This is a genomic window from Streptococcus sp. SGI.013 (assembly GCF_050315295.1).
Lineage (GTDB): Bacteria > Bacillota > Bacilli > Lactobacillales > Streptococcaceae > Streptococcus > Streptococcus porcorum.
This window is the reverse complement of the sequence record NZ_JBNPOS010000011.1, coordinates 1-55,805: the sequence shown is the minus strand read 5'-3', so window position 1 is coordinate 55,805 and position 55,805 is coordinate 1. Positions and strand designations below refer to the sequence as shown.

The window sequence follows — 55,805 nt, the reverse complement described above, 5'->3', positions numbered from 1 at the left end:
ACCTCCACTTGCAGTATTTGTTGCAACGGTTCTATTTAAAGATAAATTTACAGAAGAAGAACGCAATTCAGGATTAACAAATATTGTTATGGGACTATCATTCATTACAGAAGGGGCTATCCCATTTGGTGCTGCGGACCCTGCTCGCGCAATTCCTAGCTTTGTTGTCGGTTCAGCTGTGACAGGTGCTTTAGTTGGTCTTTCAGGTATCAAATTAATGGCACCACACGGAGGAATCTTCGTTATCGCTCTTACAAGTAACGCTTTACTTTACCTTCTATATGTTGCCATTGGTGCAGTCATTAGTGGTGTCTTGTATGGAGCCCTTCGTAAAGCAAAATAATTGATAAAAAACATCTCCTATAAAGTGAGATGTTTTTTTGTTATAGTTTTAAACTATACAAAGTGATAAAGGTATAGTTTAAAACTATATAACAAGATAGAAAACTACAAGAACAAAACCTATTGAAATTAAGTGTTTTATGAGTTATTATAAATTGCGTAAAGAAAAAATAATATAACTTAAAACTATATCTTTGAGTTTGTTATAGTTTTAAGATGGTGTGGAGGATTTATATGACACAAGTGACAAGTTTGGGCTACCCACGTTTAGGTGAAAATCGTGAATGGAAAAAATTGATTGAAAGCTATTGGGCTGGAAATATTACTCAAGAGGAGTTATTTGATCAAGGTAAAGCGCTTCGCATTGATTTCTTGAAGAAGCAAGAAGCAGCCGGCCTGGATTTAATACCAGTTGGAGATTTTTCTTTTTACGATCATATCTTGGATTTGTCTCTACAGTTTAATATTATTCCAGAGCGATTAGCAGATCGCTCCAATGATATTGATCTCTATTTCACTATTGCCAGAGGTGATAAAGAGAATGTAGCTTCTGCCTTGAAAAAATGGTTTAATACCAATTACCACTACATTGTACCAGAATGGGAAAATGTCACCCCACGTTTAACCAATACACGATTACTAGATCTTTATATTGAAGCTAAAGATTTAGTTGGTGACAAGGCGAAACCTGTCATCACAGGGCCGATTACTTATGTAGCTCTCTCAAATGGGGTTACTGATGTTGCAGCAGCAGTAGATAGTTTGGTCCCACTTTATGCAACGATTTTTAAACAGCTGACAGAAGCTGGGGCAACTTATATTCAAGTGGATGAGCCAATCTTTGTGACAGATGAGGGTGCAGCCTATCTTGACTTGGCAAAAACGGTCTATACGCAATTGACAACAGCAGTGCCAGAGGCAAAAATTATTTTCCAAACCTATTTTGAAGCCTTGATTGATGCGGAAAAACTGGCGGAGCTTCCAGTGGCAGCCTTTGGTTTAGATTTTGTGCATGGCTTGGAAGAAAACCTAGCTGCAGTTCAATCTGGTCTCTTTAAAGACAAGGAAGTTTTTGCTGGTGTGGTTGATGGGCGTAATGTCTGGGCAGCTGATTTTGTGGCAACAATAGATCTCTTAAAGGAAATCCAGAAGAATGTTGCCAACTTACTTGTTCAGCCATCTTGCTCACTACTCCATGTTCCTGTCACTACAAAAAATGAAACCGATCTTGATCCTGTTTTACTTAAAGGCTTATCATTTGCAGATGAAAAGTTAGCTGAAATCAAGCTCTTAGCTGAGAACTTAGATGGCATTACTAATCCTCAATTTGCAGAGCATGTTGCAGATTTTGAAGCCTTACAAGCTGCGGACTTCCGCAATGTTGACTTGGAAGACTTGGAAAATGTTTCTGTTAAACGCCAAACAGATTTTGCAGAGCGCCGCCGTATTCAACAAGAAAGACTCAAGCTTCCTGCTCTTCCAACAACGACAATCGGCTCTTTCCCCCAATCTCCAGAAGTTCGTTCAACCCGCTTAAAATGGAAACGTGGTGATATCACGGATGCAGCCTATGAAAACTTTATCAATGCTGAAATTGAGCGTTGGATTCGTATCCAAGAGGATCTTGATCTTGATGTTTTAGTTCACGGTGAGTTTGAACGTGTGGACATGGTAGAATTCTTCGGTCAAAAACTTGCAGGTTTTACAACGACCAAACTTGGTTGGGTCCAATCTTATGGGTCACGCGCTGTTAAGCCACCAATTATTTATGGGGATGTTCAGCATATTCAACCGCTTACGGTGAAAGAAACTGTTTATGCGCAAAGTTTGACAGATCGTCCTGTCAAAGGAATGCTAACTGGTCCGATTACGATTACAAACTGGTCATTTGAGCGAACAGATATTTCCTGTGCCGACTTGTTTAACCAAATTGGTCTCGCCATTAAAGATGAAATCGCACTTTTGGAAGAAGCAGGGATTGCTATTATTCAAGTCGATGAAGCAGCACTTCGTGAAGGGCTTCCTCTTCGAAAAGCTAAGCAAAAAGCTTATTTGGATGACTCTGTTCATGCTTTCCGTATCGCGACATCATCAGTAGAGGATCGCACACAGATTCATACGCATATGTGTTACTCAAACTTTGATGAAATTATTGATTCAATTCGTGAGCTAGATGCAGATGTGATTTCTATTGAGACCAGTCGTAGTCATGGGGAATTGATTGCGGCATTTGAAACGGCAGTTTATCCACTTGGCATTGGTTTGGGGGTTTATGATATCCACTCACCACGTGTGCCAAGTAAACCAGAAATTATTGAAAATATTGAGCGTCCATTACAAAATCTTGCTCTTGAGCAGTTCTGGGTAAATCCTGACTGTGGCTTGAAAACACGTCGTGAACCTGAGACAGTTGCGGCTTTGAAGGTCATGGTTGAAGCTACCAAAGACGTTCGTAAATCACTATCACTTTAAAAAGGAGACAAAGACATGGCGCGTTTATTGGAAGCATTAAAAACAACTATTTTAGTGGCTGACGGTGCCATGGGAACTCTTCTTTATGCGCATGGTTTAGAAACCTGTCATGAAGCCTATAATCTCACTCATCCTGACGAAATTGTCGCTATTCACCGAGCCTATATTGAAGCAGGTGCTGACATCATTCAGACTAATACCTATGGAGCTAAGCGTCATCGGTTAAAAGGTTATGGTTATGAGGATAAGACAAGAGAGATTAATCATCAAGCGGTCACATTAGCTAAACAAGCTGCAAAGTCTGAAACCTTTGTATTAGGTACCATAGGTGCTTCTAGAGGACAGATGCAGTGTGACTTAACCTTAGATGAGATAGTAGCAGAAACGCTTGAGCAAGCCTCATATTTGTTGGAAACAGGACAACTAGATGGCTTACTACTTGAAACCTACTATGATCTAGAAGAGTTACTAGCTGTTTTGGAAAAGCTGCGCCCGTTGACGGATCTTCCATTGATTACTAATTTGTCCTTGATTGAGGCAGGGGTTTTAGAAAATGGGAAACCTCTTGTTGAAGCTTTTAGTCAGTTGGTCATGGCAGGTGCTGATGTTGTTGGTCTTAACTGCCATCTAGGGCCTTATCATATGATTAAGTCGCTAAAGCAAGTCCCTCTTTTTGCCCAGTCTTATCTGTCGGTTTATCCAAATGCTAGTCTCCTATCTTTGGAAGGAGATGGCGATAAAAGTCACTACCACTTTAGTAAAAATGCGGATTATTTTGAGTACAGTAGTAAACTCTTTGTAGAAGAAGGCGTGCGCTTGATTGGTGGCTGTTGTGGGACGACGCCAGACCATGTCAGAGCCATCAAACGAGGCATAAAAGGTTTGAAACCGCTTGAGCGAAAAATTGTGACCCCTATGATTAGTGAGGAAGAGCTGATTAAGGTGGTGTCGCAAGGAGAGACGATTGTTGACAGGGTAAAAAAAGACATTACAGTGATTGCTGAGCTTGATCCTCCAAAAAACTTGGATATAGACAAATTTATCGACGCAGCTAAAGCACTAGATCAAAAAGACATTGCAGCCATTACCTTGGCAGATAATTCCTTAGCAAAGACACGAATTTGTAATGTGAGTTTGGCTTCTTTGTTAAAAGATGAGTTGGAAACCCCATTTTTACTACATATAGCTTGTCGTGATCATAATTTGATTGGCTTGCAATCTCGTTTGATGGGAATGGATATCCTAGGTTTTGACAATGTTTTAGCTATTACAGGAGATCCTTCGAAAATGGGAGATTTCCCAGGAGCAACCAGTGTTTATGATGTAACGAGTTTTAAACTTTTAAGTTTAATTCAACAGTTAAACCAAGGCAAAGGTTACAGTGGTGCTTCTCTAAAAAAAGCAACGCGTTTTACGGCTGCCGCTGCCTTCAACCCCAATGTTCGTAATCTTTCTCGATCAGGCAAGATGATTGAAAAGAAAATAGCAGCAGGAGCAGACTATTTCATTACGCAACCGATTTTTAATTCAGAGCTTATCGATGAGATGGCTTTGGTGACAAAAGATTATGATGCGCCATTCTTTGTGGGGATTATGCCAATTACAAGCTACAATAATGCTGTTTTTCTCCATAATGAAGTGCCAGGTATTCAATTATCCCAACAGTTTCTAGAAAAGTTAGAGCAAGTCAAGGATGATAAATCACTCTGTCAACAGGTTGCTTTAGAAGAAAGTAAACGGTTAATTGATAAAGCATTAGAGCATTATAAAGGCATTTATTTGATTACCCCTTTTATGCGTTATGATTTGACCATTGAATTGATTGATTATATCGAAGAAAAGAAGAAACTCCTTAGCATACAGATTGGAGCTTAAATAAAAGACGTCCCTAAGTAACTGATGACTTAGGGACGTCTTTTATGTAATAAATAGTAGAAACAGCAGTTGATTAGCCAAATGACTAGACCATACAGACTAGCTATCAGGCTTAAATGCGAGCTATATTCGACCAAGTCCAAAGAAAAAAGTAATACTGACAAGAGATGAGTAGGAAAAGAAGCAAAACTAAACCCCAAAATCCTTTTGGTGGTGGAAAATCTGCTCCCCACAGCAATAAAAGTAGCCAAACGCTATAAGATAAGAGAGGTTCAATGATTAGATTTTTTAATCATAGGCGCCTTTGATAACGCAACATAACAATACCATCGACGACCGTGCTTTCAACTAGCTTGAGAGGTAGTTCAGGTAAAGGTTGTGCAAATAATCGACGCCCCTCTCCTAAAATGGTTGGAATAATACCAATGATATATTCGTCAATGAGATCGTCTTTGATTAAGTTATCTGCTAGTTTAGCCCCACCATAGAGCCAGATATCACTGCCGTCTTCTTGTTTTAGTTTTTTAATAACAGATAGAATGTCCGTCGTAAACTGAAGATTTCCTTTATTTTCCTTTGGTGTTCGACTTGCTACGACAAATGTCTTTAGATTGTGATGAGGAATATCTTCAATAGGACAATCCTTCAGGGCTTCGTGACCGATAATAACGGTATCGCAAGACTTAAAAAACTGCTCATTGTCAAATTGCAGTTCCGTATTTAAGCTATTGTCGCCTTGCCCTCTAATCCAATCATACCGCCCATCTTTTCGACAAATATAGCCATCTAGACTAATCGCGATATTTAAAACTAAGCGTCGCATAAGATCTCCTTTTTCTTATTGTAGTTATCTTATTATAGCATAAAAGTTTTAATTGAAGCTGATATTTATTTTACATAATTTAAATACCGTAACATTAAATTTATTCTTGACAATTTGCTGTCATAGCGTTATAATAGTGAAAATTAAATAACCTTTAATTTAGTCCAGAGAGGCTGCAAAGGTTCCAAGTAACAAATGGGTGCATAGTACCCTGTTTTCGTGTAACCTTGCTTTAGCAAGGTTCTTTTTTTACCAAAATAGTGTAAAATATGACAACTGGAATCAGAGGCTGATCTTTTAGCATTTAGAAAGGGCAGTATGATTTTAAAAGAAAAGATGACCTTGGTTTCTCAAAGAGAGATTGCACCACAGATTTTTGAAATGGTGCTTGAGGGACAGATGGTTGATGAGATGGCGATTGGACAGTTTTTACACATTAAAGTTCCGGACTCTAGTATGTTACTCAGACGCCCTATTTCGATTTCTCAAGTTGATAAGAAATCTCAGCAGGCCACGTTGATTTATCGTGTCGAAGGTGGGGGGACAGCTATTTTTTCTCGTTTACCCATTGCTAGCCAGCTAGACTGCATGGGACCACAAGGAAATGGTTTTGAGATATCATTTTTGAAAGCTGGTGATAAGGCTTTGATTATCGGTGGTGGGATTGGTGTTCCTCCGCTTGTCGAGTTGGCAAAACGGCTGTCAAACAAAGGGGTTGAGGTGCTCTCTGTTATTGGATTTGCGACAAAGGACGCTGTGATTTTAGAAGAAGATTTAGCTAAGTACGGTCAGGTTTATGTGACAACAGACGATGGTTCTTACGGTACAAAAGGGTATGTCTCAACCATTCTTGATCAGCTTGAGCTAAGTGCAGATGCTGTTTATGCCTGTGGGGCACCAGGGATGTTACGTTATGTGGATGAGCTGTTTTCGGATCATCCACACGCCTATATCTCGATGGAATCACGCATGGCCTGTGGTATGGGGGCTTGCTATGCTTGCGTTGTTCATGTCAAAGACCAATCAGATGCAGTGAATAAACGCGTTTGTGAAGATGGTCCTGTCTTTGAAACAGGTCATATTATCTTAGATTAGGAGGGGTTATGTCAAATAGACTAGCTGTAAACTTACCAGGGTTAGACCTGAAAAATCCCATTATTCCTGCTTCGGGTTGCTTTGGCTTTGGGCAAGAGTTTGCCAAATATTACGACCTTGATCGCCTCGGATCTATCATGATTAAAGCGACCACAAAAAATCCTCGCTTTGGTAATCCGACACCTCGTGTGGCAGAAACCCCATCAGGGATGTTGAATGCGATTGGACTTCAAAACCCTGGTGTTGATGCTGTTTTAGCTGAGAAATTACCTTGGTTAGAAAAAAACTATCCTCGCTTACCGATTATTGCCAATGTTGCTGGTTTTTCTAATGAAGAGTATGCTTATGTTTCTAAAAAAATATCAACAGCTAAAAATGTTGCAGCGATTGAGTTAAATATTTCTTGTCCCAATGTGGATCACGGGAATGCAGGCTTATTGATTGGGCAAGTGCCAGAGCTGGCTTATGAGGCGGTTAAGGCAAGTGTGCAACATTCGGATGTCCCTGTTTATGTTAAGCTGACACCTAGTGTGGCAGATATCACTCAAGTTGCCAAAGCAGTTGAAGATGCGGGAGCGACTGGTTTTACTATGATTAATACTCTAGTTGGTATGCGATTTGATTTAAAAACGAGACGACCAATCATCGCTAACGGTACGGGTGGTATGAGTGGCCCAGCCGTTTTTCCTGTAGCGCTCAAGCTGATTCACCAAGTGGCACAGAGTTCTAAACTACCTATTATCGGGATGGGTGGTGTTGACTCCGCTGAAAAAGCCTTAGAGATGATGCTAGCTGGTGCCTCTGCTATCGGAGTAGGGACGGCCAACTTTGTAGATCCTTATGCTTGTCCGAGCATTATCGATGACTTGCCTGCTATTATGGATAAATACGGCATTACTAGCTTAGAAGCATTGAGAAAGGAAGTAAGAGATGAAAGAAAATAGACCTGTTATTGCCCTTGATTTTCCAACATTTGAGGATGTTAAGGAATTTTTAGCAAAATTTCCAAAAGATGAACGGTTGTATGTCAAGATTGGGATGGAGCTTTATTATGCTGTAGGACCTGAGATTGTCCGTTATGTCAAGGATTTAGGTCACAGTGTTTTTCTTGATTTGAAGCTACACGACATCCCAAATACAGTAAAATCAGCCATGCGGGTCTTATCTCAACTAGGTGTTGATATGACTAATGTCCACGCAGCTGGTGGGGTTGAGATGATGGCAGCGGCGCGTGAAGGTTTAGGCGATGGACCAGTGTTAATCGCAGTGACACAGTTGACGTCCACTTCGGAAGAACAGATGCGTGATTTTCAAAATATTCAAACTAGCTTAGAAGAATCCGTCGTTCACTATGCCAAGAAAACAGCAGAAGCAGGTTTGGATGGTGTCGTCTGTTCAGCTCATGAAGTGGCTAAGATTAAAGAGGCAACAGGAGAGGATTTTGTTTGCTTGACACCAGGAATTCGCCCATCAGGTGCTAGTACAGGAGATCAAAAACGGGTTATGACCCCAGTAGATGCTGCTCAAATTGGTTCTGATTACATCGTCGTCGGCAGACCCATCACCCAAGCACAAGATCCAGTTACCGCCTATCATAGTATCAAATCAGAGTGGGAACAAGCCTAATTATATAGTGTAAAAGAAAGGAAAAATATTATGACATTAGCAACCCAAATCGCATCAGATCTATTAGACATTAAAGCAGTTTACCTAAAACCTGAAGATCCGTTCACTTGGGCATCAGGGATTAAGTCACCTATTTATACCGATAACCGTATCACATTGTCTTACCCTGAGACACGTACCTTAATTGAAAATGGCTTTGTTGAAAAAATCAAGGAGGCTTTTCCAGAGGTCGAGGTCATTGCAGGAACGGCAACAGCAGGTATTCCTCACGGTGCTATTATTGCAGATAAGATGGACCTGCCATTTGCTTATATCCGTAGCAAACCAAAAGATCACGGAGCAGGAAATCAGATTGAAGGGCGTGTTGTCAAAGGACAGAAAATGGTCATTATTGAAGATTTGATTTCAACAGGAGGCTCAGTCCTTGATGCTGTTGCCGCAGCCAAACGTGAGGGGGCAGATGTGTTAGGAGTGGCTGCAATCTTTACGTATGAGTTGCCAAAAGCAGAGCAAAACTTCGAAGAAGCAGGTGTTGAGCTTGTGACCTTATCAAACTATACCGAGCTTATCAAAGTGGCTAAGGTCCAAGGTTATATCAATGCAGACGGCTTACAATTACTCAAAAAATTCAAAGAAAATCAAGAAACTTGGCAAGATTAATCAAATGCTTTGCATTCTTGAGTCTTGAGTGATAAAATGACAAAAAAGTAAAATGAAAGTGAGACTGAGTTCAATAGAACTTTAGTCTCTTTTTATTATAGGAGAAGGTCATGAATAATTGGGATGCGATAGAGTTTGCGCAACAGATTCGACAAAAGAAGGTGTCAACAGAGGAAGCTGTTTGTTATTGTATTGATCAAATCGAAAAGTTAAATCCAGCTATTAACGCTGTGGTATCTCGACAGTATGATGAGGCCTTGGCCTTGGCTAAAACAAAGAGTTTTACAGATAAGGTATTTGGTGGGGTGCCTATATTATTAAAGGACTTAGGCCAGCAACAAAAGGGACAACCTTCAACCAGTGGCTCACGTTTATTTGCTTCTTATAAAGCTGTTCAAACGGATAATTTTGTCAAAAAATTGGAAGATTTGGGCTTTATTGTGTTGGGACGAACCAACACCCCTGAGTTTGGTTTTAAAAATGTTAGTGATAGTAGCCTTCATGGAACAGTTAAATTGCCACTAGACTTAAATAGGCATGCAGGTGGCTCAAGCGGTGGGGCAGCGGCGGCTTTATCTAGTGGTATGGTTCCGCTTGTTGCTGCTAGTGATGGTGGTGGCTCTATTCGTATTCCAGCGAGTTTTAATGGTTTGCTGGGCTTAAAGCCGACTAGAGGACGCATACCTGTAGGTCCAACCTCTTTTAGAGGATGGCAAGGAGCATCTAGTAACTTTGCTTTGACCAAGTCTGTTAGAGATACAAAGACGCTGCTATTTTATTTGCAAACTTGTCAGATGGAAAGTCCTTTCCCACTGCCTATTTTAAAAAAAGCAGAGCTAGAAAATCAGCTCACTCAGTCATTGAAAATTGCCTATTCTTATCGCTCACCTATCGGAAATTCGATTTCAAAAGCTGCAAAGAAAGCTATGGACAAAACTTTACGATTTCTGGAAAGTCAAGGGCATGAGCTGATAGAAGTTGATCAAACAGGAGTGGATGGTATTGAGGCGATGAAGTCGTATTATATCATGAACAGCGTAGAGACAGCTGCTATGTTTGATGATGTTGAGGCAGCTATCGGAAGACAAGTTACGGTAGAAGATATGGAAGTCATGACCTGGGCCATATATCAAAGCGGTCAGAGCATCCTTGCAAAAGATTTTTCTAAAACATTGTCGCAATGGGACCAATATAGTCGAATCACGTCAGAGTTTCATCAAACATATGACCTTTATCTCACCCCAACAACCACAGATATAGCCCCGCCGTTAGATGCTTTTAATTTGTCGAGTGATCTGAAAGAAAAGTTGTTCCATCTCTCAGAATATACGATGTTGGAACAACAAGATCTTATCTGGACCATGTTTGAGAAAAGTTTAGCTTGGACGCCTTTTACGCAACAAGCTAATTTGACGGGGCAACCATCAATGAGTTTACCTGTTTATAAAACGAAAGATGGCTTACCGATAGGTGTTCAGATAACAGCTGCAAAAGGGAGAGAGGACATCTTGTTGCAGTTAGCGCAGCTTTTTGAAAATGAGCAACAATTAGAATATGGCTTTGTGCAATGACTAACAAGCAAATTCTTTGAAAGTCAAACTTTCTTATGGTAAATTTTTCTTGTAAACACTTTCAGTTTGCGAAAAAATTATGAAAAAGGAAGTTTTAATTATGAAAAAACTTTTGTCTCTAGTTGCCCTACTAGCTAGTCTAGTTCTAGTTGCTTGCTCAAATAGTACTTCGTCAAGCCAGTCAGAAGCTCAGTCAAATTGGGATAAGATTGAAAAAGCTGGCAAACTTACAGTTGCAACTTCTGGGACGCTTTATCCACAAAGTTATCATGATGACAACAATAAATTAACAGGTTATGATGTTGAAATCATGAAAGAAGTGGCTAAGCGTTTAAAGCTTGAAGTGGAATTTGTTGAGATGGGTGTTGACGGCATGCTGTCCTCTCTTAATAGTGGTCAAGTCGATGTTGCAGGTTACTCTATTGAAAAAGATAGTAAAAATGCAGAAAAATTCTTATTTACCACTTCTCACAAATATTCATTTGGATCCATGGTAGTTCGTCAATCGGATGATTCTGGAATTTCAAAACTAGAAGATCTTAAAGGCAAAAAGGCGGCAGGGGCTGCGACAACTTCTTATATGAAAGTTGCCAAAAAATTTGGTGCAGAACTTGTGATTTATGACAATGTCACTAATGATGTTTACCTTCAAGATGTTGCCAATGGTCGTACGGATGTTATTTTAAATGACTTTTACTTACAAACAATGGCCACTAAAGCCCTTCCAGAAATTCCTGTAAAAGTGTTGGAAGATGTTTACTATAATCCATCTGAATCAAATTTTGCGATTAAAAAAGGAAATACTGTTCTTCAAGAAAAAATCAATGAACAACTTGAAGCGATGCGTAAAGATGGCACATTGAAAAAGCTTTCTGAAAAATTCTTTGCAGGTCAAGATGTATCTGTTGAAAAAGATTACGACTTTGAGAAAATTGATGTTTCTGATGTTGAATAATTAGGACATTACGATGAAATTTATTGATATTGAACTGATCATCAACAGTTTTTTGGTTTGTTCTTTCCGGTATAAAATACACTTTAGGGATTACCTTATTGGGAAGCAGCTAGGGCTTTAGGACTTCCAAAAGCAACGATTATTCGTCGAATTATTTTACCTCAAGCTTTTCGCCTAGCAGTACCACCGCTTAGTAATGTCATGTTAGATATGATTAAATCTACCTCTCTAACCGCTATGATTACAGTACCTGATATTTTTCAAAATGCAAAAATTGTAGGTGGAAGAGAGTGGGATTACATGTCGATGTATGTTCTAGTCGCCTTTATTTATTGGTTTTTATGTTTTATTTTCGAGCATTTCCAAGTCTATCTAGAAAAACGTTTGGCAGTTTATCGATAAAAGGTTCGGTTTTTCCGAGCCTTTTTTTCATCAATATTTCTAATTTAACAAAATTTTAAAAAAGCTATAAAATGCGCTAATTACTGCTGTATTTCTGATATAATATTAGGAAGAAGGAGGTTGTGATGAAACATAGCGATTGGCATGATAAGATTAAAGCTAATTTAGAGGTTGGCTATTTTTCTAAGATAAACCAATTTTTAGAGGCTGTTTATACAACTGGGATTATTTATCCTCCTAGAGAGGCTGTCTTCAAAGCTTTGGAGATGACGGCTCTATCTGATGTCAAGGTTGTGATTTTAGGGCAAGATCCCTACCATAATCCAGCTCAAGCACAAGGGCTATCTTTTTCCGTTCCAGATGCCATCCCCGCTCCTCCTTCGCTTCAAAACATACTAAAAGAGCTGTCTGATGATATTGGGGTTCGTCAAAGTCATGACCTGACATCTTGGGCTAGGCAAGGTGTTTTACTGTTAAATGCCAGTCTAACCGTTCCTCAAAATCAACCGAACGCTCATGCCAATGGGATTTGGGAACCATTTACGGATGCTATTATTCGCTTAGTGAACCAAAAGGAAGATCCTGTTGTATTTATCTTGTGGGGTGGATTTGCGCGTAAAAAGAAAAAATTAATCACGAATCCTACTCATTTAATTGTTGAGAGTGCCCATCCGAGTCCCTTGTCAGCTTATCGTGGTTTTTTTGGTTCGAAACCTTTTTCTAGAAGTAATGAATTTTTAATAAAAACCAATCAACCCCCTATTAATTGGTTAGAATAAGTCTGATAAAAGTGTAGAACTATTGAAAGAGGATAAAGAATGTTATTGATAAAAAACGGTCGTATCATTGATCCCAAAAGTCAAACTGATGGCATTTATGATCTTTTGGTGAATGACGGAAAGATTATAGCTATTGGAGAAGATTTAATAGAGGATCAAGCTGAGGTCATTGATGCAAGTGGTTGTGTAGTAGCTCCTGGTTTGGTTGACATTCATGTTCATTTCAGAGAGCCAGGTCAGACGCATAAGGAAGATATCCGTACTGGAGCCTTAGCAGCGGCAGCAGGAGGCTTTACTACGGTAGTGATGATGGCTAATACCAATCCAACTATTTCTGATGTTGAAACCTTAACTGAGGTTTTGGAGAGTGCTAGTAAAGAAGCTATTCATATCAAGTCTGTTGCTACAATCACTACAGATTTTGATGGAGAAAATTTAACGGATTTTGAAGGCTTGCTAGCGGCAGGAGCTGTTGGGTTTTCGGATGATGGCATTCCACTTACTAGTAGTAAAGTGCTTAAAGAAGCCATGGATCTAGCTAAGAAAAATGGAACTTTTATCAGTTTACACGAGGAAGATCCTGAGTTAAATGGTGTTTTGGGCTTAAATGAAAATATTGCTGAGAAGCATTTTCAAGTTTGTGGAGCAACAGGTGTCGCAGAATATAGCATGATTGCTCGAGATGTGATGATTGCTTATGATCGACAAGCAAAAGTGCATATTCAACATCTATCTAAGGCAGAGAGTGTTGAAGTTGTAGCATTTGCTCAAAAATTAGGTGCTCAAGTGACAGCAGAGGTGGCACCACAACATTTTTCAAAAACAGAACAACTCTTACTTGAAAAAGGAGCTAATGCTAAGATGAATCCGCCATTGCGGTTAGAATCTGATCGGAAAGCGGTCATAGAAGGCTTGAAATCTGGTGTTATATCTGTTATTGCAACAGACCATGCCCCTCACCATCAAGATGAAAAAAATGTAGCAGATGTGACGCAAGCACCATCAGGAATGACAGGTCTTGAAACATCGCTTTCATTAGGTTTAACGCATCTAGTGAGCGAAGGTCATCTTAGTCTTTCTGAACTTTTAGAGAAGATGGCTTACAATCCAGCGCAGTTATATGGATTTAATGCTGGTTATCTTGCTGAAGGTGGTCCAGCAGACATCGTGATTTTTGATCCAGATGCCAGCCGTGTAGTCGGATCTGATTTTGCATCAAAAGCAAGTAACTCCCCATTTATTGGAGAAAGCTTGAAAGGACAGGTGAAATATACCATCTGTCAAGGAAATATTGTTTATAGAAGTTAAGGATAGAAGAGTGAAAAAGAAAAAATTATTAGTCCCAAGCTTATCAACTATCGCATTAACAGCAGCTTTGTTTTCAGTTAATGCTCAAGCAGATGAAGCGGTTGCAACAGATGTAGCCTCAACAGACGTAACTTTAGCAGTAGAGACGACTTCTTCAGAAGCTAGTCCATTGTCAGTAGATATTGTCTCAGTGTCAGAGTCAGCTTCTTCAGAAGTAAATCTAGCCTCAACAGCAACATCTGAAAGCACTGAAGTGGCAACAAGTGAGTTGAGTCAAGCGACAGCAAGTAGTCTCACAGCTGTTTCAGAAACATCTGAAACCATTGCATCTGACAGTTCATCAGATGAGATGGTTATCCTTCATACTAATGATATGCATGGACGTATTGAGGAAGCTAAAGGTGTTATTGGAGTAGCTAAAGAGGCAACCATTGTTGCAGAAGAACGCGCTAAAGATCAAACAACAATTGTTGTTGATGCTGGAGATGCTTTTCAAGGTTTGCCAATCACCAATAGTTCAAAAGGTGAAGATGTCGCTAAGATTATGAATGAAATCGGCTATGACGCCATGACATTGGGAAATCACGAGTTTGACTTTGGATTGGATCAGCTGAAAAAATTAGATGAGCTACTAACATTCCCTCTGATTAGTTCAAATGTTTATGTTAACGGTGCGCGTTTATTTGAGGCTTCAACTGTAATTGATAAAAATAAAGAGGTAGTTGGTGATGAAGTTGTCGTGATTGGTGTGACAACACCTGAGACAGCGACTAAAACACATCCCAAAAATGTTGAAGGAGTAACATTTACAGACCCTATTTCTGAAGTGGAAACTGTCATTGCTGAGATTGAAGCGCGTGCTAAAGCTACAGGTGCAAACTATAAATGTTATATCATTTTAGCGCATCTCGGTATTGATACAACAACTCCTGTTGAATGGCAAGGCAGAACATTAGCTGAAGCATTGTCTAAAAATAGTCTTTTATCGGATAAACAAGTAGTGGTCATTGATGGTCACTCCCACACCTTAGAGTCAGCAACTTATGGTAACGTCACTTATAACCAAACTGGTAGCTATCTTAACAACCTTGGTAAAATAACCCTGAACTCAGATAGAGTCCTTGCGGGTGTGATTTCTGCTTCAGAAACAGCAGATGTGACTGCTAATGAAAAGGTTGCTGCTCTAGTTGCTGATGCTAAGGCTCGCCTAGAAGCTGAGAATGCAGTAGTGATTGTTGAAAATAATTCAGTTGAATTAAATGGCGAACGTACGAATGTGCGTGTCCGTGAAACCAACCTTGGTAATGCTGTTGCTGATGCTTTATGGACTTATGGTCAAACAGGATTTGCTCATAAGACTAATCTAGCTGTTACCAATGGTGGTGGTCTGCGTGAGACGATTAAAAAAGATGCCCCTATTACAAGAGGTGATATCGTAGCGGTATTACCATTTGGTAATAGTATTTCACAAATTACAGTTACTGGACAACAAATCAAAGAGATGTTCGTGAAATCACTAGGTTCTATTTTACAGGTAAATGCTGATGGTGGATCTGTGCTTGATGAAAATGGTCGTCCCTTACTAGAAGCGAGTGGAGGCTTCCTACAAGTTTCAGGTGCAAAAGTTTACTACGATACTGCCCTAGATTCAGAATCTCGAATTTTAGCGATTCAGATATATGACCACGATACGGAATCTTATTTGGATCTTGATTTAGATAAGACCTACTATTTAGCAACGAATGACTTCCTTGCAGCAGGTGGGGATGGTTATACTATGCTTGGTGGTCCTCGCGAAGAAGGTCCTTCTATGGATACCATTTTTGCAGACTACCTAGCCACAGCTGATCTTAGTCAGTATCAAGTGGTGAATCCGAACTCTCGTACGATTTCAGTAGATAGTCAATTGGATACAGATCAAGATGGCTTTGCAGATTATTTCGAAGTGATAGCAGGAACAAGCCACACTGATCAAAATGACTACCCTGGTAAAGTCACAGACACAACGAATACTTCACAAACAGACCCTATTCAAACTGCGACTCAGAAAGATTCCACTTCTAGTGGGACAACTTATACAAAATCTTCGTCTCATGGAACTGCTCGTCCTTATGTTCAACAAACGTTGAATTACTCAACAAATGCGGCTCAAACTTCTGTCAAGACGCTTGCTGTCCCTGTGACTTACGTTACCTCTCCTAAAGAAAACCAGTTACCGTTGACTAACTCCAAAGAGTCAGCCCTAGCTATTTTATTAGGTGTTAGTCTCACAACCTACGGACTTTATGCTATACGTAAAAAATCAGTATAATCAAAAAGAAAAGGCCTATTTGCCTTTTCTTTTTGATATAGTATAATAGAATGAAAACGAACCCTTAGAAAGAAATTGAGATGTCACAAACAACTATTGACTTAGAAAAATATCAACAACTCGCTCAACAAAAACAGGGGGAACATCGAAAATTTTTGGCTAGCCTAAAGAAAAAAGCGCCCAAAAATTTAGATAAACTGGTACAAGCAGTTCATCAAGAAGTATTCCAAGAAATTGATTGTACAGCCTGTGCTAACTCTTGTAAGACCCTGGGGCCTCTCTTTACTGAAGCAGATATCACCAGAATTGCTAAACATTTTAGAATGAAGCTTCCTGTTTTTGAAGAGATGTATTTACAGGTGGATGAAGATGGCGATAAAGTTTTTCAATCTATGCCTTGTCCATTTTTAGGGGATGATAACTTGTGTAGTATTTATGATGTTAGGCCAAAAGCCTGCCGAGAATTTCCTCATACTGATTGTAAGAAGATTTATCAAATCAATCACCTAACGATAAAAAATACCTTAACCTGCCCCGCTGCCTACTTATTTGTTGAAAAGTTACGGGAGAGAATATAAAAATCAGCCTTTAAGCTGATTTTTTCTTTTGTTTTAAAAGGTTAAGTCCGAAAGGAACTAAGTTTTCCTCATGACGCTTAATCCGCCCAAGGTTATCTTTATGACGAATAAGAATAAGACTGGCTAAGAGTGTCACAATAATGGTGAAAATCATATCATATTGAGGGAGAATAAAGCCAATTAAAGGAAATAGCCAAACACCAATCAAGGCAAAAATAGCCACAACTAGACTGGATAGGGAAATCATACTAAAAAGATAGAGTGTGAGCATAAAAATCACCAAAAGATAGAGTAGAAATAACGGTGCAAAGCCTAGTAAGACACCAGCACTCGTCGCAACAGCTTTCCCACCTTTAAAGTGAGCAAATAAAGGAAAGATATGCCCAATGACAGCAAAAAAACCAATTAAAATAGGCGAAATAGTATCAACATGAAACATCATCGGTAACGTTGTTGCCAATGTCCCTTTTAAGATATCGACTAAAAGAGTAATGGTTCCAGCTTTTGGTCCTAAAATACGAAAGGTATTGGTTGTGCCGGTGTTTCCACTCCCATGTTCTCTTAAGTTTTTGCCATAAATATAGTGTCCAATCCATAAGCCAGTTGGAATAGAGCCTAGCAAATAGGCAATGATAATAAACAAAACAATTTTCATAGTGCCATTATATCATATTTCCTGGAACAAGAAAAATACTCATTTTCAAAATTTCTTTTGCAAATTTAAAGAAAAACTTGTAAGATAAATAGGATGAATTTTATTCGGAGGTCAGAATTTGACTAAAACAGAAATTACGATAAATAACTATAATGACGATGCTATTCAGGTTTTAGAAGGTTTGGATGCCGTCAGAAAACGTCCAGGAATGTACATTGGTTCAACTGATGGAGCGGGATTGCATCATTTGGTATGGGAAATTGTTGATAATGCGGTAGATGAGGCTTTGTCAGGATTTGGAACCCAGATTGATGTGATGATTAACAAGGATGGGAGTTTATCTGTCTCAGACCAAGGTCGCGGTATGCCTGTTGGGATGCATGCTACAGGAAAGCCGACTGTAGAAGTGATTTTTACTGTTCTTCATGCTGGGGGTAAATTTGGTCAAGGTGGTTATAAGACATCTGGAGGGCTTCATGGAGTTGGCTCTTCTGTTGTGAACGCCTTATCCACTTGGCTAGAAGTTGAAATTACACGTGATGGAGCAGTATATCGTCAACGATTTGAAGATGGGGGTAAGGCCGTCACAGGACTAGAAAAAATTGGAACCGCTCCTAAGACTAAAAGTGGTACTAAGGTGATCTTCATGCCTGATGCTCACATTTTTTCAACGACAGATTTTAAATTTAATACCATTTCAGAACGTCTAAATGAATCGGCTTTTCTTCTGAAAAATGTGACGCTAACCTTAACAGATGAACGAAGTGATGAGTATGTTTCCTTCCATTATGAAAATGGCGTCCAAGATTTTGTAGCCTACCTTAATGAAGATAAGGAGACCTTGACCCCTGTTATCTACTTTGAGGGGACTGACCAAGAGTTTCAAATTGAGGTAGCCCTTCAATACAACGATGGTTTTTCTGACAATATTCTTTCCTTTGTTAATAATGTCCGAACAAAAGGTGGGGGAACACACGAAACGGGTTTAAAAACGGCTATTACAAAGGCTATGAATGATTATGCTAGAAAAACAGGTCTGCTCAAGGAAAAAGACAAGAATTTAGAGGGATCGGACTATCGTGAGGGCCTATCAGCTGTTCTTTCTATTTTGGTTCCAGAGGCCTTCTTGCAATTTGAAGGTCAAACCAAGGATAAACTAGGCACTCCCATTGCACGTCAAATTGTAGATAGTTTGGTATCGGAACAGTTGACTTATTTTCTTTTGGAAAATGGCGAATTAGCTTCTAACCTTATTCGTAAAGCCATTAAAGCGCGTGATGCTAGAGAAGCTGCACGAAAAGCACGTGACGAGTCACGATCAGGCAAGAAAAGTAAAAAAGATAAAGGGATTTTATCTGGGAAATTGACCCCAGCACAATCTAAAAATCCTAAGAAAAATGAACTGTATCTTGTTGAGGGAGATTCCGCGGGTGGTTCTGCCAAACAAGGTCGTGACCGTAAATTCCAAGCTATCCTCCCCTTACGAGGTAAAGTCATCAATACTGAAAAATCAAAGATGACAGATATCCTTAAAAACGAAGAAATCAATACCATGATTTACACCATTGGTGCAGGAGTGGGGACTGACTTTACGATTGAAGACGTCAACTATGATAAGATTATCATCATGACCGATGCCGATACGGATGGTGCCCACATTCAGACCCTCTTGCTGACCTTTTTCTATCGCTATATGCGCCCATTAGTAGAGGCTGGTAAGGTGTATATCGCTCTTCCTCCTCTTTACAAGATGTCTAAAGGAAAAGGAAAGTCAGAAAAAGTGGCTTATGCTTGGTCAGATGGTGAATTGGAAGATTTACGAAAATCATTTGGACAAGGGGCTATTCTCCAACGTTACAAAGGTCTTGGTGAAATGAACGCCGATCAGCTTTGGGAAACAACTATGGATCCTGAAACACGTACCCTTATCCGAGTAACCATTGAAGATTTGGCGCGTGCTGAACGCCGTGTATCCGTCCTCATGGGTGATAAGGTTGAGCCACGACGTAAGTGGATTGAGGATAATGTGAAGTTTACTTTGGAGGAGAATACAGTGTTTTAGGGGGATATATGAAAAAAATCATAGTCTTAATTATTGTATTACTATCTATACTTGGATTGAAATCATGCTTTTTTGGTAAAAAAGAAGTTTCAAAAAGCATTGAAGTTATCACTCGACAAGGACACCCTCGATATTTTGATAGGTTATCAAAGGCAGAAAAATTTTGGAAAAATGAATGGGGCATGACTGTTGTCAATAGTAAAAGTTACTATGAGTATCGAGAAGGGGTAACTATCATATCTCTAGTGCATTTGAACGACCGTATTGAAGAAATAGGGATAGATTTTAAAAATACCTCTACTGAGTCCTTGGAGCTACAACAAGCAATACAGATTGCAAAAACTTACTTACCAAAAAATGCAGAGGATTATTATTCTGTGAGTAGTTATGGAATTAGGAATAAAAAAAGTGATACCAATAAATTGAAAGTGATACACTATAAATTGAATGATAGTGGAGTGGAGGAATTTACAAACGGCAATATCTTACCACCAGAATTTTTTATCAGTTTTTATGGTGAAAATCAAGTTGACTTTATATGGTTTAATAGAACGCTTCCTAGAGAATACTCGGATATCGAAATGGATGAGTATGGCAATGAAAAATTCACATGGGAATATCATTTTTAATGCTAAGATGATATTGTTTTAATTGTTAAGATTTCAATAATCTAAAAAACATATCCTAAGGCGATTATCAAAAAAGTAAAAAAGAAAGTTAAACTTTCCAACAAGAAACAAAGAAAGGAATGCTCAGTTAGTCTGTCTAACTGAACACGGGACTAAATTCCTAGTGAAAAAGATAAATCTCCCTAGATGTCTCTCATCGTCGGTCGATTTCCTATTTTCCTACGGAATTTTTCGGCACGCCGAATCGTCCCTTTGTATCTTAATTTATGTCTAACATTCAAAACATGTCCCTTGAGGACATCATGGGAGAGCGTTTTGGTCGCTACTCCAAATACATTATTCAGGAGCGGGCTCTGCCGGACATTCGTGACGGTTTAAAGCCCGTGCAACGTCGGATTCTTTATTCTATGAATAAAGACGGTAATACTTTTGACAAGGGCTATCGCAAGTCTGCCAAGTCAGTCGGGAATATTATGGGGAATTTTCACCCGCACGGTGATTCCTCTATTTATGATGCCATGGTCCGCATGAGTCAGGACTGGAAAAACCGCGAGATTTTGGTGGAGATGCACGGAAACAACGGTTCCATGGACGGTGATCCGCCTGCGGCTATGCGTTACACCGAGGCTCGTCTCTCGGAAATGGCGAGCTATCTGCTGGCTGATATCGAGAAAAAGACAGTGCCATTTGCCTGGAACTTTGACGATACGGAAAAAGAACCCACTGTGCTTCCAGCTGCCTTCCCTAATCTCTTGGTCAATGGAGCGACAGGGATTTCAGCAGGGTATGCGACGGACATCCCTCCACATAATCTGGCAGAGGTCATCGATGCTGTTATTTATATGATTGACCATCCATCAGCTAAATTAGAAAAATTGATGGAATTTTTACCTGGACCAGATTTTCCGACAGGAGCTATTGTCCAAGGGACTGACGAAATCAAAAAAGCCTATGAAACAGGCAAGGGTCGTGTTGTTGTTCGTAGTCGTTGTGACATTGAACCTTTAAAAGCAGGGAAAAAACAGATCGTCATTACCGAGATTCCTTACGAGGTTAACAAAGCTAATCTTGTTAAGAAAATCGATGATATTCGTCTGAATAACAAGGTCCCAGGAATTGCAGAAGTGCGTGATGAGTCAGACCGTACAGGGTTGCGCATTGCCATTGAACTGAAAAAAGAAAGTGATGAGCAAATCATTCTCAACTACCTCTATAAATACACTGATCTGCAAATCAATTATAACTTTAACATGGTGGCGATTGACAATTTCACACCGCGTCAGGTTGGCTTGCAGAAGATTTTATCTAGCTATATCGCTCACCGCCGTGAGATTATCATTGCTCGTTCTAAGTTCGATAAGGAAAAAGCAGAGAAACGCCTCCACATCGTAGAAGGGCTGATTCGTGTCTTATCTATTTTGGATGACGTTATTGCATTGATTAGGGCTTCTGAAAATAAGGCTGACGCAAAAGAAAATTTGAAAGTTAGCTACGCTTTTACAGAGGAGCAAGCAGAAGCCATTGTCACTCTTCAACTTTATCGTTTGACCAATACAGATATTGTCACTTTAGAGGAAGAAGAAGAAAAACTTCGCCAACAAATCATGACACTCTCAGCTATTATCGTAGACGAAAAGACGCTGTTTAATGTCATGAAAAAAGAATTACGAGAGGTGAAAAAGAAATTTGGAAACCCTCGTCGGACAGAGCTACAAAAAGAAGCTCAACAGATTCAGATTGACACAGCTAGCCTTATATCAGAAGAAGAAACCTATGTTAGTGTGACAAAAGCTGGTTATATTAAACGGACAAGCCCACGCTCTTACTCTGCTTCAAATATGGAGGAGGTGGGCAAACGTGATGATGATGATCTAATTTTTGTAACGAGTGCCAAGACGACTCAACACCTGCTTATTTTTACAAATTTAGGAAATCTCATTTATCGCCCTGTTCATGAGTTAGCGGATATCAAATGGAAAGATATTGGAGAGCATCTCTCACAAAGTATCACCAATTTTGCTACTGATGAAGAAGTGCTATATGCAGAAGTGTTGGATCAATTTGATGAGACAACCTATTTTGCTGTTACAAAACAGGGGCAAATTAAACGTTTTGAGCGTAAGGAATTGAGCCCTTGGCGAACCTACAAATCAAAATCTGTGAAATTTGCCAAATTAAAAGATACATCTGATTTTGTATTAACGGTGGCTCCAATTATGTCAGAAAATGTCATCTTGGTTACTGAAAATGGCTATGCTCTACATTTTCCGATTGAAGAAGTACCAGTTGTAGGACCAAAGGCTGCAGGAGTTAAGGCAGTGAATCTCAAAGACGGTGATTCAGTCGCCAGCGCCTTTATTGCAAATACCGAAACAATGTATGTTTTAACCCAGCGGGGAAGTTTGAAGAAAATGGCAGTTGAACAGATTCCACTGGGGAGTCGTGCCAAACGTGGGCTTCTTGTGTTACGCGAGTTGAAGACGAAACCACATCGTGTCTTTTCAGCTGGGGCTGTTAAAAATCATCGTGATGACTTAAATCTTTTTACCTTGGACCAGCAAGACACGAATGAGTGTTTACAAATCACCTCAAAAACTGGTCGGGTGATTGATGTTAATTTAGCAGATTTAAGTTTATCCGAAAGAACGAGTAACGGCTCTTTTGTATCTGATGATATTAGTGATCAAGAAGTTTATACAGCAAAACTTATCTGATAGCATTTCGGCATTGGCAAATAAAAATCAGACAGGGTAACTGATCTGGTTTTTATTTTGTGTAAAATTTTCAGAATTTTATGAATAGTTCTTGAAAAATATTGAAAAAGGTGTAAAATAGAACAAGAAGAATTGAGAGCAAGGAGAAAAAATATGACAGTTGAATTAGATTGGGAAAACCTAGGTTTTGAGTACAAAAAATTACCATTTCGCTATATTTCTTATTATAAAGATGGTCAATGGGATGACGGAAAACTGACAGAAGATGCCACTCTTCATTTATCGGAAAGCTCACCTGCGCTACACTATGGTCAGCAAGCTTTTGAGGGATTGAAAGCTTATCGTACAAAAGATGGAAGCATTCAACTTTTCCGTCCTGATAAAAATGCAGAGCGTTTACAAAAAACAGCTGACCGCTTGTTAATGCCACAAGTGCCAACAGATAAATTTATTGAAGCTGCCAAAGCTGTCGTAAAAGCGAATGCTGACTACGTTCCTCCATATGGAACAGGTGGTACCCTATACCTTCGTCCTCTTCTTATTGGGGTTGGAGATATTATAGGGGTTAAACCTGCTGAGGAATATATTTTTACGATTTTTGCGATGCCAGTAGGAAACTACTTCAAAGGAGGCCTTGCTCCTACTAACTTTATTGTCTCAGAAGAGTTTGATCGCGCTGCTCCACACGGTACAGGTGCAGCAAAAGTTGGTGGAAACTATGCCGCAAGTTTATTACCAGGTAAAAAAGCAAAGACCTCAGGTTTCTCAGATGTTATTTATTTAGATCCTGCAACACATACAAAAATTGAAGAAGTAGGCTCTGCTAATTTCTTTGGTATTACTAAAGATAATCAATTTGTCACTCCACTTAGCCCATCTATCTTACCTTCTATCACGAAATATTCCTTGTTGCAGTTAGCAGAGGAGCGTTTAGGGTTAACAGCAGTAGAAGGTGATGTTAAAATTGATGAATTATATCGCTTTATTGAAGCAGGAGCTTGTGGAACTGCTGCGGTGATCTCGCCAATTGGGGGTATCCAATATCGAGATCAACTTCATGTGTTTTATAGTGAAACTGAGGTTGGACCAGTTACTCGTCGCTTATATGATGAGTTAACAGGGATTCAATTTGGAGATATCGAAGCACCTGAAGGTTGGATAGTGAAAGTAGATTAAGGAAATCATCATAAAAAAGCTTGCTCTTGCAAGTTTTTTTTTGTAAAATTTTAAAAGAGAGGTGAATTATGCGTAAAAAAGATAAAAAAATTGAAATTCAAATTGCAGATAGCCAAGTAAACGTGAACGGACAAACATTGGAAGGCTATATTTTGACAGCTGGTAAAAGAGAAATCGGTCAAATTGCAGAAGTAGATGGTCAATTTGCTATTTTAAAAAATGGTGCTGTTGAAGTTTTATATAAAAAATTTGATCAAGCCGTTGAGAAAATTATTGAAAACTTCAATTTAAATCATTAAAAGTGTTGACAAAGAAACTATTAGCTGATATAATAGTTTTTGTTGTTACGGAAAGATAGCGAAGAGGCTAAACGCGGCGGACTGTAAATCCGCTCCTTCGGGTTCGGGGGTTCGAATCCCTCTCTTTCCATTATATTGGGGTATAGCCAAGCGGTAAGGCAAGGGACTTTGACTCCCTCATGCGTTGGTTCGAATCCAGCTACCCCAGTCAAAGAGGTATTAGTTTTTACTAACACCGTCAATGATAATCTTGTCCTTGCGGGTTACCTTGAGAAAATATATTGTTGTAAAAACTAACCGTTCGGTTAGTTTTTATTGGAGGATTTTTTAGAATGAATGAATTTGAAGATTTGCTAAATAGTGTTAGCGAAGTAAACCCAGGTGACGTTGTCACTGCGGAAGTTTTGACTGTTGATAACGACCAAGCTAACGTTATCATCGAGGGTACTGGTGTTGAGGGTGTTCTTACTCTTCGTGAGTTGACAAATGACCGTAACGCTGATATCAACGATTTTGTTAAAGCTGGCGAAACACTTGAAGTGCTTGTTCTTCGTCAAGTAGTAGGTAAAGATACTGATACAGTAACTTTCCTTGTATCTAAAAAACGCTTGGAAGCTCGTAAAGCATGGGATAAACTTGTTGGTCGTGAAGGTGAAGTCGTTACTGTTAAAGGAACTCGTGCCGTTAAAGGTGGTCTTGCAGTTGAATTTGAAGGACTTCGTGGATTCATTCCAGCTTCAATGATCGATACACGTTTTGTACGTAACACTGAAAAATTTGTTGGTCAAGAGTTTGATGCTAAAATCAAAGAGGTTGATGCAGCAGAAAATCGTTTCATTCTTTCACGTCGTGAAGTTGTTGAAGCTGCAGCTGCAGAAGCTCGTCAAGAAGTCTTCTCTAAACTTGCAGTAGGTGAAGTTGTCACTGGTACTGTTGCTCGTTTGACTAGCTTTGGTGCCTTCATCGATCTTGGTGGTGTTGATGGACTTGTTCACGTTACTGAGTTATCACATGAGCGTAACGCTTCACCAAAATCAGTTGTTACTGTTGGTGAAGAAGTTGAAGTTAAAGTTCTTGCTATCGATGAAGAAGAAGGACGTGTATCACTTTCACTTAAAGCAACTACACCTGGACCATGGGATGGTGTTGAACAAAAACTTGCAGCAGGTGATGTTATTGAAGGTAAAGTGAAACGCTTAACTGATTTCGGTGCATTTGTTGAAGTTTTACCTGGAATTGATGGACTTGTTCACATTTCACAAATTTCACACAAACGTGTTGATAATCCAAAAGATGTTCTTTCAGTTGGTCAAGATGTTAACGTTAAAGTTCTTGAAGTTAACGCAGCTGATGAACGTGTATCACTTTCTATCAAAGCACTTGAAGAACGTCCAGCACAAGAAGAAAATAAAGAAGAAAAACGTCAGTCTCGTCCACGTCGTCCAAAACGTCAAGAAAAACGTGATTATGAACTTCCAGAAACTCAAACTGGATTCTCAATGGCTGATTTGTTTGGTGATATTGAGTTATAATATCAAAAAAGCTTGCTTTCGCAAGCTTTTATTATCCACCTTTAGTGTAATGGATATCACATAAGATTCCGGTTCTTAGGATGGGGGTTCGATTCCCTCAAGGTGGACTAAAATACACTAAAAACCCTTGGTTTACAAGGGTTTTTGTTATGTCTGCCCCAAATTTTTCGAAAAGCTTTCTGATTTTATCAAAATTTTGGGATTGTTTTTCTTCGAAAAGGTGAGCTATAGAGTAGATTAAAACCCTTGAATAACAAGGGTCTTAAAATTGGTTATTGGAGCATCTTAGTTCACTAAACCTAGTTGACTTTTGTTGGTTAAACTATTATTTTTAAAATCTAGCTGAATATTAGCATTAGTGTTATTTGATTTAATGCCACTTGACCAAATAGCAGAGATTTCTTCGCCGTCAGAAGAGACAGCTTGCGACATAACATCTGGTTCCCCCAGTTTTTCAATAGCTTCTTGGAAACTCATACCGTTTTTAATTTTATCATACTCCGTTAATCCCACCTTATTTTCACGGATGAAGCGAAAATTAGAAATTGATTTAGCAATCGTGCTATCGGCATAGAGTTGAGTGACGATAATTGTTTCGTCTTTACGCCAAGTATAGACATCTAGAGTCACATCTCCCCCTTGTTGTGTGGTATGTTCATCTGGTTGACCAAATAGCGCTTCTAACTCTTTTAAGCTAGTTCCACCTTTCCCATCGTTATCAATAACACCTAATTTAACTTTATTAAAATTTAATCTTAACGCCTCATTTTTAGGTTTAATTTGAGAAGCAGTGGTTGTAGTGTCACTTGATGATGTTTTGTTTGACGTCATCATGCTACAAGCATTTAAAAATAGAAGTAGTGACAATAAACTGACGGTTATCGCAATTTTTTTTCTAAACATATTATTCTCCTTCATTACTATTTTAACATATTCTAAGAAATTGAGGGCGATAATAATCCTTTGAAAATGATTCCTCCTATAAATCGGCTGCTTTATTTGACATCCTAGTATTGTTAATGTATTATAAAAATAGTACAAATAGCAAAAGAAAGGAGACGGTTATGGTCTGGAAATTTGATGAAAAATCTCCTATTTATCTCCAAATTGCAGATAGGATAAAATTACAAATCATTAGTCAGGAGTTAGTAGCAGGTGATCAACTCCCTACAGTTCGAGAACTAGCTGAACTTGCCGGTGTCAATCCTAATACTATGCAAAGAGCTTTTGCTCATTTGGAGCAGGATGGAATGGTTTTTTCTAATAGAACGGCTGGACGATATGTTACTGAAAACCAAGATTTAATTGCCAGAGAACGTCATCGTGTTGCAGAAGCAGAACTTGATGCGTTTGTATCTAAAATGGGTAAAATTGGATTTTCGAAACATGAAATAATTACCGAATTGGAAAGTTACCTAAAAGGAGAAAGAGAATGACTAGAGGAAAGGATATACTACAATTAAATGGCTTGGAAAAAAGTTACGGTAGTAAGTTAGTCTTAAAAAATATTAATTTTACAATCGAAGCAGGAAAGATTGTAGGTTTATTAGGTCCAAACGGAAGTGGGAAAACAACCATCATTAAAGCAATTAACGGACTACTTCAACTCGATAAAGGTATGATTTTAGTTGATGAGAAATCACCTTCTAAAGAGACTAAAGCGATTGTCTCTTATTTGCCAGATGTGAGCTATCTAAATGATACCATGCGTATCGCAGATGTTTTGTCTTTATTTCAAGATTTTTATCAGGATTTTGATCGGGATAAAGCAGAGCGATTGTTGAGTGATCTTGGTCTGAATGATAGTGACAGGTTGAAACATTTATCGAAAGGGAACAAGGAGAAAGTGCAGTTGGTTTTAGTAATGAGTCGTAAAGCCAAACTATATATCCTCGATGAACCTATTGGTGGGGTAGATCCTGCGGCACGAGATTATATTTTAAAAACAATTATTACAAATTATTCAGAGGATGCATCTGTTTTGATTTCTACTCATCTGATTTCAGAAGTGGAGTCTATTTTAGATGATGTTATTTTCATAAAAGATGGTGAAGTCCTTCTTCAAGGTGATGCTGATGATTTACGCACAAAATATGAGCAATCAATAGATAGCTTATTTCGTGAACAGTTTAGAGCGCAAGGAGGAGAATGATGTTTGGAAAGTTAGTTAAGTATGAATTAAAATCTATAGGTAAATGGTACTTTATTCTTTATTTATTGACAGTACTGGTTTCTATTATTTTGGGGATGATGGTAACCACAGTAGATCGTCAAAACAATTATGAAATTGGCCAAAGTACACTTTCAGCTTTGTTAGTTTTAATTTTTGTAGCTTTATTGGTCGGTCTTTCCATTGGGACAATATTTTTAGTTATTAATCGCTTTTATAAAAATATTTTTGGACGTGAAGGTTATTTAACGATGACTCTTCCTGTGACAGAGCATCAAATTCTTTTATCCAAACTATTGAGTTCATTTATTTGGGTGCTTATGAATGGGCTTGTGCTGGGCTTGAGTTTTTTTCTCGTAGCTTTACCAAGTCTAGTGAAGAATGGTGATCAAATTTTAGCTGCTTTTCCAGAAATATCTACAATATTTCGTCATTGGGAGCTTTATATGGGTATAGTATATCTTTTCTTGTCGATTTTGGCCTCCATCCTTGTGATTTATTTGTCCATTGTTGTTGGTCAAACATTTCATGATAGGAGGATACTTGCCTCCTTTGTCAGTTATTTTTTGATCAATATCTTAATGGGGATAGTGTGGAACTTTATTTCAGATCTTTTCATATCATGGAACCAATTTGATCTTTCATACCTTATATTTGGTAGCATCTATCAGTTAGTGATTTCGACAATATTCTATTTTATCATGGTTTATTTAATGAAAGAACATTTGAATTTGCAGTAACCTAGTTTTGATAACAATATTAAAGAGGCTGTTATGCCTCTTTTGTATTATTTTAAAAATTGTTGAATCCATTTCCCACCATAAATCCATAAGTAAGAGTAACTCAGAATGGAGAGTGGTTTGGTCAGAATCATAATGGTTGTAAAGCGTTTGATTGACATATTTGTTAGGCCTGTAATCATGACAAGGATGTCAGCAGGTGAGATTGGAGATAGCATACAAAGAATGAAAAATCTTTCATATCCTTCACTTTCCAATCTTTTTTCATATTTGAAAAACTCATCTTCTTTAACAAATAATAGAATAAATTTCCGCCCATAACGTTGCACTAAAGCAAAAAGTATGATGGAGCCGATTACTATACCTGCATAATTTAATATAAATCCAAGCCATGGTCCACAAACTAGAAATCCAACAATAGTTGTCACACCACCTGGAATAACTGGAAAAACAACTTGTAGAATTTGAATTCCAATAAAGATAAGGGGGCCAAGAATGTCATGGCGCTTGACCAAATCCTTCATTTGGTTACTGTCATTTAAGATGCCTAATTGATAGAGCCAGATGACCAAAATAAAAGAAGCAATAATAGCAATGATACCTAGAATTTGAACGATCCGTTGAATCATTTTATAACGTTTACTTTGTTTCATTTCCATAACACTATCATATCATATCTATAAAAATTTTGCTTAATTCAAATAAATCTGTTATACTTATTATCAAGTAATGATTTTGGGGTCGTTACGGATTCGACAGGCATTATGAGGCTTGTTCTGCAACTCATCGTGCGGATGTAAAACGTCAGTTAAATATAACTGCAAAAAATACAAATTCTTACGCATTAGCAGCTTAATAACCTGTTATGTGTGACTAGTCGCAGATTGCTTGCGTTTGTTTGACTGGTCTTAAAAATGGCAAGCTACGTTAGAGCATTGTCAGGTTGTTCTAAAAGAGATTTACTGAATCGCTTGGCTGAGGTTTGAGTTATGTATCGCTGTCAAGTTAAATTAAGACATAACCTATAGTTGTAGACGAATAAGTTGGCAGGTGTTTGGACGTGGGTTCGACTCCCACCGGCTCCATTAAAAGTTATCTTAAAACAAAAAACGCCGTTTGAAGCGTTTTTTTATTTTAAGATATTTATAATTTAAAGTATAAGTAAAGTGATGAGATACCTATACTAATAAATATGATAGAAATGAGACGGCCGATAATAGCAGCAGATAAAATCGGGTGGGCAAATAAGATTAGCGCTAAAATCAAAGTAATAATTGCTGAAATAATGTCATTTCTACCGAGACCTGATTCAAATTGATTCAGTTTGATTCCAGCGATTAAGCGTAATGCTCCAACGATGAACAGCCAGTAACTTAATAATAATGTTACTGCGTTACTAAGTGAAAAAGTAGAACTGGTTAATAATAAGAAACCAAATATTAGAGAGATGGTATGTTGGAGTAGTGACCATATATTACGATGTTGCTTATCAGTGGAGAAATATCGGTTTAGCCCAGAAATCCCACTAATGAACACAGCCAGTGCCAAAACCCATCCAATGGTTGCTAAAGTGGTCAGTGGATTGAAGAATAGGTACAACCCAATGATAAGTGTGATGATACCAGCAGATAGTGAAAAATATTTCATTTAAAGCTCCTTTTGAGTAATACAGTTATTTTAAGTCAGTTTCCATACTTTGTCAATGAAATTTACAAAATCTGAGAATTTTGTTATAATGACAAGCATTACTGTGCTTTGGGAGGTTAAAATGGAAATCGCCTATGTTGTTCTGCAAAAGTTAATTGTTTTGTGTTTGTTGATGGGGGTGGGGGTCCATCTGATGCAAAGGGATATCTTTACGAGAGATTTAACAAAACAGTTATCAAAACTATTAACAGTTTATGTGGTCCCGACTCTGTTTGTTTCTGCCTTCATTAGTTCAGATTTTTCTCTGTCGCGATTAAAACTTTTGATAGTGACTATTTTATCTGCAGGCTTTATTTTGTTGACACGAGCCTTGTTATTACACTTCATAGTTCCAGTATCACGCCCGATGGATAAGTACGCTGCGATGTTTTCTAATGCAGGTTTTATGGGGGTTCCTTTAGCCACAGCCGCTGGAGGAATGGATGCCGTATTTTTTATTTCAGGATTTATATTAGTAAACCAGATGACACAATGGACCTATGGCCTTTTTTTAATTACTAAAAAGAGAAGTAGCATTTCTTTTAGAAGTGCCATATTGAATCCCGCTGCTGTAGGTACAGTTATTGGGGTGACCTTATTTTGTTTGCCATTTCATCTGCCTACAGTTCTAATTGATACTGTCAACACCTTCTCAGACCTCAATACCCCTTTAGCTACCTTGGTGTTAGGGACTTACTTTTATAAAGTTGATCTGAAAGAAGTCTTTTTCTATAAACCTGCCTATTATACTGCTTTTTTACGATTAGTTCTAACAGCTGGTTTTTCGATTATATTAATTTGGTTATTACCGATAGATGAAAGAAGTGTCAAATTAGCTCTCACAATTGCCTCAATTTCCCCTACAGCTTTAAATGCTGCGCTATTAAGTCAGGTCTATGGTGGAGATTATGAGTATTCTTCACGCTTGGTTCTTTTGACAACCATGTTTTCTATGTTGACTATTCCAGTATGGATGACGGTTGCTGGATATTTATACCTTTAGTATCTCAGAGTAGTCTGAGATTTTTTTGTGTAGAAATAGTTTAGTTATGCTTATTTTCAGAAAATTATCGAAGTATTTTCAAAAAAATATTATTTTTTAAATAAAAATGCTTGACAAAATTTTCAGAATATTTATAATATTAAGAGTAACTATTTATTATGAATATATGGAGGACTTATATATGACTACAGGTAAACAGTATGTAGATAGTGTGTTTGAGAAAGTAAAGGCTCAAAACGGTCACGAGGCAGAGTTTCTTCAAGCAGTTGAAGAAGTCTTTAACTCACTTATTCCAGTCTTCGATAAATATCCAAAATACATTGAAGAAAATATTTTAGAGCGTATGGTTGAACCAGAACGTATCGTCTCATTCCGTGTACCATGGGTTGATGACAAGGGGAATGTACAAGTAAACCGTGGTTTCCGTGTACAATTCTCATCAGCAATTGGTCCATACAAAGGTGGTCTTCGTTTCCATCCATCTGTCAACCAATCAATCATCAAATTCCTTGGATTTGAGCAAATCTTTAAAAACTCCCTAACTGGTCAACCAATCGGTGGTGGTAAAGGTGGATCAAACTTTGATCCAAAAGGGAAGTCAGACAACGAAATTATGCGTTTCTGCCAAAGCTTTATGACAGAGCTAAGCAAGCACATTGGTGCTGATACTGACGTTCCAGCTGGTGATATCGGTGTTGGTGGCCGTGAAATTGGTTACCTTTATGGTCAATACAAACGTCTTCGTAATGAGTACACAGGTGTTCTTACAGGTAAAGGCTTGACTTACGGTGGTTCATTGGCGCGTACTGAAGCAACAGGTTATGGTGCGGTGTACTTTGCTGAGCAAATGCTTAAGGCGCGTGGTGAAAACTTTGAAGGTAAAATTGCGCTTGTATCTGGTTCAGGTAACGTTGCGATTTATGCGACTGAAAAACTTCACGCGCTTGGTGCTAAAGTTGTTGCAGTATCTGATTCTTCAGGTTATGTTTATGATGAAGATGGTATTGATGTAGAGCTTCTTAAAGACATTAAAGAAGTGAAACGTGCACGTATCGTTGAATATGCAAATGCTCGTCCAAATGCAAAATTCATTCCTGTTGGAGAAGGTTCAATCTGGGATAACAAAGCAGACCTTGCATTCCCATGTGCGACACAAAATGAAATCAATGAAGAGCAAGCGAAAACATTGGTGGCTAACGGTGTTATTGCCGTATCAGAAGGGGCTAACATGCCATCAACACTTGAAGCGATTGATGTCTTCTTGAATGCTGGTGTATCATTTGGTCCTGCCAAAGCAGCAAACGCTGGTGGTGTAGCTGTTTCAGCTCTTGAAATGGCACAAAACAGCCAACGTACACCATGGTCATTTGAAGAAGTTGATGCTAAGCTTTACGATATCATGAAAGGTATCTATGAGAACTCAGCAGCAGCAGCTAAAGAATTTGGTCAAGAAGGTAACCTTGTTCTTGGTGCAAACGTTGCAGGATTCCTTAAAGTTGCTGAAGCAATGTCAGCACAAGGTGTGGTTTAAGAAATGATTTCTTAATTCAAATCTTCCAATAAAACAAGATTTAAGCAGTCACTTTCGTGGCTGCTTTTTGATATAATAAAGATAGATGATTAGATGACAGGAGATAGTTATGATAAAACCAATTTGTAAAGATACCTTCTTTCTTGCGCAGACGTCAGTAGATTGTACTAAAGAAGATTTATATTTAGCTCAAGATTTGGAAGACACCTTGCAAGCTAATCAAGAAGCTTGTGTTGGGATGGCCGCGAATATGATTGGCATCAAAAAACGGGCCATTATTATCAATATGGGTTTGGGAAATCTGGTGATGTTTAACCCTGTTATGACTGCTAAATCCTTGCCGTTTGAGACAGAAGAGTCTTGTCTATCTTTGACTGGAAGTCGTCCTACAGTACGCTACCAAAAGATTGAGGTGACCTTTTTAGATGTCAACTGGAATAAGCAGAAGCTCACCCTGTCAGGACTTCAGGCACAGATTTGTCAACATGAATTAGATCACCTTGATGGGATTTTGATTTAAAGGATGCGACCTAGAATACATCTAGGTTTTTTTGATGCTAAAAAGTTACGATAAGAACTTTTTATTTGACAATAGTTATCACGAGAACTAAAATAGTTATCATGATAACTATATGGAAGGAGTTGTTTATGAAAGAACCGTTAAATGAGATGCGTAACTTGATTAATCAGGTAGAAAATCATTTACAAGCTTTATCAAAGGAATATGATGTGGAGCACTTGAGTGGTCCTCAAGGTTTTACCACAATGTATTTATTCCGTAATCAAGATAAAGAAATTTTTATTAAAGACATAGAGCGAGAATTAGATATCTCAAAGTCTGTGACCAGTAATTTGATCAAGCGAATGGAAAAAAATGGCTTTATCTCTATTGTTCCATCTGCTGTCGATAAAAGGTGTAAGCAAATTGTCCTGACTGAATTCGGTATTGAAAAAGCTCACAAGATGGATGAGTTTTTTAAAGCTAAATATAGTCGCTTATTGAAAGATGTTAGTAGGGAAGATATGGAAACGGTCCGTAATGTTTTTAGGAAAATCAAGAAAAATCTAAGTGAGGAATAAGAATGTTTAAATTATTTAAACGTATGAATAAGACAGAGCTGTTAATGGCATTTTTCAGTGTCGCTTTTGTTTGTGCAGGAGTTTGGTTGGATTTGGAAGTCCCATCATATATGTCTGAGATTACAACCTTGTTGCAAGAAAAAGGAACAGAGGTATCAGATATTATGAAACCAGGCTGGACCATGATTGGTTTGTCATTTTTAAGTTTTGGGACTTCAGCCGTTGTTGGCTTTTTAGCAGCTCGTTTGGCAGCTAGTTTTACAACGAGTTTGCGTGCAGATATTTTTAATCAGGTGATGGATTATTCTCAATCAGAGATTAAAGGTTTCTCTATTCCAAGTTTGTTAACGAGAACTACTAATGACCTGACACAGTTGCAATTGTTGATTACGATGGGCTTGCAAGTTGTCACAAAAGGTCCTATTATGGCTGTTTGGGCAATGACAAAAATTGCAGATAAGAGTGGGGAGTGGATGTTGGCTGTTATTGTTGCAGTCTTTGTTTTGTTGCTGATGCTTTTAGTCTTACTTTTGTTAGCTTTTCCAAAGCAACGTCATATTCAAACTCTAACGGATAAACTCAATAGTATCACAAGAGAGATTTTATCAGGTATTCGTGTAGTCCGTGCCTATAATGCTGAAAGCTATCAAGGTGAGAAGTTTTCAAAAGCTAATGACGATGTGACTAATTTAAACTTATTTGTTAACCGATTAATGGCTTTGATGAATCCTGTCATGACCTTGATCTCAAGTGGTTTAACCCTAGCTATTTATTGGATTGGTGCTAGTTTGATTAATGATGCAGCAATGACGGATAAGTTACCAATATTTAGTGATATGGTTGTTTTTTCATCTTATGCGATGCAAGTTGTTATTGGTTTTATGCTGATGGTAGCGATATTCATTATTTTACCTCGCTCGTTAGTATCGGCAGGTCGTATCAATGAGGTATTGGAATTGGATTCTTCTATCCACTATCACCAATATCATGAGACGCCATCTAACGAAGTAGGTAATATTGTTTTTGAAGATGTTTCATTTCGTTATGCTAAAACATCAGAGGCTGTTATTGAGCATGTTTCATTTGAAGCTAAAGCAGGTCAAACGATTGCCTTTATAGGTTCAACGGGGAGTGGTAAAAGTACTTTGGTCAATCTAATTCCACGTTTTTATGATGTTACTGAAGGATCTATAAAAATTGATGGACGAGATATTCGAGATTATTCTCGTGAGAGTTTGAATAATAAGGTTGGCTATATCCCTCAAAAAGCTGTTCTTTTTAGTGGGACTATTCGATCAAATATGACCTTGGGAGAAAGTTCAGCGAGCCCATTAACAGATAGTGCAATTTGGGAAGCTTTAGATTTGGCACAGGCCAAGGAGTTTGTTGAAGGTAAGGCTAAAGGACTTGATGAGGAAGTAGCACAAGGGGGAACTAATTTTTCAGGTGGACAAAAACAACGACTTGCGATTGCAAGAGCCTTGGCTAGAAAACCTGAAATTCTTATTTTTGATGATTCATTTTCTGCCTTGGACTATAAAACAGATCGTATTCTTCGTTCAGAACTGTCTAAGCGAACAAGTCATATGACAAAATTGATTGTTGCGCAACGCATTTCGACGATTATGGATGCGGACCAAATTTTGGTATTAGATCAAGGTAAAGTAGTGGGACAAGGTACTCATAAAGAATTATTGAGCCATAACAAGGTCTATCAAGAAATTGCCTATTCTCAATTATCTAAGGAGGAATTAGAAAATGAATAAAACAAAGCCATCCTTTATCAAACAATTAAATCCTTATATTAAAGGTTTTAAACTCCCTTTTTTCATCGCCTTAGTAGGTGCGGTGATTTCAAGTACTATTACAGTCATTGGGCCTGACCGTTTAAAGGAAATTACAGATTTAATCACTAAAGGGTTGATGACAGGCATTGATCTTGATGAAGTGAATCGTATTACTTTTTCACTAGCAGGTCTATACGCTATAGGTGCTGTTGTTGCTTATATACAGAGTTTCATTGTCTCTACTTTAATCCAAAAGTTTTCAAAACGGCTACGTCAGGGTATTTCCCAAAAAATTAACCGATTATCATTAAACTATTTTGATAGTCATTCTCAAGGCGATACGTTATCACGTGTCACAAATGATGTTGATACAGCTAGTCAATCCCTTAATCAAAGCTTGGGGAACTTGGTAACTTCTTCTGTACTTTTAGTTGGTAGTATCTTTATGATGTTCAAAACCAATACAAGCCTGGCTCTAACAGCAATTTTATCTGTGGCTGCAGGTTTTGTTCTTACTATGGTTATCATGGCGAAATCTCAACCATTTTTTAAGCAGCAACAATCAAATTTAGCTAATTTAAATGGTTTTGTAGAAGAAACTTATTCAGGTCACCATGTCATCACTAGCTACAATGCTATTACAGAATCAAAGAAAAATTTTAGTCAGTTGAATAATCAACTCTGTAGTAGTATGTGGAAATCACAGTTCTTTTCAGGTATTATGATGCCAATGATGATTTTTATTGGGAACTTTGGTTATGTCATGGTCTGTGTTGTAGGATCTGTTATGGCTTTAGATGGAGATATCAGTATTGGGACAATTGTGGCCTTTATGACTTATGTTCGTATCTTTTCGCAACCCTTATCACAAATTGCACAAGCTATCACACAACTTCAATCAGCAGGTGCAGCGATGGGACGAGTGTTTGAATTTTTAGCAGAAGACGAAATGATTGAAGAGGCTGATAAAGTAAAATCTTTAGGCAATGTGCGTGGTCATGTCCATTTTGAAGGAGTTTCTTTTGGATACAGTAAAGACAAAACGATTATCCATGATTTTACTGCTGAGGCAAAACCTGGTCAAAAAGTGGCCATTGTCGGCCCTACTGGTGCAGGTAAAACAACCATTGTTAATCTGCTCATGCGTTTTTATGATATTGATAAAGGACACATCAGTATTGATGGGACTGATACACAATCAGTGACACGTGAGGCGGTGCATGAAGCATTCTCAATGGTTTTACAAGATACTTGGTTATTTGAAGGGACCATTAGGGATAACTTGATTTATAATCAGTCAAATATCACGGATGATGAAGTGATTGACGCCGCTAAAGCTGTTGGTATTCATCATTTTATCATGACCTTGCCTAAGGGATATGATACGGTATTAGATGATTCAGTCACTTTATCAGTTGGACAAAAGCAACTTTTAACCATTGCGCGTGCTTTGCTTAAAGATGCGCCATTGTTAATTCTAGATGAGGCGACCTCATCAGTAGATACCAGAACAGAAGAATTGATTCAAAAAGCGATGGATAGATTGATGGAAGGACGGACCTCATTTGTTATTGCTCACCGACTATCTACCATTCGTAATGCAGATTTGATTTTGGTCATGAAAGATGGGAATATTATTGAGCAAGGAAATCATGAGACCTTGATGATGGAACAAGGTTTTTATGCAGATCTTTACAACTCTCAGTTTGAGCAAGCATCTTAAAACATCTAAAAAAGGACTCGGTCTAAGTATAGACCAAGTCCTTTTTTGTGGTGATTGCATAAAAAATTTAGTGTGACTAATCGTTAGCGAGTATTGTTGGTATAGTCTGCTAAGCTTTGTCTGATAGACTTGATAAAAGAGGTTGTGATGTCAGATTGAGTTTTATGGTCATTGGTGACAAATCCTAAAGTATGAATTTGGCTATTTTTTAAAGGAATGAGAACAATCTGATCTTTAATAAAACTATTGACAATACCTAAACCAGAGGCATAGGCATCTGATCCACACAGTAGATTCATGACCGTTCCTCTATCATTGCTGTAGAGAATATTTTGATGTTCAGAGACTGTTAAGGTATCTTCATCAAAATTTAAACCCGTACTTTCTTGACGAAATCGAACTTGAGTGTAGGGCTTTAAATCCTCCTCAGAGATAAGTGTTTGATTAGCTAGTGGGTGTCCTTTGCGTAAAAAGATACGGGTTGGAAATTCGCCTAAGGGAGTAAAAGAAAGGTTATGTTGTCTCATATAACGTTCAAGGATATGCTTATTATCATCATTAAGATAGATAATCCCCAAATCACTCTCAAAGTTTAAGACACTCTCCAGTATTTTTTTAGTAGTGGTTTCAAACATATGAAAATGTTGGTAATGATCTTTGAACTGTTCAGCAATTTCCAACAGAGGAATGGAGAGAAAGTCATAATGATGCGAAGTAATCGTAAAACTTTTTCGATAATTTTGTTGATACCTTTGTTCTAGTAAGTCGATTTCACCAAGAATACGTTTAGCGTATTTCAGAAAGTCATTGCCATCATCTGTTAAACGAGCCCCTGTATTTGATCGAAAGAACAGCTGTACCCCTAATTCGTTTTCAAGCTCTTTAATAGAGCTTGAAAGATTGGGTTGGGTAACATAAAGTTTTTTAGCAGCTTCGCTAAAGGATCCTGTTTCTGCAATCGCTTCAACATAACGACACTGTTGAATATTCATCGCCTACCTCCATCTAAGTTAGTGTTCTTATTGTACTTAAGTGTTTCAAAAAAAGCAACAAAATTCTAGAAAATGATAAAAAATGTTCGGTATAAATAAAATTTATGGCTGGGAATAAAAAATATAGATTATACAGATCAATCGGTCAGTGGTAATATAATAACATGTTTTTGAAAAGGAGATAGGTATATGAGTAAGCGTCAATGGATTAAAGAAGTTTTCCAAGGTAAAAAAGTTAATCAGGTACCAATTGGTTTTTGGTATCATTTTACATCAGAAGAGGACTGGACGGAAGGGTTAAACGATCCTAGCATTGCAGTTAAAAATATTCAAGGTCATAAACATTTTGTGGAAACCGTTCATCCAGACTTTGTAAAATTGATGAGTGATGGCTTTTTTGATTATCCTAATCCCATCATTCATTCGGAAATAAAATCAATTGAGGACTTAGCCGCTATCCAATCCATCGGGGAAAAACATCCGTGGTTTGATCAGCAAGTATCACTTGTTCAATCTATTAAAGAAAACTTCCCAGAGGATATTTTTACGGTTTATAATATTTTTGCTCCTGCTACCTATCTTAAATGGAAGTTGGCTGGTCAAGTCTCCAGCGGAGACGACATTTTAGCAGATTTTATCAAGAGTAATCCTAAGTTGACACAACACGTTTTAGATGTTATTGGTCAAGATATCGCTATTTTAGTTGAGCGTTTGATTAAGGAAGCTGATGTCGATGGGATTTATCTCAGTGTTCAAACCCTACAAGATCAGCGCGTGACTAAATCAGACTATCTTGAAGTGGTTAGACCAAGTGAGGTTAATCTATTAGAGGTGGCTAATGGCTTAGGAGGGTTGAATATCCTACACATTTGTGGTTATGAAGGTGCCACAAATGACCTTAGCTTGTTTGTTGCTTATCCAAGTCAAGTGGTAAATTGGGCAACAGGTATTGAAAAACTCTCATTAGCTGATGGAAAATCCTATTTTGGAGATAAGGTTGTTTTAGGAGGTTTTGATAACACTAAAGCAGGTCTGCTCTATCAAGGAAGTCAGGAGGCTATTCAATCTAGGGTGAGAGAGATTTTGGATGAAACAGCGGGAGATAAGGTGATTATCGGTGCAGATTGTACCATTCCAGATGATATTAATCTTGAGCACTTACAGTGGGTAAGAGAAGTTTTAGTAAAATAAAGGAGAAAAGAGATGACAAAGAAAAAGTGGATCATAACAGGTGGAGTTTTATTAGCGGTTGCAGGTGTGACCTTTGCTAGTCGCTATTTAAATCAAAGTCAAACATCGGCGCAGAGCACCGATTCAAGCAGTCAAAAGGTGACACGATTAAAAGTAGCCCATACACAGAATTACGTTCCTTATGATTTTGTGAATGATAAAGGAGAAAGTGATGGTTTTGAGGTTAAAGTCTTAAAAGCTGTTGATGAAAAATTAACAGACTATGAATTTGATTATACAGGCACAAGTGATGAGGACCTCCTTATTGGGTTGGAATCTGGGAAATACGATGTCGGGATAAAAGGTGCTTGGTACACAGATGAACGTGCGGAGAAATTTATTATTCCAGAGCAAGCGATTGGAGCAAGTGTGATTGGATTTACCATCCGAAAAGATCAAGCAGATACCATTAAAACTATTGACGACTTTGCAAAATCAAAAGGAAAATTAGTTCCTATTTCTCCACAAAATGCACAATGGAATGTGATTGAAGAATACAATGACGCTCATAAAGAAAATCCTATTACCCTAACGGCAGCTGAAAGTTTTTCGGTAGCTGATGCTTATGCTTGGGTTCTTGAGGGACGATATGATGCTTATTTTGATATAAAATTATCCTATGAGAAAGCTGTTCAAGCAACTGATGGAGCTTACCATCAATATGCTGATCAACTAAGCTATTTCCCTTATAAAGGCATCAAGACCTATCCCTTGTTGAACCGTAATGCCACAAATGAAAAATTTGCCAAGGCTTATGATCAGGCAATCAAAGAATTGCAGGCAGATGGAACGATTAAAAAACTATCAGAAAAATACTTCGGTGAGGATGTTTTCTCATATGTCACAGACTAAGGAGGGATTATGGTTTCTTACCAACCATCGTATATTTTTAGATTTCTTCCAGAGATTTTGACAGCTCTTCCCTTAACATTATTAATATTAGTTTTATCCATTCTATTTGGTAGTTTATTAGGGGGGATTATCACCCGTGGACAACTTAGTCAAGATGATACAATCAAAAAACTAGCAAACGCTTATATTTTTGTTATTCGTTGCACACCACCTGTTGTTTTACTGTTTCTGGTATTTTATGGTTTACCTGAATTTTTAAAATGGTGGTTAGGAATAAATGTTGAGTCTTGGTCTAGAGCGAGCTTCACGTTGATTAGTATGGTTTTACTGTTTGCAGCAACATCAGCTGAGATTTTTAAATCAGCTTATCTTGCCATTCCCTACGGGCAAACGGAGGCTGGTTTGAGTATCGGACTTAATTCTTGGCAAACCTTTTTTAGAATTATTTTTCCACAAGCTTTTCGAGTTGCCCTTCCTAATCTGACAACAGCTATTTTAAATCTGATGAAAGATATGGCTTTGGCTTATACGATTGGCCTGGTCGATATCATGGGACAAACCAACCTACTGATTTCTAGAAATATGGGCAATTACTCACTGGAGGCTTATACTGCGGTTGCCATTATTTATTGGGGATTGGCCTTACTTGTGACATTTCTCAGCCACATGATAGAAAAAAACTTAGTAGTAAAAGGGGGATAAGTGATGAACTGGGACTTTATTATAAAAACTTTTTTCCTCAGCCTAAGAGGAATTCCTGTCACCTTATCTATCTTACTGGTTTCTTTACTACTCAGCTTTCCTCCAGCTCTTTATATCGCTCTAGCTCGAATTAAAGGAAAGAAAGGAGTGACACGTTTTTCTCTTATTTATTTAGCTGTCATTCGCTCAACACCATCTATTTTATTGATTCTCTTTTTTTATAGCCTATTGCCGAGTTTATTAAATGCCACTCTGAAAATGAGTCATATCAATATTTTTGACTTAAACCCAATTTATTATGCTTATATTATTTTTAGTTTAATGACAACAGCTAGTTTATCAGAGATCATTCGTTCGGCGATTTTAACAGTCGATAAGGGACAAATAGAGGCGGCTTTATCCATTGGTTTAACGCCAATACAAGCTTACAGACGAATTGTATTTCCACAAGCTTTAAAAGTGGCTTTACCTAATTTATGTAACTTAGTGATAACTATAATAAAAGGAACCTCCCTTGTCTTTGTGATGACCATAAAGGATATTACAGCCATTGCAAAAGTAGAGGCAGCTTATGGTTACCATTATTTTGAGGCTTATTTTGTAATTTTTGTGATCTATCTGCTTTTATGTGGAGGAGTTCAGTTTGGCTTTTCTTGGTTTGACCGTTATTTGAAGAGAGTGTGAGAGGAGATTTTGATGTTAGAAATAAAGCATGTTAAAAAGAGATTTGGCAATAAGACGGTTCTAGACGGTGTGAGTCTCAAGGTTAATCAAGGAGATGTTGTGGTCATTTTAGGCCCGTCTGGTTCTGGGAAAACGACATTTTTAAGAACTATCAATCATTTAGAAAAAGCTGATGAGGGGTATCTTGTATTGGAGAATAAGGAGTATCATTTGCCTAATTTACACCATAAAGACATCTTGTCTATTCGACAAAAAACAGCTTTTGTTTTTCAAAATTATAACCTTTTTGCTAATAAAACAGCATTAGAAAATATTTTAGAAGGATTAGTGGTAGCACGTAAAATTCCCAAACAAGAGGCTTTAACAATAGCAGAAGAGGCTCTAAAAAAAGTGGGACTCTTAGACTATAAAAACCATTATCCAAAACAGCTATCAGGAGGGCAACAACAACGCATTGGAATTGCCCGAGCAATAGCGGTTAGACCAGATGTGATTTTATTTGATGAACCGACATCTGCACTTGATCCAGAGCTTATTGATGATGTTTTAGCGGTTATGAAACAGCTAGCAGAAGAAGGGGTGACCATGGTAGTTGTTACGCATGAAATGAGCTTTGCGCGTGATGTGGCCAATCATATTGTTTTTATGGATGGCGGTCACATTATTGAAGAAGGAACACCAAAAGAGTTTTTTGGTTATCCAAAACAAGAGCGGACCAAAAAATTCTTATCTCGCATCTTAAAAGATCCACATTATAGTGTGGAATACCAAATTTGATATTCTGATGGTTATATTTGCTTGAAAAAAGAGTTTACTTGGGATATGATAAAACTGGAAGCGATTTCAAGAAAAGGAAGTGATACCATGTCAGCTTATTTTGAAAAAATGCTCCATCAACGGTTACGATTTCAAGGTACTTATAGTGGATGTAAAGTTTTTAAAAAGAAAGATCGCAAACGAACGATTGTTTACTACATCATTAGTTTTAAAAACTTGGTCGAAGTCAAATCTAAACGTTTGTTTAGAGATCATAACCATATCAAAGTTTCTAAAAAAATCTACTTACGCTTTGCTCCCCTTCCCATCAATCAATTAGATTATCAGTTTACAGCGGAAATTTATCGCTATACAGAACCCCCAAAAAATCACAATGGGTTTTACTACAGAACTTTTGAATTGGGATTAAAAGAGATCAAAAAAATTAGGGAAGTTTCTATAGAGTCTTTGAATCTCAACCCTTAATTTTTGATGTATAAAGTGATTTGATTCTACAAAATTTGCGGTTAAGAGTCGCAAATTTTTTGTTTTTATAATAAAATAGAACTTGATGAGTAACATGAAAAGAAAAGTGGGCCGAGGGTGGTCACACAGTAAGATTATCTTAATAGGAGAACATTCGGTTGTTTATGGTTATCCTGCTATTGCTTTGCCATTAAAAAATGTAGAGGTAGAGTGTCAGATTACTGCAAGCGATAGTCCATTAATATTTCAGCCTGATGATACCTTATCAACTGCTATTTTCTCTGCTTTAGAGTATTTAAATTTAAAAACTGCTAACATTGATTATCAGATTACCTCAACTGTCCCTGAAAAGCGTGGAATGGGATCATCTGCTGCAGTTAGTATTGCTGCCATTTCAGCTGTATTAGATTATTTTAATCAGACAGTGGATAAGGAGACACTAGAACAACTTGCTAATCAAGCAGAAATTATTGCGCACACCAATCCTAGTGGACTAGATGCAAAAACCTGTTTAAGTGATCATGCTATTAAATTTATTCGTAATGTTGGTTTTAGCCAACTGACCGTAAATTTAGATGCTTACCTCATCATTGCAGATACTGGCATTCATGGTCAAACCAAGGAAGCTGTAAAAAAAGTTGAAGCAATGGAAGAAAAATCTCTTCCTATTTTACATCGCTTGGGAAATCTAACTGAACAGATGGAGCAGGCTATTTCTGAAAAAGCAGTAGCTAGTGTTGGTTTTTTAATGACAAAAGCTCACACGGAACTTCAAAAATTAGGGGTCAGCATTGAAAAAGCAGACTACCTTGTTTTTGAGGCTTTGTCATCAGGTGCCTTAGGAGCAAAAATGAGTGGAGGTGGTCTAGGAGGCTGTATTATCGCTCTTGCTCATAATGCTATCCAAGCTAATCTGATTTCACAACATCTCATGGAAAAAGGAGCGATCAATACATGGATCGAACACATTTAGTTAAGGTAAAATCATATGCCAATATTGCGATTATTAAGTATTGGGGAAAAGCTGATGCTGACAAAATGATTCCATCAACGTCAAGTATTTCGTTAACCTTGGATAACATGTTCACAGAAACACAAGCTATTTTTATCAGTTCTGAAACTGCTTTAGCCGAACGTGGTGTGGAGGGCGACCTTTTTTATCTGAACGGCGTACTTCAAGATCAAAAGCAACATGATAAAATTAGTAAGGTAATTGATCTTTTTAGAGAGGATCAATCACAGTATGTTAAAATTGACACGTTTAATAACATGCCAACTGAAGCAGGCCTCTCTTCAAGTTCTAGTGGATTATCGGCTGTTATTAAGGCCTGCAATGAGTTGTTTGAAAAAGACCTTAGTCAAAAAGAACTGGCTCAAATTTCTAAATACGGTTCAGGCTCATCTTCGCGTAGCTTCTTTGGACCACTAGCTGCTTGGGACAAAGATACAGGTGAGATTTACCCTGTAGAGACAGATTTGAAACTAGCCATGATTATGTTAGTGCTGACTGATCAAAAAAAACCGATCTCAAGTAGAGATGGCATGAAGCTTTGTATGGAAACCTCAACTAATTTTGAGCAGTGGGTCAAGCAATCTGAACAAGATTTTATTGCGATGAAGGCCTACCTAAGGGCTAATGATTTTCAAAAAGTTGGTGAGTTAACAGAAGCTAATGCTCTTTTTATGCATGCTACGACACGTCACGCCACGCCTAGTTTCTCTTATTTGACAGAAGCCTCTTATCAAGCGATGGAAAAGGTGAAGTCCTTGCGACAAGAAGGGCATCGCTGTTATTTTACGATGGATGCGGGACCAAATGTTAAGGTACTTTGTCTAGAAGAGGATTTAGACCAGCTAGCCTCTATCTTATCAAAAGACTATCACATCATTGTTTCAAAAACCAAGGAATTATAGATGACAAAATATGTGACAACTTGCGGGAAACTTTATCTAGCAGGAGAATATGCTGTTTTAACACCTGGACAGTCAGCTTTGATAAAAAATATCAACATCAGAATGCAAGCTGAGATTGACTTTTCTGAAACCTATCAGCTGGTTTCAGATATGTTTAACTACACTGTTGATTTAAATCCTGATCAAAATTATGCGCTTATACAAGAGACAATCTTGGTCATGGAAGAGTTTCTTGCTGATCAAGGTTTGAAACTAAGGCCAATTCGACTATCTATTTCAGGAAAGATGGAAAGGGATGGAAAAAAATTTGGTATAGGATCAAGTGGTTCAGTTGTGCTTTTAACAATTAAGGCTATGGCTGAGTTATATGATTTATCTTTATCTCGTGATAGCTTGTTTCGCTTAGCAACCTATGTTTTAGTAAAACGTGGCGATAACGGTTCAATGGGCGATTTAGCCTGTATTGCTTTTGAAGATTTGATACTTTATCAATCCTTTGATAGACACAGTCTAGCTCAACTGATACAAGAAATACCTTTAAGACAAGTGTTAGCAAGTGATTGGGGTTATCAAATCAAGCCAGTTTCATCCCAGCTAACTTGTCAATTTTTAGTTGGTTGGACGCAAGAGCCATCCATTTCAGCAGAAATGATTACTCAAGTCAAATCAGCTATCACCCCTCAGTTCTTATCTGAAACAGAAAAAGCCACTCAAAAATTAACCCAAGCCATCGAACAGGGAAATCAACAAGGTAGTATTCAACAAATAAATCGTATCAGTGAGCTACTAGCTAATCTGAGTCCTTTAATCTACACAGAGGATTTAGTTGCCTTACGTCAAGCAACAGAAGGGGTAGAAGCTGTTGCTAAATCAAGTGGGTCTGGCGGAGGAGACTGTGGTATTGCTTTAGTTTTTTCTAAAGTTGCCGAAAAAAAAATAAAAGAAAGATGGCAGAGACTCGGAATTGAGCTTTTATACGCCAGTGAACTATAGAAAATGACACAAAATCGTAAAGATGATCATATTAGGTTTGCCAGACAATACCAATCACCTTACAATAGTTTTGATGACATGGAACTCATTCATTCATCTTTGCCTGATTATGATCTGGATCAGATTGATTTATCGACAGAATTTGCAGGGAGACGATGGGACTATCCATTTTATATCAATGCAATGACAGGTGGCAGTGCAAAAGGTAAGGTTATTAATAGAAAATTAGCTCAGGTTGCAGAAGCATGTGGTATTTTATTTGTGACAGGCTCTTACAGTGCGGCTCTAAAAAATTTAAATGACGATTCTTATGCCGTTAAAGAGCTAGCTCCTAAGGTACAACTGGCAACCAATATTGGTATCGACAAACCTTATCAAGCAGCTCAGAAAGCGATTGAGGATTTATCGCCAGTTTTTTTACAAGTTCATCTTAATTTGATGCAAGAATTGCTGATGCCTGAAGGAGAACGTCATTTTAGTCATTGGAAGAAGCATTTGACATCTTACAGTGAGGAAATTACCACTCCTTTGGTTTTAAAAGAAGTTGGTTTTGGGATGGATAAAAAAACTATTCTCTACGCAAAATCATTAGGAATAAAAACTTTTGATATTTCTGGTAGAGGGGGAACAAGTTTTGCCTACATTGAAAATCAACGTGGAGGGAATCGTCAATATTTAGATGAATGGGGGCAATCAACTGTTCAGGCGCTCTTAAATCTTCAAGATATGACAGATGAAATTGAAATTTTAGCTTCAGGAGGCGTAAGACATCCACTAGATATGATCAAAGCCTTAGTTCTAGGTGCTAAAGCAGTTGGGCTTTCACGGACCATGCTTGATTTGGTAGAAGAGTATGAGCTTGATCAAGTTATTGATATCGTTAATGGCTGGAAAATGGATTTAAAAATGCTAATGTGCGCTTTAAATGTCTCAAGCATTTCAGAGTTACAAAATGTAGAGTACCTACTATATGGCAAATTAGCACAACAAGTAAAAAAAAGTTCTGGAAAATAAATTCCAGAACTTTTTGTTTAACTTATTGGCATATTTTTTTGAGGAGTTCTTGTGCGGTTTCGAGATTTAAATGGGGAGATTTAAGTAATTGTGGAACTAACAAGGGAACCTCTTTTTCACTAGCTCCTGCTAGTAAGGCTAATGATTTTGCCTGTAATTTCATATGTCCAGCTTGAATTCCCGAACTGGTTAAAGCCTTCAAGGCAGCAAAATTTTGTGCCAACCCTAAGGATACAATCAGCCTAGCTAGTGTTTTGGCATCAGGTTGACCTAAAAGATCGAATGATAGTGCAACATTAGGATTAAGGCCGATAGACCCACCTTTTGTAGCAATTGGCATAGGCAAGGTCAGTTGACCAATGATTTGATGCTGTTGTTCATCTAATTGCCAACTACTAAGTCCTTGGTATTGTCCATTTCTACAGGCATAAGCGTGACCGCCGGCTTCAATAGCACGCCAGTCATTACCTGTTGCCAAGACAAGTGCATCAATTCCGTTAAAAATCCCTTTATTATGAGTACTGGCCCGATAAACATCCACTTGAGCAAGTTGGCTTGCTAAAGCCATTTTTTGACCAAGTTCCAATGCTTCATCTTTATTTCTGCTCAAATAACGTAAATCAACAGTACATTGTGCAGTTATAAGAGATTCTGTTGCGTAGTTTGACAAGATGGCCATCAGACTTTTTCCGCCACTTAATTGCTCCAAATTTAGTGTTAAAGCTTCCATCATGGTATTGATGATATTGGCTCCCATAGCTTCTTTGGTATCAACGATAAGATAGACAACTAAAAATGTAGGATCATTTCCAACAAAATCAAGACGGAGATCACAGGCTCCACCACCGCGTTTTACAATAGAAGGGTGAGCTGCATTTGCGGCTTGCAGCAGATGCTCTTTATTAGCCAAAATATCTTTTTTAGCCTGTTCTAAATCAGGAACTTGATAAAGAGCAACCTGGCCAATCATTTGACGATTTTGAATGGTTGTTTGAAATCCACCAGATCGTTTAATGATTTTTGCTGCATATGATGCTGCGGCTACAACTGATGGCTCCTCGGTGACCATAGGAAGCTGATAAGTTTTTCCATCCACAAGAAAATCAGGTGCAAGAGCATAGGGGAGATTGTAAGTTGTTAGCACATTTTCAACCATTTGATCAGCGGTTTCAAGAGGTAGTGTTCTGTGCTGATAAAGTGTTTCTAATGAAGAATTTGTTAAGAAATGAAGTTTTTCTAAATGTTCTATACGTTGTAAAATAGTCTTTTTTGAAAAACCTGTCCAATTTTGTTTGTTCATAATGATTATACTTTTTGGTATTGTCTTTGATGTTCGGTGATAGAAGTTAGGGCAAATGGTCCTGTTTGATATTGTCTAAAACAAGCATTGCCATCTTGATCTAATTGAGTTTCCTCGTAGAACATCTCCTCATACCCTTTAACTGAAAGTGGTGTTCGCTGGCTTAATTGCTCAAGACGAGATGGCTTGAGTTGATCTTGAAAGCCCTCAACTAACTGTCCTGAGAAGATCTCACAAACTGCTCCGCTACCGTAGCTAAAGAACCCGATTTTATCGCCAGACTTTAAATTTTGGCTATTTTCTAATAGAGATAAAAATCCAAGGTAAAGGGAGCCTGTGTAGATATTTCCGACTTGGCGACTATAGGCAATACTATCTTGAAAATTTTGGATCAGAAGGGTTTTTCTGTTTTCGGGTAGCTGTTTATCCATAATTTTTTGAAGACCTTTTTGAGCTAGTTTAGGGAATGGAATATGGAAACAAAAAGCTGCATAATCTGATAGAGTTGAATTAAAGCGCTTTCGATGCTCAGTCCAAGTTGTTTTCAAGCAATCAAGATATTGTTTGGTCGAATACATGCCATTGACATATGGTGTATCGGAATAGTTGGGACGCCAAAAATCCATAATATCGCGTGTTTGAGCTAGGTTATCATCATTTAATGCCAAGATGCGTGGATTTTGGCTAACCAACATGGCAATCGCTCCAGCACCCTGCGTGGATTCTCCTGCTGATGCAATGCCATATTTTGCAATATCGCTTGCCAAAACTAGGACTTTAGATTCAGGGTGTTTTTCAATGTGTAATTTGGCATAGTTAAGCGCAGCAGTAGCGCTATAGCAAGCTTCTTTCATCTCAATTGAACGCGCAAAGGGTTGAATTCCCAATAAACCGTGTACATAAACGGCTGCCGCCTTGCTTTGATCAAGGCTTGATTCAGTAGCAAAAATCACCATATCAATCGCTTGTTTGTCAAGGTCATTTAAAATTTCGGAAGCCGCAGAACTAGCTAATGTGATAATATCTTCAGTTATAGGTGTAATGCTAAGGGCATCTAGCATCAAGCCTTGGCTAAATTTTTTAGGGTCTTCCCCTCTTGCTTGAGCCAAATCGCTCATCTTTAGTACATAGTGACTGGTTGAAAAACCAATTTTATCAATTCCGATTGTCATAAGAAAAATCTTACTCCTCTAAAATAAAGTCATTAATACTTTCATTCTATCATATTTTGATGGAATGGATGAAAATAAACATTGAGTCATCAAAGTAAGTCATTTCGTTGGCAATATTTTTAGTAGATTTTTCTTTTAAATTTAGATAGAATAAGCAAAGTGAAAAAAAGTAGGGGGCTATGATGACTAAAGCAGATCAAATTTTCAAAGAAAATATTCAAAAGATTATGGATGAGGGCGTATGGAGTGAACAAGCTAGACCTAAGTATAAAGATGGGACATCAGCTAATTCGAAATATATTACAGGCTCTTTTGCAGAATATGATCTTTCAAAAGGTGAGTTTCCCATTACGACCCTGCGTCCTATTGCTATTAAATCAGCTATTAAGGAAATTTTTTGGATTTATCAAGATCAAACTAACGATTTATCTGTTTTAAATGATAAATATGGTGTCAAGTATTGGAATGATTGGGAAGTTGATAAAAGCGGTCATATCGGAGAGCGATACGGAGCGATTGTTAAAAAACACGACATCATCAATAAAATTTTAAAGCAATTAGAGGAAAATCCTTGGAATAGACGTAATGTCATTTCTTTATGGGATTATGAGGCGTTTGATACTTCAGCTGGCTTACTTCCATGCGCCTTTCAAACGATGTTTGATGTTAGACGAGTAGGGGAAGAGATCTATCTTGATGCAACCCTTACTCAACGTTCTAATGATATGCTTGTTGCTCATCACATCAATGCCATGCAATATGTTGCCCTTCAAATGATGATTGCAAAGCATTTTGGTTGGAAAGTTGGCAAATTCTTTTATTTTGTTAATAACTTACATATCTATGATAATCAATTTGAACAAGCTAAGGAATTACTACGTCGTCAGCCTTCGAGTTGCTCGCCGTACTTAGTCTTAAACGTTCCTGATAAGACCAATTTTTTTGAGATTAAACCTGAAGATTTTGTATTACTTGATTATGATCCAGTTAAACCACAATTGAAATTCGATTTAGCAATTTAGAGCAGAGAAAACTTTTTCAAATGCATTTTCACTAGAGTTTTGATAAAATAGAAAAAAAGCATTTTAGGAGATAGGATGAGCAAGAAACTAGTTGCCATTTGGGCAGAAGATGAGAATCGATTAATTGGATCAAATCAAACAATGCCATGGCACTTGCCAAAAGAACTCCAACATTTTAAGAAAACCACTATGGGAGAGGCGATTTTGATGGGGCGTGTTACCTTTGATGGAATGAAAAGACGTCTTTTACCAGGAAGAAAAACTCTAATCTTAACGCGTGATCAATCTTTTCAGGTCTTGGGAACTCAGGTTTTCCATTCCACTGATGAAGTTTTAACCTGGTACCATCAACAAGATAAAACGTTGTTTATCACTGGTGGAAGCCATGTTTATGCAGCCTTTAAGGATGTTTATGACGAACTCATTGTGACAAAGATTCACGCTTGTTTTGAAGGTGATACTTATTTTCCAAGTGATATCAATTTAGATGATTATCAAAAAGTCTCTGAGGTTTTTTATGACAAAGATGATGGAAATCCTTATGCTTTCACAGTTTTACATTATATAAGAAAAGTAAGAGAGTAAATAAATGCAAAGAAGTATTTTCGGCGTTTTTACGGCATTTTTATTTGTGATTTGTCTCTTGTGTGCTATTCCAGCATTTCAAAAAAGACGCTATGGCCTAGGGATTTTTCTACTCCTAAATGCCTTTACAAATATTGTTAATACCATCCATGCCTTTTATGGAACACTATTTTAGAAAATTAAAGTTTAGAGGATATCATGACAAATACAACAGATCTTATGTTTCATTGCTCTTTTTGTGGTAAAAGTCAAGAAGAAGTAAAGAAAATCATTGCGGGTAATAATGTTTTTATTTGTAACGAGTGTGTTGAGTTATCGCAAGAAATTATTAGGGAAGAACTAGCAGAAGATGTCTTGGCTGACTTAGCTGAGACACCTAAGCCAAAAGAATTGCTCGATATTTTAAATCAATATGTGGTTGGTCAAGAGCGTGCCAAACGTGCCTTAGCTGTTGCAGTTTATAATCATTACAAACGAGTAAACTTTAAAGAAAATGCTGATGAGACTGATGTTGATTTGCAGAAGTCTAATATTTTGATGATTGGTCCGACAGGATCAGGTAAAACGTTTTTAGCTCAAACCTTAGCTAAAAGTTTGAATGTCCCATTTGCAATCGCTGATGCAACTGCTTTAACAGAGGCAGGTTATGTTGGTGAAGATGTTGAAAATATCTTGTTAAAGCTTATTCAAGCAGCTGACTTTAATATTGAACGTGCAGAGCGTGGCATTATTTACGTCGATGAAATTGATAAAATTGCTAAAAAAGGAGAAAATGTTTCAATTACTCGTGATGTATCAGGTGAAGGCGTCCAACAAGCTCTTTTGAAAATTATAGAGGGAACAGTTGCTAGTGTCCCTCCTCAGGGAGGAAGAAAACATCCTCAACAAGAAATGATTCAAATCGATACAAAAAATATTTTATTTATCGTTGGTGGTGCTTTTGATGGTATAGAAGAAATCGTTAAACAACGCTTAGGTGAAAAAGTTATCGGATTTGGTCAAAATAACCGTAAGATTGATGAAGATGGTTCTTATATGCAAGAAATTATCTCTGAGGATATTCAAAAATTCGGACTGATTCCAGAATTTATCGGTCGTTTACCAGTATTTGCTGCCTTAGAGCAATTGACAGTGGATGATCTTGTGATGATTTTAACAGAGCCTAAAAATGCTTTAGTCAAACAATATAAAACACTCTTATCCTATGATGGGGTAGAATTAGAATTTGATGAGGATGCCCTTCAGGCTATCGCGGCTAAAGCTATTGAACGTAAAACAGGTGCTAGAGGACTTCGTTCCATTATCGAAGAGACTATGCTTGATGTTATGTTTGAAGTCCCTAGTCAAGAGGATGTTCAGGCTGTTCGTATCACTAAAGCTGCAGTTGAGGGTACTGATAAGCCAATTTTACAAACAGCTTAGGAGGTCTTATGTCAGAAGAAGTTTTAAATACACATAATGCTTCCATTCTTTTGAGTGCAGCCTCAAAGGCACATTACCCACAGGATGACTTACCTGAAGTAGCACTTGCAGGTCGTTCAAATGTAGGTAAGTCTAGTTTTATTAATACACTTTTGGGGCGTAAAAATCTTGCTCGCACCTCTAGTAAACCAGGTAAGACACAATTGTTGAACTTTTATGACATTGATGGTAAGTTGCGTTTTGTTGATGTTCCTGGTTATGGGTATGCTAAAGTCTCAAAGGCTGAGCGTGCCAAGTGGGGAAAAATGATTGAGGAGTATTTGACTAGTCGTGATAACCTGAGAGCTGTTGTGAGTTTGGTTGATTTACGTCACGATCCATCGGCAGATGATGTTCAGATGTATGAATTTCTGAAATATTATGAAATCCCTGTCATTGTGGTCGCTACTAAAGCTGATAAGGTTCCTCGAGGAAAGTGGAACAAACATGAGTCGGCTATCAAGAAAAAATTGAACTTTGATTCATCAGATGCCTTTATCATCTTCTCGTCTGTTAACAAAGAAGGCTTAGATCGATCATGGGATACAATTTTAGAACATTTATGATATAAAAATAGAGCTTAACCAGGTGTGATATCCTCGTTAAGCTCTATTTGTTATAGTTGAAAACTATGTTAAGTTCTATAAAATCTGTATAACATCTTTTTAAGAATCCATGTTATGATAGTTTCAATATTTTATTGTGGAGGATTTCATGGATAATCATAATTTTGAAAATGAAGGTCAATTTCAGCGAAAAATGACCAGCCGTCACCTCTTTATGCTATCACTGGGAGGTGTTATTGGAACAGGTCTCTTTTTGAGTTCAGGATATACTATTGCCCAAGCAGGTCCTTTTGGAGCGATTTTATCCTATTTAGTCGGAGCGATTGTTGTCTATTTGGTGATGCTGTCTCTAGGGGAATTAGCAGTAGCGATGCCAGTGACTGGATCCTTTCATACTTATGCGACAAAATTTATTAGTCCAGGAACAGGATTCACAGTGGCTTGGCTTTATTGGATTTGTTGGACAGTAGCACTAGGGACAGAGTTTTTAGGAGCTGGTATGTTGATGGGAAGGTGGTTCCCAGATGTCCCAGCTTGGCTATTTGCTGCTATTTTTGCTGCAATTATTTTTGCGATTAATGCTTTGTCAGTACGTTCTTTTGCTGAGGCAGAGTTTTATTTTTCAAGCATTAAGGTGATTACAATCATCTTATTCATTATTCTAGGGTTATTAGCTATTTTTGGAGTGATTCCGTTTGAAGGAGCAAGCAGTGCGCCACTCTTTCATAACTTAACCAAAGAGGGACTTTTTCCGAATGGGACGATTGCAGTGGTTTCTGTTATGCTGTCTGTTAACTATGCTTTTTCAGGAACAGAATTGATTGGTATTGCAGCAGGAGAAACGGAAAACCCTGTAGAGACTGTTCCTAAGGCTATCAAGACAACTATCGGACGCTTAGTTATCTTTTTTGTCTTGACCATCATTGTGTTAGCGTCACTTTTACCAATGGAAGAAGCGGGAGTGACTGATGCTCCTTTTGTAACGGTATTTGATAAAATGGGAATTCCGTTTGCAGCGGATTTGATGAACTTTGTCATTTTGACAGCTATTTTGTCAGCGGGGAACTCAGGTCTATATGCGTCAAGTCGTATGCTTTGGTCTTTAGCCAATGAGGGAATGTTATCGCAAAAAGTTGTTAAAATTAATGATCATGGCGTTCCGATGCGCGCTCTTCTCTTATCTATGGTAGGAGCGGTATTAGCGCTTTTTGCTAGTGTTTATACAGCAGACACTGTTTTCCTCGCTCTAGTCTCAATTGCAGGATTTGCTGTAGTGGCTGTTTGGCTATCCATTCCACTTGCACAGATTAATTTCAGAAAAGCATGGTTAAAGGAGCATAGTGAGGAAGAATTACACTATAAAACACCTTTTAACCCTATTTTACCGTATGTAACCATCACATTATTAGTCATTTCAATTATTGGAATTGCCTGGGATGCTTCCCAACGAGCAGGATTGTATTTTGGGATTCCGTTTATCATAGTGTGCTACCTTTATCACTATTGGCGTTTTAAAAAATTCTAGGAGGAGATATGGGACGTTTTAAAGACCTGTTAGAACAGCAGGAGTACATCATCTTACACGGTGCTTTAGGAACAGAATTGGAATTTCGAGGACATGATGTGTCAGGCAAACTCTGGTCTGCTAAATACTTATTAAGTAATCCCCAGCTGATTAAAGATATTCATAAGGACTATATCCGAGCAGGAGCAGATGTCATCACAACATCAACCTATCAAGCAACCCTTGAAGGCTTGGCTGAGGCAGGATTATCTTCTCAAGAAGCTGAACAATTGATTCGTTTGACGGTTATATTAGCTAAAGAAGCACGGAATGAGGTGTGGGGAGAACTTTCTGATGAGGAAAAAGTGGAACGTTGTTATCCACTGATTTCTGGAGATGTAGGTCCCTATGCTGCTTATTTAGCCGATGGTTCTGAATATAGTGGAAACTATGGTGGTATCACCCTTAATGAACTAAAAGATTTTCATCGCCAGCGTATTCATCTACTATTGGAGGAAGGAGTTGACCTCTTAGCTTTGGAAACCATTCCAAATTATCTAGAAGGGCAAGCACTCAGTCAGCTCCTACGTGAGGAGTTTCCAGATGTTGAGGTTTATATCAGTTTTACTTCTCAAGACGGTAAGGCTATTTCAGATGGCACCCCTATCGATAAAATTGCAGAGCTAATCAATAAGACACCACAAATCTTAGCAGTAGGACTCAACTGCTCAGCTCCAGTAATTTACGATGATTTTCTTAAAGAACTGAGAAAGAAAACAAACAAACCTTTTGTAACCTATCCAAACTCAGGTGAGATTTATGATGGTAATACACAGAGCTGGCAGGACACAGCTGATACAAGTCGTACACTTCTGGACGATACGATCCGCTGGCATCAGTTAGGTGCTAAAGTAGTTGGAGGCTGTTGTCGTACAAGACCAGAAGATATTAAAACCTTAGCAGAATTTCTAAAATAAAGGCAATAGCC

52 protein-coding genes, 3 tRNA genes, 1 other RNA gene and 2 pseudogenes are annotated in these 55,805 nt (G+C 37.9%); 50 read left to right on the top strand and 8 right to left on the bottom strand.

The features are described 5' to 3' along the window. The 3 genes and pseudogenes from ACQRDX_RS04590 to ACQRDX_RS04580 form a co-directional block, all read left to right on the top strand. A pseudogene (locus ACQRDX_RS04590) lies at positions 1-343 on the top strand (PTS fructose transporter subunit IIC); the annotation flags it as partial. A gap of 233 nt (positions 344-576) precedes the next feature. Then, entirely contained in the window at positions 577-2,814 is a 2,238-nt protein-coding gene (metE, locus tag ACQRDX_RS04585) for a 5-methyltetrahydropteroyltriglutamate--homocysteine S-methyltransferase (RefSeq protein ID WP_427894548.1), read from the top strand. Between the two features lie 15 nt (positions 2,815-2,829). Next, complete coding sequence (locus tag ACQRDX_RS04580) at positions 2,830-4,689, top strand: bifunctional homocysteine S-methyltransferase/methylenetetrahydrofolate reductase (protein ID WP_427894550.1); 1,860 nt, start codon at positions 2,830-2,832, stop codon at positions 4,687-4,689. A gap of 292 nt (positions 4,690-4,981) precedes the next feature. On the opposite strand, the gene ACQRDX_RS04575 is transcribed toward ACQRDX_RS04580, so the two are convergent. After that, the gene (locus ACQRDX_RS04575) at positions 4,982-5,512 is read right to left on the bottom strand and encodes a dihydrofolate reductase family protein (protein WP_427894552.1); all 531 of its coding nucleotides are present in this window, start codon (positions 5,510-5,512) and stop codon (positions 4,982-4,984) included. Between the two features lie 318 nt (positions 5,513-5,830). Here ACQRDX_RS04575 and ACQRDX_RS04570 point away from each other — a divergent pair, with 318 nt between their 5' ends. The 11 genes and pseudogenes from ACQRDX_RS04570 (at position 5,831) to ACQRDX_RS04520 (ending at position 16,797) form a co-directional block, all read left to right on the top strand. Next, complete coding sequence (locus tag ACQRDX_RS04570; protein ID WP_427894554.1) at positions 5,831-6,607, top strand: dihydroorotate dehydrogenase electron transfer subunit; 777 nt, start codon at positions 5,831-5,833, stop codon at positions 6,605-6,607. Positions 6,608-6,615: 8 nt separating this feature from the next. Further along, positions 6,616-7,551: a dihydroorotate dehydrogenase gene (locus ACQRDX_RS04565; RefSeq protein ID WP_427894556.1), complete on the top strand. Its 936-nt coding sequence runs from the start codon at positions 6,616-6,618 to the stop codon at positions 7,549-7,551. Beyond that, positions 7,538-8,233 (top strand): orotidine-5'-phosphate decarboxylase, encoded by a 696-nt coding sequence (gene pyrF, locus ACQRDX_RS04560; RefSeq protein WP_427894558.1) that lies wholly within the window; start codon positions 7,538-7,540, stop codon positions 8,231-8,233. Before ACQRDX_RS04565 ends, pyrF begins: the two co-directional genes overlap by 14 nt. 30 nt (positions 8,234-8,263) lie before the next feature. Further along, positions 8,264-8,893, top strand: a complete 630-nt coding sequence (gene pyrE / locus ACQRDX_RS04555) for an orotate phosphoribosyltransferase (RefSeq protein ID WP_427894560.1) — start codon at positions 8,264-8,266, stop codon at positions 8,891-8,893. Between the two features lie 110 nt (positions 8,894-9,003). After that, positions 9,004-10,464: an amidase gene (locus tag ACQRDX_RS04550; protein WP_427894561.1), complete on the top strand. Its 1,461-nt coding sequence runs from the start codon at positions 9,004-9,006 to the stop codon at positions 10,462-10,464. Between the two features lie 100 nt (positions 10,465-10,564). Further along, a complete protein-coding gene (locus ACQRDX_RS04545; RefSeq protein ID WP_427894563.1) occupies positions 10,565-11,419 on the top strand; it encodes a transporter substrate-binding domain-containing protein in 855 nt (284 codons plus the stop codon). A 99-nt stretch (positions 11,420-11,518) separates the two neighbouring features. Further along, positions 11,519-11,821, top strand: a pseudogene (locus ACQRDX_RS04540) (ABC transporter permease subunit); the annotation flags it as partial. Between the two features lie 125 nt (positions 11,822-11,946). Next, positions 11,947-12,600, top strand: a complete 654-nt coding sequence (locus tag ACQRDX_RS04535; RefSeq protein WP_427894565.1) for a uracil-DNA glycosylase — start codon at positions 11,947-11,949, stop codon at positions 12,598-12,600. 39 nt (positions 12,601-12,639) lie between these two features. Then, positions 12,640-13,908, top strand: coding sequence for a dihydroorotase (locus ACQRDX_RS04530; RefSeq protein WP_427894567.1), 1,269 nt, complete (start codon positions 12,640-12,642; stop codon positions 13,906-13,908). Between the two features lie 10 nt (positions 13,909-13,918). After that, on the top strand, positions 13,919-16,219 hold the full coding sequence (gene nt5e / locus ACQRDX_RS04525) for a cell surface ecto-5'-nucleotidase Nt5e (RefSeq protein WP_427894569.1): 2,301 nt from the start codon (positions 13,919-13,921) through the stop codon (positions 16,217-16,219). Positions 16,220-16,299: 80 nt separating this feature from the next. Beyond that, entirely contained in the window at positions 16,300-16,797 is a 498-nt protein-coding gene (locus ACQRDX_RS04520) for a YkgJ family cysteine cluster protein (protein WP_427894570.1), read from the top strand. 10 nt (positions 16,798-16,807) lie between these two features. On the opposite strand, the gene plsY is transcribed toward ACQRDX_RS04520, so the two are convergent. After that, positions 16,808-17,452, bottom strand: coding sequence for a glycerol-3-phosphate 1-O-acyltransferase PlsY (gene plsY / locus ACQRDX_RS04515; protein ID WP_427894572.1), 645 nt, complete (start codon positions 17,450-17,452; stop codon positions 16,808-16,810). A 118-nt stretch (positions 17,453-17,570) separates the two neighbouring features. On the opposite strand from plsY, the gene parE reads away from it, so the two are divergent. From parE to ACQRDX_RS04470, 9 genes are all read left to right on the top strand, one after another. Beyond that, a complete protein-coding gene (gene parE, locus ACQRDX_RS04510) occupies positions 17,571-19,514 on the top strand; it encodes a DNA topoisomerase IV subunit B (RefSeq protein ID WP_427894574.1) in 1,944 nt (647 codons plus the stop codon). Between the two features lie 8 nt (positions 19,515-19,522). Next, on the top strand, positions 19,523-20,143 hold the full coding sequence (locus tag ACQRDX_RS04505) for a hypothetical protein (RefSeq protein WP_427894576.1): 621 nt from the start codon (positions 19,523-19,525) through the stop codon (positions 20,141-20,143). A gap of 266 nt (positions 20,144-20,409) precedes the next feature. Further along, the gene (gene parC / locus ACQRDX_RS04500; protein ID WP_427894578.1) at positions 20,410-22,857 is read left to right on the top strand and encodes a DNA topoisomerase IV subunit A; all 2,448 of its coding nucleotides are present in this window, start codon (positions 20,410-20,412) and stop codon (positions 22,855-22,857) included. Positions 22,858-22,989: 132 nt separating this feature from the next. Beyond that, complete coding sequence (locus ACQRDX_RS04495) at positions 22,990-24,033, top strand: branched-chain amino acid aminotransferase (RefSeq protein ID WP_427894580.1); 1,044 nt, start codon at positions 22,990-22,992, stop codon at positions 24,031-24,033. Between the two features lie 68 nt (positions 24,034-24,101). Beyond that, positions 24,102-24,332 (top strand): DUF2969 domain-containing protein, encoded by a 231-nt coding sequence (locus ACQRDX_RS04490; protein WP_354368480.1) that lies wholly within the window; start codon positions 24,102-24,104, stop codon positions 24,330-24,332. A gap of 49 nt (positions 24,333-24,381) precedes the next feature. Further along, positions 24,382-24,462 (top strand) — tRNA-Tyr (locus ACQRDX_RS04485). A gap of 6 nt (positions 24,463-24,468) precedes the next feature. Next, positions 24,469-24,540, top strand: a tRNA-Gln gene (locus tag ACQRDX_RS04480). Between the two features lie 124 nt (positions 24,541-24,664). Next, positions 24,665-25,864, top strand: coding sequence for a 30S ribosomal protein S1 (gene rpsA / locus ACQRDX_RS04475; protein WP_354368482.1), 1,200 nt, complete (start codon positions 24,665-24,667; stop codon positions 25,862-25,864). A gap of 35 nt (positions 25,865-25,899) precedes the next feature. Continuing rightward, positions 25,900-25,971 (top strand) — tRNA-Arg (locus ACQRDX_RS04470). A gap of 178 nt (positions 25,972-26,149) precedes the next feature. On the opposite strand, the gene ACQRDX_RS04465 is transcribed toward ACQRDX_RS04470, so the two are convergent. Beyond that, the gene (locus ACQRDX_RS04465) at positions 26,150-26,767 is read right to left on the bottom strand and encodes a DUF3862 domain-containing protein (protein ID WP_354368484.1); all 618 of its coding nucleotides are present in this window, start codon (positions 26,765-26,767) and stop codon (positions 26,150-26,152) included. Positions 26,768-26,928: 161 nt separating this feature from the next. Here ACQRDX_RS04465 and ACQRDX_RS04460 point away from each other — a divergent pair, with 161 nt between their 5' ends. The 3 genes from ACQRDX_RS04460 to ACQRDX_RS04450 are packed head-to-tail and all read left to right on the top strand — an operon-like array spanning position 26,929 to position 28,774. Next, positions 26,929-27,300, top strand: coding sequence for a GntR family transcriptional regulator (locus tag ACQRDX_RS04460; protein WP_354368486.1), 372 nt, complete (start codon positions 26,929-26,931; stop codon positions 27,298-27,300). Then, positions 27,297-28,016: an ABC transporter ATP-binding protein gene (locus ACQRDX_RS04455; RefSeq protein ID WP_354368488.1), complete on the top strand. Its 720-nt coding sequence runs from the start codon at positions 27,297-27,299 to the stop codon at positions 28,014-28,016. Before ACQRDX_RS04460 ends, ACQRDX_RS04455 begins: the two co-directional genes overlap by 4 nt. Beyond that, positions 28,016-28,774, top strand: coding sequence for an ABC transporter permease (locus ACQRDX_RS04450; RefSeq protein WP_427894584.1), 759 nt, complete (start codon positions 28,016-28,018; stop codon positions 28,772-28,774). Before ACQRDX_RS04455 ends, ACQRDX_RS04450 begins: the two co-directional genes overlap by 1 nt. A gap of 47 nt (positions 28,775-28,821) precedes the next feature. On the opposite strand, the gene ACQRDX_RS04445 is transcribed toward ACQRDX_RS04450, so the two are convergent. After that, positions 28,822-29,433 (bottom strand): TVP38/TMEM64 family protein, encoded by a 612-nt coding sequence (locus ACQRDX_RS04445; protein ID WP_427894586.1) that lies wholly within the window; start codon positions 29,431-29,433, stop codon positions 28,822-28,824. A gap of 78 nt (positions 29,434-29,511) precedes the next feature. On the opposite strand from ACQRDX_RS04445, the gene ssrA reads away from it, so the two are divergent. Then, positions 29,512-29,862, top strand: a transfer-messenger RNA (tmRNA) gene (gene ssrA / locus ACQRDX_RS04440). A 55-nt stretch (positions 29,863-29,917) separates the two neighbouring features. Here ssrA and ACQRDX_RS04435 read toward each other — a convergent pair. Next, a complete protein-coding gene (locus ACQRDX_RS04435; protein WP_427894588.1) occupies positions 29,918-30,421 on the bottom strand; it encodes a DUF308 domain-containing protein in 504 nt (167 codons plus the stop codon). Positions 30,422-30,542: 121 nt separating this feature from the next. Here ACQRDX_RS04435 and ACQRDX_RS04430 point away from each other — a divergent pair, with 121 nt between their 5' ends. The 6 genes from ACQRDX_RS04430 (at position 30,543) to ACQRDX_RS04405 (ending at position 37,584) form a co-directional block, all read left to right on the top strand. Further along, positions 30,543-31,463, top strand: coding sequence for an AEC family transporter (locus ACQRDX_RS04430; RefSeq protein ID WP_427894590.1), 921 nt, complete (start codon positions 30,543-30,545; stop codon positions 31,461-31,463). A gap of 181 nt (positions 31,464-31,644) precedes the next feature. After that, positions 31,645-32,994 (top strand): NADP-specific glutamate dehydrogenase, encoded by a 1,350-nt coding sequence (gdhA, locus tag ACQRDX_RS04425; protein WP_354368498.1) that lies wholly within the window; start codon positions 31,645-31,647, stop codon positions 32,992-32,994. 109 nt (positions 32,995-33,103) lie between these two features. Beyond that, positions 33,104-33,514, top strand: a complete 411-nt coding sequence (locus ACQRDX_RS04420) for a peptide deformylase (protein ID WP_427894592.1) — start codon at positions 33,104-33,106, stop codon at positions 33,512-33,514. 128 nt (positions 33,515-33,642) lie between these two features. Beyond that, complete coding sequence (locus ACQRDX_RS04415) at positions 33,643-34,074, top strand: MarR family winged helix-turn-helix transcriptional regulator (RefSeq protein ID WP_427894594.1); 432 nt, start codon at positions 33,643-33,645, stop codon at positions 34,072-34,074. 2 nt (positions 34,075-34,076) lie between these two features. Next, positions 34,077-35,840, top strand: coding sequence for an ABC transporter ATP-binding protein (locus ACQRDX_RS04410; protein WP_427894596.1), 1,764 nt, complete (start codon positions 34,077-34,079; stop codon positions 35,838-35,840). Beyond that, positions 35,833-37,584: an ABC transporter ATP-binding protein gene (locus tag ACQRDX_RS04405; RefSeq protein ID WP_427894598.1), complete on the top strand. Its 1,752-nt coding sequence runs from the start codon at positions 35,833-35,835 to the stop codon at positions 37,582-37,584. The genes ACQRDX_RS04410 and ACQRDX_RS04405 overlap by 8 nt, the downstream gene beginning before the upstream one ends. An 83-nt stretch (positions 37,585-37,667) precedes the next feature. On the opposite strand, the gene ACQRDX_RS04400 is transcribed toward ACQRDX_RS04405, so the two are convergent. After that, positions 37,668-38,576: a LysR family transcriptional regulator gene (locus ACQRDX_RS04400; protein ID WP_427894600.1), complete on the bottom strand. Its 909-nt coding sequence runs from the start codon at positions 38,574-38,576 to the stop codon at positions 37,668-37,670. Between the two features lie 189 nt (positions 38,577-38,765). On the opposite strand from ACQRDX_RS04400, the gene ACQRDX_RS04395 reads away from it, so the two are divergent. The 10 genes from ACQRDX_RS04395 (at position 38,766) to fni (ending at position 47,207) form a co-directional block, all read left to right on the top strand. Beyond that, positions 38,766-39,767 (top strand): uroporphyrinogen decarboxylase family protein, encoded by a 1,002-nt coding sequence (locus ACQRDX_RS04395; RefSeq protein ID WP_427894602.1) that lies wholly within the window; start codon positions 38,766-38,768, stop codon positions 39,765-39,767. A 12-nt stretch (positions 39,768-39,779) separates the two neighbouring features. Next, complete coding sequence (locus ACQRDX_RS04390; RefSeq protein ID WP_427894604.1) at positions 39,780-40,658, top strand: transporter substrate-binding domain-containing protein; 879 nt, start codon at positions 39,780-39,782, stop codon at positions 40,656-40,658. 9 nt (positions 40,659-40,667) lie between these two features. After that, positions 40,668-41,360 (top strand): amino acid ABC transporter permease, encoded by a 693-nt coding sequence (locus ACQRDX_RS04385; protein ID WP_427894606.1) that lies wholly within the window; start codon positions 40,668-40,670, stop codon positions 41,358-41,360. 3 nt (positions 41,361-41,363) lie between these two features. Next, positions 41,364-42,044 (top strand): amino acid ABC transporter permease, encoded by a 681-nt coding sequence (locus ACQRDX_RS04380; RefSeq protein WP_427894608.1) that lies wholly within the window; start codon positions 41,364-41,366, stop codon positions 42,042-42,044. Positions 42,045-42,056: 12 nt separating this feature from the next. Further along, positions 42,057-42,821: an amino acid ABC transporter ATP-binding protein gene (locus tag ACQRDX_RS04375; protein WP_354368519.1), complete on the top strand. Its 765-nt coding sequence runs from the start codon at positions 42,057-42,059 to the stop codon at positions 42,819-42,821. Between the two features lie 45 nt (positions 42,822-42,866). Continuing rightward, positions 42,867-43,286, top strand: a complete 420-nt coding sequence (locus ACQRDX_RS04370; protein WP_427894611.1) for a hypothetical protein — start codon at positions 42,867-42,869, stop codon at positions 43,284-43,286. Between the two features lie 94 nt (positions 43,287-43,380). Next, positions 43,381-44,259, top strand: coding sequence for a mevalonate kinase (mvk, locus tag ACQRDX_RS04365; RefSeq protein WP_354368523.1), 879 nt, complete (start codon positions 43,381-43,383; stop codon positions 44,257-44,259). Next, on the top strand, positions 44,241-45,200 hold the full coding sequence (mvaD, locus tag ACQRDX_RS04360) for a diphosphomevalonate decarboxylase (protein WP_427894613.1): 960 nt from the start codon (positions 44,241-44,243) through the stop codon (positions 45,198-45,200). Before mvk ends, mvaD begins: the two co-directional genes overlap by 19 nt. Continuing rightward, the gene (locus ACQRDX_RS04355; protein WP_427894615.1) at positions 45,201-46,193 is read left to right on the top strand and encodes a phosphomevalonate kinase; all 993 of its coding nucleotides are present in this window, start codon (positions 45,201-45,203) and stop codon (positions 46,191-46,193) included. Between the two features lie 3 nt (positions 46,194-46,196). After that, entirely contained in the window at positions 46,197-47,207 is a 1,011-nt protein-coding gene (gene fni / locus ACQRDX_RS04350; protein WP_427894617.1) for a type 2 isopentenyl-diphosphate Delta-isomerase, read from the top strand. A 22-nt stretch (positions 47,208-47,229) separates the two neighbouring features. Here fni and ACQRDX_RS04345 read toward each other — a convergent pair whose 3' ends face one another. Together ACQRDX_RS04345 and ACQRDX_RS04340 are read right to left on the bottom strand one after the other, a co-directional pair. Continuing rightward, positions 47,230-48,507: a hydroxymethylglutaryl-CoA reductase, degradative gene (locus ACQRDX_RS04345; protein WP_427894619.1), complete on the bottom strand. Its 1,278-nt coding sequence runs from the start codon at positions 48,505-48,507 to the stop codon at positions 47,230-47,232. Positions 48,508-48,512: 5 nt separating this feature from the next. Continuing rightward, complete coding sequence (locus ACQRDX_RS04340; protein ID WP_427894621.1) at positions 48,513-49,679, bottom strand: hydroxymethylglutaryl-CoA synthase; 1,167 nt, start codon at positions 49,677-49,679, stop codon at positions 48,513-48,515. A 182-nt stretch (positions 49,680-49,861) separates the two neighbouring features. On the opposite strand from ACQRDX_RS04340, the gene ACQRDX_RS04335 reads away from it, so the two are divergent. From ACQRDX_RS04335 to mmuM, 7 genes are all read left to right on the top strand, one after another. Further along, complete coding sequence (locus ACQRDX_RS04335) at positions 49,862-50,701, top strand: thymidylate synthase (RefSeq protein ID WP_427894623.1); 840 nt, start codon at positions 49,862-49,864, stop codon at positions 50,699-50,701. Between the two features lie 75 nt (positions 50,702-50,776). Further along, on the top strand, positions 50,777-51,286 hold the full coding sequence (locus tag ACQRDX_RS04330; protein ID WP_427894625.1) for a dihydrofolate reductase: 510 nt from the start codon (positions 50,777-50,779) through the stop codon (positions 51,284-51,286). A gap of 4 nt (positions 51,287-51,290) precedes the next feature. Continuing rightward, positions 51,291-51,461, top strand: coding sequence for a hypothetical protein (locus ACQRDX_RS04325; RefSeq protein ID WP_354368539.1), 171 nt, complete (start codon positions 51,291-51,293; stop codon positions 51,459-51,461). Between the two features lie 23 nt (positions 51,462-51,484). Next, positions 51,485-52,708 carry an ATP-dependent Clp protease ATP-binding subunit ClpX gene (gene clpX / locus ACQRDX_RS04320; RefSeq protein WP_427894628.1) on the top strand — a complete coding sequence of 408 codons (1,224 nt, stop codon included), beginning with the start codon at positions 51,485-51,487 and terminating at the stop codon, positions 52,706-52,708. A gap of 8 nt (positions 52,709-52,716) precedes the next feature. Further along, the gene (gene yihA / locus ACQRDX_RS04315; protein WP_427894630.1) at positions 52,717-53,313 is read left to right on the top strand and encodes a ribosome biogenesis GTP-binding protein YihA/YsxC; all 597 of its coding nucleotides are present in this window, start codon (positions 52,717-52,719) and stop codon (positions 53,311-53,313) included. A 148-nt stretch (positions 53,314-53,461) separates the two neighbouring features. Continuing rightward, positions 53,462-54,838, top strand: coding sequence for an amino acid permease (locus ACQRDX_RS04310; protein WP_427894632.1), 1,377 nt, complete (start codon positions 53,462-53,464; stop codon positions 54,836-54,838). 8 nt (positions 54,839-54,846) lie between these two features. Next, positions 54,847-55,794: a homocysteine S-methyltransferase gene (gene mmuM, locus ACQRDX_RS04305; protein ID WP_427894634.1), complete on the top strand. Its 948-nt coding sequence runs from the start codon at positions 54,847-54,849 to the stop codon at positions 55,792-55,794. The last annotated feature ends 11 nt before the right edge of the window (positions 55,795-55,805 follow it).

Bases quoted from the DNA above. Each gene is read 5' to 3' on its own strand.
- ACQRDX_RS04575 (WP_427894552.1), bottom strand. From the start codon at position 5,512: ATGCGACGCTTAGTTTTAAATATCGCGATTAGTCTAGATGGCTATATT.
- mvaD (WP_427894613.1), top strand. From the start codon at position 44,241: ATGGATCGAACACATTTAGTTAAGGTAAAATCATATGCCAATATTGCG.
- fni (WP_427894617.1), top strand. From the start codon at position 46,197: ATGACACAAAATCGTAAAGATGATCATATTAGGTTTGCCAGACAATAC.
- ACQRDX_RS04355 (WP_427894615.1), top strand. From the start codon at position 45,201: ATGACAAAATATGTGACAACTTGCGGGAAACTTTATCTAGCAGGAGAA.
- ACQRDX_RS04340 (WP_427894621.1), bottom strand. From the start codon at position 49,679: ATGACAATCGGAATTGATAAAATTGGTTTTTCAACCAGTCACTATGTA.
- ACQRDX_RS04370 (WP_427894611.1), top strand. From the start codon at position 42,867: ATGATAAAACTGGAAGCGATTTCAAGAAAAGGAAGTGATACCATGTCA.
- ACQRDX_RS04535 (WP_427894565.1), top strand. From the start codon at position 11,947: ATGAAACATAGCGATTGGCATGATAAGATTAAAGCTAATTTAGAGGTT.
- ACQRDX_RS04345 (WP_427894619.1), bottom strand. From the start codon at position 48,507: ATGAACAAACAAAATTGGACAGGTTTTTCAAAAAAGACTATTTTACAA.
- ACQRDX_RS04390 (WP_427894604.1), top strand. From the start codon at position 39,780: ATGACAAAGAAAAAGTGGATCATAACAGGTGGAGTTTTATTAGCGGTT.
- ACQRDX_RS04580 (WP_427894550.1), top strand. From the start codon at position 2,830: ATGGCGCGTTTATTGGAAGCATTAAAAACAACTATTTTAGTGGCTGAC.
- ACQRDX_RS04330 (WP_427894625.1), top strand. From the start codon at position 50,777: ATGAGCAAGAAACTAGTTGCCATTTGGGCAGAAGATGAGAATCGATTA.
- ACQRDX_RS04430 (WP_427894590.1), top strand. From the start codon at position 30,543: ATGGAAATCGCCTATGTTGTTCTGCAAAAGTTAATTGTTTTGTGTTTG.
- ACQRDX_RS04335 (WP_427894623.1), top strand. From the start codon at position 49,862: ATGACTAAAGCAGATCAAATTTTCAAAGAAAATATTCAAAAGATTATG.
- ACQRDX_RS04395 (WP_427894602.1), top strand. From the start codon at position 38,766: ATGAGTAAGCGTCAATGGATTAAAGAAGTTTTCCAAGGTAAAAAAGTT.
- ACQRDX_RS04310 (WP_427894632.1), top strand. From the start codon at position 53,462: ATGGATAATCATAATTTTGAAAATGAAGGTCAATTTCAGCGAAAAATG.
- rpsA (WP_354368482.1), top strand. From the start codon at position 24,665: ATGAATGAATTTGAAGATTTGCTAAATAGTGTTAGCGAAGTAAACCCA.
- ACQRDX_RS04445 (WP_427894586.1), bottom strand. From the start codon at position 29,433: ATGGAAATGAAACAAAGTAAACGTTATAAAATGATTCAACGGATCGTT.
- mmuM (WP_427894634.1), top strand. From the start codon at position 54,847: ATGGGACGTTTTAAAGACCTGTTAGAACAGCAGGAGTACATCATCTTA.
- ACQRDX_RS04380 (WP_427894608.1), top strand. From the start codon at position 41,364: ATGAACTGGGACTTTATTATAAAAACTTTTTTCCTCAGCCTAAGAGGA.
- ACQRDX_RS04435 (WP_427894588.1), bottom strand. From the start codon at position 30,421: ATGAAATATTTTTCACTATCTGCTGGTATCATCACACTTATCATTGGG.
- ACQRDX_RS04550 (WP_427894561.1), top strand. From the start codon at position 9,004: ATGAATAATTGGGATGCGATAGAGTTTGCGCAACAGATTCGACAAAAG.
- ACQRDX_RS04455 (WP_354368488.1), top strand. From the start codon at position 27,297: ATGACTAGAGGAAAGGATATACTACAATTAAATGGCTTGGAAAAAAGT.
- ACQRDX_RS04545 (WP_427894563.1), top strand. From the start codon at position 10,565: ATGAAAAAACTTTTGTCTCTAGTTGCCCTACTAGCTAGTCTAGTTCTA.
- pyrE (WP_427894560.1), top strand. From the start codon at position 8,264: ATGACATTAGCAACCCAAATCGCATCAGATCTATTAGACATTAAAGCA.
- ACQRDX_RS04375 (WP_354368519.1), top strand. From the start codon at position 42,057: ATGTTAGAAATAAAGCATGTTAAAAAGAGATTTGGCAATAAGACGGTT.
- ACQRDX_RS04400 (WP_427894600.1), bottom strand. From the start codon at position 38,576: ATGAATATTCAACAGTGTCGTTATGTTGAAGCGATTGCAGAAACAGGA.
- gdhA (WP_354368498.1), top strand. From the start codon at position 31,645: ATGACTACAGGTAAACAGTATGTAGATAGTGTGTTTGAGAAAGTAAAG.
- ACQRDX_RS04530 (WP_427894567.1), top strand. From the start codon at position 12,640: ATGTTATTGATAAAAAACGGTCGTATCATTGATCCCAAAAGTCAAACT.
- ACQRDX_RS04520 (WP_427894570.1), top strand. From the start codon at position 16,300: ATGTCACAAACAACTATTGACTTAGAAAAATATCAACAACTCGCTCAA.
- ACQRDX_RS04490 (WP_354368480.1), top strand. From the start codon at position 24,102: ATGCGTAAAAAAGATAAAAAAATTGAAATTCAAATTGCAGATAGCCAA.
- ACQRDX_RS04410 (WP_427894596.1), top strand. From the start codon at position 34,077: ATGTTTAAATTATTTAAACGTATGAATAAGACAGAGCTGTTAATGGCA.
- ACQRDX_RS04450 (WP_427894584.1), top strand. From the start codon at position 28,016: ATGTTTGGAAAGTTAGTTAAGTATGAATTAAAATCTATAGGTAAATGG.
- ACQRDX_RS04405 (WP_427894598.1), top strand. From the start codon at position 35,833: ATGAATAAAACAAAGCCATCCTTTATCAAACAATTAAATCCTTATATT.
- ACQRDX_RS04325 (WP_354368539.1), top strand. From the start codon at position 51,291: ATGCAAAGAAGTATTTTCGGCGTTTTTACGGCATTTTTATTTGTGATT.
- ACQRDX_RS04385 (WP_427894606.1), top strand. From the start codon at position 40,668: ATGGTTTCTTACCAACCATCGTATATTTTTAGATTTCTTCCAGAGATT.
- ACQRDX_RS04565 (WP_427894556.1), top strand. From the start codon at position 6,616: ATGTCAAATAGACTAGCTGTAAACTTACCAGGGTTAGACCTGAAAAAT.
- pyrF (WP_427894558.1), top strand. From the start codon at position 7,538: ATGAAAGAAAATAGACCTGTTATTGCCCTTGATTTTCCAACATTTGAG.
- clpX (WP_427894628.1), top strand. From the start codon at position 51,485: ATGACAAATACAACAGATCTTATGTTTCATTGCTCTTTTTGTGGTAAA.
- ACQRDX_RS04505 (WP_427894576.1), top strand. From the start codon at position 19,523: ATGAAAAAAATCATAGTCTTAATTATTGTATTACTATCTATACTTGGA.
- ACQRDX_RS04465 (WP_354368484.1), bottom strand. From the start codon at position 26,767: ATGTTTAGAAAAAAAATTGCGATAACCGTCAGTTTATTGTCACTACTT.
- ACQRDX_RS04420 (WP_427894592.1), top strand. From the start codon at position 33,104: ATGATAAAACCAATTTGTAAAGATACCTTCTTTCTTGCGCAGACGTCA.
- ACQRDX_RS04415 (WP_427894594.1), top strand. From the start codon at position 33,643: ATGAAAGAACCGTTAAATGAGATGCGTAACTTGATTAATCAGGTAGAA.
- ACQRDX_RS04460 (WP_354368486.1), top strand. From the start codon at position 26,929: ATGGTCTGGAAATTTGATGAAAAATCTCCTATTTATCTCCAAATTGCA.
- parC (WP_427894578.1), top strand. From the start codon at position 20,410: ATGTCTAACATTCAAAACATGTCCCTTGAGGACATCATGGGAGAGCGT.
- mvk (WP_354368523.1), top strand. From the start codon at position 43,381: ATGAAAAGAAAAGTGGGCCGAGGGTGGTCACACAGTAAGATTATCTTA.
- plsY (WP_427894572.1), bottom strand. From the start codon at position 17,452: ATGAAAATTGTTTTGTTTATTATCATTGCCTATTTGCTAGGCTCTATT.
- yihA (WP_427894630.1), top strand. From the start codon at position 52,717: ATGTCAGAAGAAGTTTTAAATACACATAATGCTTCCATTCTTTTGAGT.
- ACQRDX_RS04570 (WP_427894554.1), top strand. From the start codon at position 5,831: ATGATTTTAAAAGAAAAGATGACCTTGGTTTCTCAAAGAGAGATTGCA.
- metE (WP_427894548.1), top strand. From the start codon at position 577: ATGACACAAGTGACAAGTTTGGGCTACCCACGTTTAGGTGAAAATCGT.